A 52,630-nucleotide genomic window follows, 5' to 3' on the forward strand; every position below is an offset into this window, starting at 1 on the left:
CGCCCCCGCGGGGGGGGGTGGGGGGGGGGGGGGGGGCCCCCCCCCCCCCCCGCCGGGCGCCCCCCCGGGCCCACGGGGGGCCCCGGGTCCCCCCCCCCCCCGGGGCCCGCCCCGACAGGGTGCCGGGGTGGTCGGCCGCCTTCGACTCCGTCCACCTGTCCACACCTGTACGGGAGTTCCGTATGACCCCCACCGTCTCCGCCTCCGGGCTGAGCCTCCGTTACGGCGGTGTCCGCGCCCTCGACGACGTGTCGCTGCGGCTGTCCGCCGGTGTCACCGGGCTGCTCGGGCCCAACGGCGCGGGCAAGACCACGCTGCTGCGGGTGCTCGCCACCGCCGTACCGGCCGACCGGGGCTCCTTCACGGTGCTCGGTCACGACCCGGGCACCTCGCGCGGCCGGCAGGAGGTCCGGCGCAGCCTCGGCTATCTGCCGCAGACGCCCGGCTTCCACCCCGACTTCACCGCCTTCGAGTTCGTCGACTACGTGGCGATCCTCAAGGAGCTCACCGACCGCGCCGCCCGCCACCGCGAGGTGCGCAGGGTGCTCGACGAGGCCGGCCTCGGCGACGTACGCGGCAAGCGGATCCGCAAGCTGTCCGGCGGTATGCGGCAGCGGGTGGCGCTGGCGGCGGCGCTCGTCGGCGATCCCGCGTTCCTCGTCCTCGACGAGCCCACCGTCGGACTCGACCCGGAACAGCGGATGCGATTCCGGGAGTTGATCGCGCGGGCCGGTGAGGGCCGCACGGTGCTGCTGTCCACGCACCAGACCGAGGACGTGGCGATGCTCTGCCACCGGGTCGTCGTCCTGGCCGACGGCACCGTCCGCTTCGACGGCACCCCCGCCGAGCTGACCGCGCGGGCCGCCGGCCGGGTGTGGAGCAGCACCGAACGCGACCCGGGCGCGAAGGCCGGCTGGCGCACCGGGCTCGGCACCTTCCGCAACGTGGGCGACCCGCCCGCCGGCGCGGACCTCCTCGAACCCACCCTGGAGGACGGCTACCTGCTCACCCTCGACGGCCTCGACGGCACGGACACGGAGGTGGCCGCATGACCACCCTCACCACCGGGACCCCGGCCGCCACGGTCACGGCAGCCGATCCCCGCGCCTCCTGGGCGGCCGTCCTCACCCTGGCCCGCTTCGAGACGCGCCGGCTCCTGCTGCGGGTGCCGGTCCTCATCGCCTTCTCGGTGTACCTCGGCGTGACGGTGTGGAAGACCCGCACCTCCTGGGACGGCTTCCCCGCGCTGCAGGACGCCGACCGCGCCACCCAGAACGCGCCCCTGCTCGTCGGCCTCGCGGTGCTGCTCTGCGTCAACCAGGCCGTGCTGCGCTCCCGGCGGTACGACACCGACCGGCACCTCGACGTGCTGGTGGTCCAGCCGTGGCGCCGTACGGCCGCGCATCTGCTGTCCGTCGCGGCCGTCGCGCTGCTCACCGGGGTGTGCGTGGCCGGCCAGTTCACCTGGGAGGCGCTCAAGCCCGGCGCGGTCGGACACGGTTCGCCGGGCGAGCTGCTGGCCGGGCCGCTGTCCGTCCTGGTGCTCGGTGCCCTCGGGGTGCTGCTGGGCCGGCTGCTGGCCGCCCCCTTCGCGGCCCCGCTGCTGCTCGTCGTCCTCCTGGTCTTCTCCCTGCTGATCACCGACGCCGGTGGCGAGGACTGGACGCGGTGGCTGTCGCTGACGGTCGGCGAGAACACCTCCAACACGCTGCCGTCCGAACTGCTGGGCCGCCCCGCCGCCTGGCACGCCCTCTACCTCACGGGTCTCGCGCTGAGCGCGGCCCTGCTCGCGGTGCTGGTCTCCGGGGGCGCGCGGCTGCGGACCGTGCGGGCGGGCGTCGCCGGGGCGGTGGCGCTGACCCTGGTGGGCGCGGTGGCCCAGTCCCAGGGCGTGTCGCCGGAGACGACGGAGGCGCGTACGCGGTACTCCGTCGCCCCGGAGAAGGAGCAGCGGTGCGCCGAGCGGGACGCCACGACGTACTGCGCCTTCCCGGAGTGGGGAGCGCGCACCGACGACTGGGCGGAGGTCCTGGAGAGCGTGCGCTCCCTCGCGGGCGGTACCGCGCAGGACCGGCCGCTCGTCGTACGGCAGCGCGTCGAGGCGCGGTACGGCCTGGACGGCGACGCGGCGATCGACCCGGCCACCCGCGTCGGCGAGGTCACCGTCGGCACGGCCTGGGGCGGCAACCGGGTTCCGGAGTTCGCCGTCGCCGTGGCCGGTGTGCTGGTCACGGGCACCGAGGCGAAGGCGGGCGGGATGTGCGACGGCCGGATGGTCGCCGTGATGTGGCTGGCGCTCGCCGACCGGCCCGACCCGATGTCGGACCTGCGGCGGGTGCGCCTGGACGACAGCGACATGGGCTCCGCGGTCGTCCTCTCGCAGACGAACCCGCTGTCCATGACCGCCGCGCAGACGGAGGTGGTGCGCGAGCTGCTGCGACGTCCGAAGGACGGGACCGCCGCGAAGGTGAAGGCGCACTGGGCCGAGCTGACGGCCCCGGAGGTGACGACGGACCGGGTCGCGCGACTGCTGGGCCTGGACGAACCGGAGGCGAAGGACGAGTGCCTGTGAGGACCGTTGACACGGCTCTGCTGCGGCCGACCGTACGGACCATGCCCTGGAGGGCGATCGGAGCGGCCGGGGCCCTGGGCCTGCTGCTCGCCGCCGTGCCGAGGCTGACGGGCGAGGGGGCGGACGGCCGGCTGGCGCTGAACGTGCTGCGGGCGTCCGCCGTGGCCTTCGCGCTGGGAGCGGCCTTCGTGCTGGACGACCCGGCCCGGCACACCACCGCCGCCGTCCCCATCCGGCGGGCCGTCCGCCACGGACTGCGCGTCCTCCTCGTGGCCCCGGTCGCCGCCGTGTGGTGGACCGCCGCGCTGCTCCTGGTGCCCGCACCCGTACGCCCCCCGGTCGCCGCGATCACCCTGGAGGCGGCGACGGCCCTCGCCCTCGCCCTGGCCGGGTCGGCGTTCGCGATCCGCCGCGGGGACGGCGCCCGGCCGGGTCAGGCGGTCGCCGCGTTCCTGCTCGTCGGGTCGGTCCTGGGCCCGCTGCTGACCCCCGGGAGCTGGGCGCTGTTCACGACCCCGGACGACACGAGGTGGGCGGCGGGCCACGACCGCTGGGCGGTACTGCTGTGCGCGGCGCTGCTGGTGGGCGCGGTGTGCGCGACGGAACCGAGGCGCCGCGTCACCCTCCGCGGGCTCAGGTCTCCGTCCGGTACATCAGGTCCGTCTCGTGCGTGACGAAGCCCAGCCGCTCGTAGACGGAGACCGCCGCCTTGTTGTCGGCGTCGACGTAGAGCATGGCCGTCGGCAGGCCCCGGGCCGCCAGGTGCCGCAGCCCGATCGTGGTCAGTGACCTGCCGAGGCCGCCGCCCTGGGCGTCGGGGTTCACCCCGAGGACGTACACCTCACCGAGGCGCTCCGCCGCGTGCACCTTGGTCCAGTGGAAGCCGACGAGCCGGCCGTCCTTCTCCGCCAGGAAGAACCCCTCGGGGTCGAACCACGCCTCGGCCTTGCGGTCGTCGAGGTCGCGCTGGGTGAGGGCGCCCTGCTCGGGGTGGTGGGCGAACGCGGCGGCGTTCACCGCGAGCCAGGCGGCGTCGTCCCGGCCCGGCACGAAGGTCCGTACGGTCACGCCTTCCGGCAGCACCGGGTCGGGCAGGTCGAAGCCGGCCAACGGCCGCCGCATCTGCCGCAGTTCCCGGAACAGCGTCAGCCCGAGGACCTGCGCGAGGTGCCGGGCGGCGGAGTGACCGCCGTGCGCCCACACCCGCAGCCGCTTCCCGGAGGCGGCGAGCAGCGCCGAACCGAGCGCCCGCCCGTGCCCGTGGCCCCGGTACGAGGGGTGCACGACCAGTTCGGCGGCGGGCGGTTCCACCGGATCGGTGTCCTCCAGCTGGGCGTATCCGACGAGTTCGTCGTCGACGGAGAGCAGCAGGTGCGAGACCCCGTCCCGCTCCCCGCCGCGCAGCTGCAACCGCCCCTGCTCGGACACCGCCTGCTGTCCGTCGGTCCGGGCGGCCTCGGCGAGCAGGGCGAGCACCGTCCCGGTCTGCCCGGGGCCGAGCGCGGCATACGTTTGGAGCGAGCGGGGGCGGCCGGGCCGTGCGAAGTCGTCGCTGGTCATGCGTACGAGGTTAAAGGGAGGCGGGCGCAAAACGGACGGCAACGGTGTCGGCGAAAGTTAAACCAGGCCGTAACCTTGAACACCCTGTCGCGCTACGCGCGTTGACTCTAGGCTGCGCCGGTACCCACTCGTACCCTCAGGGGGGCGCATGCCAGCCACATCCCCGGCGCACCACCAGCGCCGCAGACGCCGTACGAACCGTCTCCTCGCGACCGCCGCCGGTGTGCTCACCGCCGGCGCGCTGGCCGCGGCCGCCCTGCCCGGGTCGGCGACGGCGGGCGAGAACCACGGGGACAAGGACAAGTCCCACCCCGGCCGCTACCAGGACGTGCAGCTGCTGTCCTTCAACGACCTGCACGGCAACCTGGAGCCGCCGTCCGGCTCCTCGGGCCGGGTCACCGAACTCCAGCCCGACGGCACGACGAAGACCGTCGACGCGGGCGGTGTGGAGTACCTCGCCACCCACCTGCGCGAGGCGCGCAAGGGCAACCGCTACTCCGTCACCGCCGCCGGCGGCGACATGGTCGGCGCGTCCCCGCTCATCTCGGGCCTCTTCCACGACGAGCCCACCATCGAGGCGCTGAACAAGCTCGACCTGGACGTGACGAGCGTCGGCAACCACGAGTTCGACGAGGGCGCGGCCGAACTGGCCCGCCTCCAGAACGGCGGCTGCCACCCGGACGAGGGCTGCTACACCGACAAGGGGTTCAAGGGCGCCGACTTCCCGTACCTGGCGGCGAACGTCCTGGACGAGAAGACGAAGAAGCCCCTCCTCAAGCCGTACTGGGTGTGGAAGAAGCAGGGCGTCAAGGTCGGCTTCATCGGCGTGACCCTGGAGGGCACCCCGGACATCGTCTCGGCGGAGGGCGTGAAGGGCCTCGCCTTCAAGGACGAGGTCGAGACGATCAACAAGTACGCCAAGGAGCTCCAGCGCCAGGGCGTGAAGTCGATCGTCGCGCTCATCCACGAGGGCGGCTTCCCGGCCTCGTCCTCCTACAACTACGACTGCGACTCCCCGGGTGCCGGCGACGGCATCTCCGGCCCGATCGCGGACATCGCGAAGAACATCACGCCCCAGGTGGACGCGCTGGTCACCGGCCACACCCACAACGCGTACGTGTGCACGATCCCCGACCCGGCGGGCAAGCCCCGCACGGTCACCTCGGCCGCGTCCTTCGGCCGCCTCTACACGGACACCACGCTGACCTACGACCGCGCGACGGGTGACATCGCCCGTACGGCCGTGAAGTCCGCGAACCACGTGGTCAGCCGGGACGTCCCCAAGGCGCCCGACATGACCCGCCTGATCGACGAGTGGAACACCCTCGCCGCCCCCATCGGCAACCGCGCGATCGGCTACATCTCCGGTGACATCGTGAAGGACGGCACCGAGTCCCCGCTCGGTGACCTGATCGCCGACGCGCAGCTGGAGTACGGCCGGACGCTGGACGCGGAGACCGACCTGGCGCTGATGAACCCCGGCGGCATCCGCGCGTCGCTCACCTACGCGGCCGGCGGTGCGGAGGGCGACGGTGTGGTGACCTTCGCCGAGGGCTTCACCGTCCAGCCGTTCGCCAACACGGTCAACCTCCAGGACTTCACGGGCGCGCAGGTCATCCAGGCCCTGAAGGAGCAGGTCAGCGGCGCGAACGAGGCGGCCCCGAAGATCCTCCAGATCTCCTCCGGCCTGACCTACACCCTGGACCTGACGAAGACGGGCGCGGACCGCGTCGTCACGGACTCGATCCGGCTGGGCGGCTCGCCCATCGACCCGTCCGCCACCTACCGCGTCGCGACGAACAGCTTCCTCGCGGGCGGCGGCGACGGCTTCCCGACCCTGGGCCAGGGCACGAACGACCTGGTCGGCGAGGACGACCTGGCGGCCCTGGAGCAGTACCTGACGGCCAACTCGACGGCGACCTCCCCGCTCGCCCCGCCGAAGGCTGACCGCATCACGATCGTGCGGTAAGCACTGACGGGGCCGGTACGAGCGCGTTCACCGCCTCGTACCGGCCCCGACGCATCCGACCGCTCTCGGCGGCGCGTCCTGCGGGGGACGACAGGCGCGGCGGGTCACGCTTCGACGGACGGCCGTCGACAGGAGGTGAGCCACATGCTGGTGCTCGGACGTGCTCAGGTGGAGGAACTGCTCGACCTGGACGCGTTGATCGACGCGCTGGCCGAGGCGATGGCCGATCTCAGCGCCGGACGCGCCTCCGCGCCCGGCCGCATCGCCGCACTCGTCCCCGAGCGCGAGGGCTTCCTGGCCGCCATGCCCGGCTACGTGCCCTCGGCCGGGGTGCTCGCGAGCAAGCTGGTCTCCCTCTTCCCGCACAACGCGGGCACCCGGCTGCCGACCCACCAGGCGCTGATCGTGACGTACGACCCCGGCACGGGCGAGCCCCTCGCGCTGCTGGACGGTACGGCGATCACCGCGGCCCGCACCGGCGCCTGCTCGGCGCTGTCCGCGCGGCTGCTCGCGCGGGCGGACGCGTCGGTGCTGGCCGTCCTGGGGACCGGTGTGCAGGCCCGTGCCCACGCCCGCGCGATGTGCAGGGTGCGCCCGATCGGGCAGATCCGCGTCGCCGGCCGGAACCCGGCGAAGGTGGCCGCCCTGGTCGGCGAGCTGTCGGCCGAACTGGACACCGAGGTGCGGGCGGCGGCCGACTACGCCGAGGCGCTCGACGGCGCGGACATCGTCGCCGCCACGACCCACGCCGTGGAACCCGTCGTCCGCCGCGCCTGGATCACACCCGGAGCGCACATCACGTCGGTGGGCTACAACCCGGCCGGCCGCGAGATCGACGACGCCACCGTGGCCGAGGCCCTGGTGTGCGTCGAATCGCGGGAGGCCGCGCTGGCCCCGTTCCCGACCGGCAGCAACGACCTGCTGACGCCGATCCGCGACGGTGTCATCACACCGGACCACGTCCACGCCGAACTGGGGGAGCTGGTCGCGGGCAGCAGACCGGGCCGGGAGTCGGACGACCGGATCACCCTGTACAAATCGGTCGGCGTGGCGGTGCAGGACGCCGCCGCCGCGGCTCTGGTCCTTGCCGCGGCGCGCGAGAAAGGGGTAGGCGGGGAGATCACTCTGCGGTAGGGCCGCCTACCCGGGCCACACGACCGCCTGCGCGACGATCACCCGCTCACCGTCGAAGGTCACCGACGGCCCTTCGTGCAGCAGGTATCCCCTCTCCAGCGCCTCGCTCACCCGGTGGCAGAAGGCCGAGTCGTCGGGACCGGTCAGTACGCGGTAGACGGGCAGCCCGTCCGGTGGTGTCGACATGCGCCCACCGTGCCACACGGCTCACTCGAGCGGGCAGGGGATGCGCGCTCCCCGGCCGGCCGCGATGCGCAGTGTCTCCTCCAGCGAGTCGAGGGCGTTCATCGAGGGCCTTCCGAAGGAGTGCGCACCATGAACAGGGTCCCCGGCCTGGCCGACGCGGTGTGGCGCGAGTCGTCCTGCAGCGACGGGGGCGCATCGAACTGCGTCGAGGTGGCCGACGGCCACGTCGGCCTCGTCCCCGTGCGGGACAGCAAGGTCCCGCACGGTCCCGTGATCGTCTTCGGCTCGGCCTCGTGGGCGTCCTTCGTCACGGAGCTCGGCAGCCGCCGACGGCAGTCCTGGCCCGGGGTTTCGACGTAGCCTCACGGGCTGTGAAGATCGCGCGGTTGATACGGGGCGGCTCGCGGGAAGCGGCCACCTTGAAGCAGCTCCATCTGTTGCTGCGGGAAGGCAGGTTCGAGGAGGCCGAGGCCGTCGCCCGGGGGAACCCGCCGCCGGCCGAAGAGGCCACGCGCGGCTGATCGTTCGCCGTGCGGAAGCGGAGGGCGCCGCCTTGACGGGGAGGCGACCGGGTCACACCTTGAGCACCTCTACGGCGGGGCCGCAGAGGAGCATCAGGTCCTCGGGGTCGGACGTGAGGACGGTGACCGGCTGGGGTGCCGTGCGGGCGATGGCGGCCAGGGCGGCGTCGATGGCGTACTTGTGGCCGTGGAGGTGGTGGGTGCGCAGGAGGGCCGCGGCGTGGTCCGTGACCGCCTTGGTGACGTCGTGTACGTCCACGCGCGAGAGGACCCATGTGATGCGGGCGGGGTGAATGCGCTCGTAGTCGGCCTCGAGTGCCGTCATGGCGCTGGTGGCCACGCGGACGCCCTCTTCCGAGGCGGCCTGTACGAAGGCCACGACGGCACGGTCCTTCTTGTAGAGCTTCGAGAGCCCTTCGCTGTCGAGCAGGAGGGTGCCGGGCATCAGGCGGCGGTCCTGCCGGACTGCCGGTGGTCGTGGCGCAGCAGTGCGCGGGCGGCCTCGACCTCCTCACGGGTGAGCTCGTCGTCACCGGTCTCGAAGTCGGCGACGATCTCGCGAAGCTTGTCCATGGCGACCCGGTGCTCGAGGGCTTCGGCCACGTAAGCGGAGAACCCGCCAGGGCCGACGTGGGCGCGCACAGCCTCGGCGAGGTCCTCGGGCAGGCTGATCGAGTATTTCTTACTACCGCTCATGCGGTGAATCCTACCAGTGGTGGTAAGAATGGGTGGCCCCACGCCGAGGACGGCGTGGGGCCTGTTGCAGGAGGCGGGTTCAGGACGCCGTGGGCGTCCAGCCCGCCAGCCAGTCGGCGACCTCCTGGTCGGCCGCCTGGGCGTCCGTCAGGTGCGGGCGGTTGCTGCTCGCCGAACCCGCGCCGGAGCCCGTGTTCTTGTACTCGGCGAAGCGGTCGTCCTTCCAGGAGAAGCCGCTCATGTCGGTCCAGGGCGTGGTGCGGACCGCGGCGCTGAGGTTGGTGTTGCGGACCGTGGTCTGCGGGTCCAGGGAGGCGTCGCCGCCGGCGTGCCAGGGGCGGCCGAGGTAGAAGGTGCGGTCGGAGACGCTGCCGTTCACCGTCGAGTTGGCGATGAGGAAGCCCTTGCGGTTCGCGGCCGTGCTCGGGGCCGTGACGTAGCCGGCGGAGGAGCCGTCCCAGCGCTTCTTCAGGGTGATGACCGAGCGGTCGACCACCGCGGTCGCCCGGCCGAAGATGAAGTCGACGTTCCCGACGACGTAGGAGTTGGTGACGTAGACCCGGCCCAGCTTGTCCTTGGCGGCCGTGTCGAGCAGGAGGGTGTCCTGGTCGCCCTCGACGATCACGCCGTCGAGGAAGACCTTGTCGGCCGCCGTGCGCAGGGCGACCGCCTGGTGGCCGGAGAGGGACTGGTTGGCGCCCTCGTCGAAGTCGTTGGAGACGGTCAGGTTGCGGGCCTGGAAGTCGTCGGCCTCGACGGCGACCGTGGCGCTGCCCGAGGTGCCGTACGTGCCCGATCCGTCCGGCTTCTGCGTGCCCGACGCGTTGTTGTAGACGATCACCGTGTCCTTGCGGCTGCCGCCGGTGCCCTGGAAGGTGACGTGCGGCTTGTTCGACGGGACCTTGACCGTCTCGCGGTACGTGCCCGGCTTGATGGAGATGACGACACGGGAGGCGTTGTTCGCGGGGACCGCGTTCACCGCGGCCTGGACCGTCCTGTACTGGCCGCTGCCGTCCTTGGCGACGGTGAGGGTGGTGGCCGCCGCGGCCTTCGTCGAGACCTCCGCCGACGCCGACGCCGACGCCGACGCCGACGCCGACGCCGACGCCGACGCCGACGCCGTCGTGCCGATGGTCGAGCGCGGGCCCGTGCCCGACTTGAGCAGGGCCGGCACGTCCGCCGCCTTGTCGAGCGTGTAGGAGTAGTACGCCTTCGGGTCGAACGCCGTACCGCCGCTCTCGTTGCGGCCCGACGTGCCCGAGAAGACGTTGCCGCGCTGGACGATCGTCGCCGTCGTGTCCTTGATGACCGGGTTCTTCATGCCCTGGAAGTAGCTGTTCTCCAGGACCATCCGGGTGCCGCCGCGCGAGTAGTTGCCGTACGAGGAGTTGATGCTCGTGTTCGCGACGTCCTCGAGGAAGTTGTTGTAGAGGTGCGCGTGGGCGGCGTTGTCCGTGGAGGGGTTGCGCTGTTCGGTCTCGCGGATCCAGTTGTGGTGGATCGTGATGTCGGTCAGCACGTTCTCGGTCCAGCCGATGCCGAACGTCTTGTTGTTCTGGCTCAGCCTGTTCCAGGAGACCGTCACGTACGTGCTGTCCTTGCGGACGTCGATCAGGCCGTCCGCCATGTTCCGCAGGTCGTTGTGGTCGATCCAGACGTGGTGGGCGCCGTCCATCTGGACCGCGTCGAAGTCGTGCTCCTTGTCGTTCCAGATGCCCTGGTAGGCGTCCCGGATCGTCAGGTTGCGGATGATCACGTTGTGGACGCCCTGGCCGAGGAAGAAGCCGCCGCCGACGATGTGCCCGGACGTGCCGGAGCCCACGATCGTCTTGTCGGAGGCGACCTTGATCTCCTTGCCGACCGGGTTCATCGTGATCGTCCCGGCCACGACGATGACGTACGGCTCGGCGGCCGTGGCGTACTTCTCCAGGTCCGCCTGCGTCCGGACGGTGACGGTCTGTCCGTCCCGGCCGCCGTACGTGCCGTTCTGGCCGAGCGCGTTGACGGAGGCGAAGCCGTCGGCGGCGGCGGTGGCCCAGGCGGGGGCGGCCGTCGTCGCGGCGGACGCCTGCTGGGGGACGAAGTCGGTGCCGTACGCCAGGACTCCGGCGGTGGTCAGGGCCAGCGGGAGGCCGACGGCCAGGAACTTCCCGGACCTGCGGTGCCGGGCCCTGCTGCGGTGCTCGCTCATGCGGCGATCCGTTCCGTGTGGGGGAGGGGACGACGATCGGTCGCCGCCCGGCACGGAAAGGTTGCCGCCGTCTTCGCTAAGGAACCTCCGGCGGTGGGGTCGGGGCGCCCGGCAGGCGGACCGTGGCCGTGGTGCCGCCGCCGTCCGCGCGGGTCAGGGACACCTCGCCGCCCGCCTGCTGCACCGTGCGGGCCACGATGGACAGGCCGAGGCCGGAGCCCGGGAGGGCGCGGGCGCTCGGGGAGCGCCAGAACCGGTCGAAGACGTGCGGGAGTTCGTCGGCGGGGATGCCGGGGCCGTGGTCGCGGACGGTGAGGACGCCGTCGGTCAGGCGCACGTCGACCGTGCCGCCCTCGGGGCTGAACTTCACCGCGTTGTCCAGGATGTTGACCATCGCCCGCTCCAGCGCGGACGGCTCCGCCCGTACGTACCAGGGGTGGACGTCCGCCGTGATGGTCAGCTCCGGGCCGCGCAGCCGGGCGCGGCGCAGGGCCGACTCGACGACGTCCTGCCAGGCGACGATCTGCGCACGGCCCGCGTGCTGGCCGGTGTCCGGGCGGGACAGCTCCTGAAGGTCGCCGATGAGCGCGGCCAGTTCCGTCATCTGCGCTTTCACGGAGGCGAGCAGGGCCTTGCGGTCGTCCTCCGGGATCGGACGGCCCGTCTCCTCGCTGCGGGTGAGGAGTTCGATGTTGGTGCGGAGCGAGGTGAGCGGGGTGCGCAGCTCGTGGCCGGCGTCCGCGATGAGCTGCTGCTGGAGGTCGCGGGAGCTGGCGAGGGCGGACGTCATGGAGTTGAAGGAGCGGGAGAGCCGGGCGATCTCGTCCTCCGAGTCGTCCGCCACGGGGATGCGGACGGTGAGGTCCTCGGTGCGGGCGACGTGTTCGACGGCCTCGGTGAGCTTGTCCACGGGACGCAGGGCGGTCCGGGCCACCGCGAGGCCGGCGGCCGAGGCGCCGAGCACGCCGACACCGGAGACCAGGAGCAGCAGCAGCGCCAGTTCGTTGAGCGTGGACCGGGTGTTGTCCAGCGGCAGGGCGACGACGAAGGCGTAGTCCTGGACCACGCCCCGGTCCACCGGACCGGTCTTGATGGTGACGGCCGTCGTCAGGACGCGGATCCGCTCGCCGTCGCTGTCGGTGCCGTCGCGGAAGACGCCCTTGCCCGGGTCCGGGTTCTCGGCCACCTTCTTGTCACCGCCGGTGACGTCGACCGCGGCCGCGGAGTTCGGGAACAGGCACACGCTGCCGTCCGAGCGCACCAGCTGAGCGTACTGCGTGCTGCGCGGGCCGATGGTGTCGGTGTCGGCCGGCTCCTGGACACAGTTGTCGGTGAGCTGCCTGAATTCCTCCGGCCGGAGCTCGATGACCGACGACTTCAGATCGTCGTCGACCTCGTCGTACAGCTTGCCCCGCACGATGAACCAGCACGTCACCGACACCGCCGCCACCGCGAACGCCACCGCCGCCGCCACCAGCAGCGACAGCCGGGCCCGGATGGGCAGGGCGCGGACGCGGCGGACCAGCCCGCTCACTCCGCGCCGCCCTGCCGCAGCACGTACCCCACCCCCCGCACCGTGTGCACCAGGCGCGGCTCGCCGCCCGCCTCGGTCTTGCGGCGCAGGTACATGACGTACACGTCGAGCGAGTTGGACGAGGGCTCGAAGTCGAAGCCCCAGACCGCCTTCAGGATCTGCTCACGGGTGAGCACCTGGCGCGGGTGCGCCATGAACATCTCGAGCAGGGTGAACTCCGTACGGGTCAGCTCCACCCGCCGGATGCCGCGGGTGACCTCGCGGGTCGCCAGGTCCATGCGCAGGTCGGCGAAGGAGAGGACGTCGTCCGACTCGGCGGAGGCGGCCACCGCCGCCGCGTACGAGCTGCGGCGCAGCAGCGCGCGGATACGGGCGAACAGCTCGTCCAGCTCGAACGGCTTGACCAGGTAGTCGTCCGCCCCCGCGTCCAGGCCGGTCACCCGGTCGCCGACGGTGTCCCGGGCGGTCAGCATCAGGATGGGAGTGGTGTCGCCGGTGGCGCGGATGCGGCGGGCGGCGGTCAGACCGTCCATCCGGGGCATCTGGATGTCCAGGACGAGCAGGTCGGGCCGGTACACCGCCGCCTTCTCCAGGGCGTCCGCGCCGTCGACGGCGACCTCGGTGCCGTACCCCTCGAAGGCCAGGCTGCGCCGGAGCGCTTCGCGCACCGCCGGCTCGTCGTCGACGATCAGGATGCGCTGGGGATCACGGTCGCCTTCTGCGGGGCTCATGGGCTAGGGGTTCCTCACGGCTCTCTACGGTTTCAGGCCTTCAGCCTCGCACGGCCGCCGGGCGGCGCGTCAGTTCGTCGAGCCGGAGCGCAGCGCCGACAGGTCCGACTTGACCGTGTTGACCGGGATGGCGAAGCCCAGGCCCACGCTGCCCGCGTCGGACGAGGACGATCCGCTGCCGCTCGCCGAGTACATCGCGGAGTTGATGCCGATGATGTTGCCGTTCATGTCGATCAGCGCGCCGCCGGAGTTGCCCGGGTTCAGGGACGCGTCGGTCTGGATCGCCTTGTACGTGGTCGTGGAGCTCCCCGTGTCGCCGTTGAACTCCTGGCCGCCGTACTCGAACGGCCAGCCGCCGCCCTGCCGCTGTTGCTGCTGGCCCTCGCTCTCGTCCGTCGAGACCGTCACGTCACGGTCGAGGGCGGAGACGATGCCACTGGTCACCGTGCCGGTGAGGCCCTCGGGGGAGCCGATCGCCACGACCTGGTCACCGACCTGGACGCCGCCGGAGTCGCCGAGGGTGGCCGCCTGCAGCCCGGAGGCGTCCTGGAGCTTGATCAGGGCGAGGTCCTTGCTGCTGTCGGTGCCGACGGTCTCCGCCGTGTACGTCTTGCCGTCGCTGGTCCGCACCTCGATCGACGAGGCCCCGGACACGACGTGGTTGTTGGTGATGATCTCGCCGTCGGACGTGATGATCACACCGGAGCCGGTGGAGGAGCCGGCGTTCGAGGACGCGTTGATCTCGACGATGCTCGGGCTGACCGCCTCCGCGACGCCGGACACCGTGCCCTTCTGGCTCGACGGTACGACGTTGGTGCTGGTCGAGCCGGCGGCCACCGTGTCGTTGCCGGTCAGCTCCTGCACGCCGTAGGCGGTGCCGCCGCCCACGGCCGCCGCGACGATCGCCACGGCGGCGAGCAGGGCCGCCGGACCCCGGGCACGCTTCCTCTTCGCGGGCTGCGGGGCGGGCCCCTGCGTGAACGCCGAGGAGGGCTGCGGGGCGGGCTCCTGCGTGAACGCCGAGGAGGGCTGCGGGGCGGGCTCCTGCGTGAACTCCTGCACGGGCTGCTGGGGCGGCGCGTACGCCGGCGGGGGCGGCCACTCGGGGTTCACCGGGGCGGGGCTTCCGTACTCGCCGCTGGGGCGGAGGCTCTCGGTCATGGCACAGAGCCTCGCGCCCGACCATGAGAGCGAGCTGAGTGTGTGCTGAGAAGCCCGGCAGAACCTCGTATGCCCGATATAAAGGCCGACGGGGCCGCGGTGGGGGCCGGCGGGGCCCCGGCCGACGGGGCCCCCTTACTTGCAGCCGCAGGAGTGGCGTACCACCAGCCGGGACGGGTACACCTTCAGCCGCTCGCGGCGCGAGCCCGCCACCCGTACGCCGTCGTCCAGGACGAGGTCGACCGCCGAGCGGGCCATCGCCGAACGGTCGGAGGCGACCGTGGTCAGCGGCGGGTCCGCGAGCGCCGCCTCCTTGATGTCGTCGAACCCGGCGACCGCCAGCTCCCCCGGCACGTCGATGCGCAGCTCCCGCGCGGCGCGCAGGATGCCGATCGCCTGGTCGTCGGTGGAGCAGAAGACCGCCGGCGGACGGTCCGGTCCGGAGAGGATCTCCAGGCCGACCCGGTAGGCGTCGTAGCGGTTGTACGGGGCCTCGAAGAGGCGGCCCTCGGTCGGTATCCCGGCCTCCTCCATCGCGCGCCGCCAGCCCTCGACGTGGTCGGAGACCGGGTCGCCGACGGCGGGGGTCTCCGCGGTGCCGCCGACGCAGGCCACGTACTCGTTGCCGTGTTCCAGCAGGTGGCGCACGGCGAGCTGGGCGCCGCCGAGGTCGTCGGTGACGACGGCGACGTCGTCGATCGCCTCCGGGCGCTCGTGCAGCAGCACGACCCGGGCGTCCCACGCCTCGATCTCCGCGGCGGCCTGGTCGTTGAGCGCGTGGCTGACCAGGATCAGGCCGGAGACCCGCATCCCGAGGAAGGCCCGCAGGTAGTGGACCTCGCGCTCGGCGATGTAGTCCGTGTTGCCGACCAGGACCATCTTCCCGCGCTCGGAGGCGGCCTGCTCGACCGCGTGCGCCATCTCGCCGAAGAACGGCTGACGGGCGTCCGGGATGATCAGGCCTATGAGGTCCGTGCGCCGCGAGGCCATCGCCTGGGCGACCCGGTCCGGCCGGTACCCCAGCTCCTTGATCGCGGCGAGGACGCGCTCGCGCGTGGCCGGGGCGACCGGCCGGGGTCCGTTGTTGATGACATAGCTGACGACGGCGGTGGACGTCCCCGCCAGCCGCGCCACATCATCCCTGGTTACCTTGGCCACGCGCGGAGTCTACGCGGATATACCCGGTACGGGCAGGGCGTATCACACCTTGGATTCCGCCGCTTCCGCGGTGTCCGTCCTCTCCTTGGTGTCCTCCGCGGCGCGGGCCGGCTTCTCCGTCTTCTCGGGCTTCTCGGGAGTGACGAACCGGTAGCCGACGTTGCGTACGGTGCCGATCAGCGATTCGTGCTCGGGGCCGAGTTTGGCGCGCAGGCGCCGTACGTGGACGTCGACCGTGCGGGTGCCGCCGAAGTAGTCGTAGCCCCAGACCTCCTGGAGCAGCTGGGCGCGGGTGAAGACCCGGCCGGGGTGCTGCGCGAGGTATTTGAGCAGTTCGAATTCCTTGAAGGTCAGGTCGAGGACCCTGCCCTTGAGTTTCGCGGAGTACGTCGCCTCGTCGACCGACAGGTCGCCGTTGCGGATCTCCATCGGGGAGTCGTCGTTGACGATCTGCTGGCGGCCCATGGCGAGGCGCAGGCGCGCCTCCACCTCGGCCGGGCCCGCGGTGTCCAGGAGGACGTCGTCGATGCCCCAGTCCGCGGTGACGGCGGCCAGGCCGCCCTCGGTCACGACCAGGACGAGGGGGCAGCCGGGTCCGGTGGAGCGCAGCAGCTGGCACAGGCTGCGGACCTGCGGGAGGTCGCGCCGGCCGTCGACCAGGATCACGTCGGCGCCGGGGGTGTCGACGAGGGCGGGGCCCTCCGCGGGCGCCACCCGCACGTTGTGCAGCAGCAGGCCGAGAGCGGGGAGCACCTCCGTCGACGGCTGGAGCGCGTTGGTCAGGAGCAGCAGAGAGCTCATCGCACCCCACCGGCCCGGGTCGTCATCGTCGTTCGCTCGTGCACGGTTCGCTCGCCCATAACGTCTGGTTCCTCCTCGGTCCCTGCGAGGACGTTTACGGCATTGCTGCGTGCGTTCGACGGCCCGTACACCGGCGGTTTCCCGCGTTCGTATACAACGCTTCCGAAAGCACAAAAGGACCCGGGGGCTTCACTGCCCGAGTCCTCTTCGCAGCAGAATAGCCGACATGAGCACCGGTCCGGCAGGTCATGTGGCGCGATCCACCGATCGATCCATCATTCGTCCATATTCCGAGACGGCTGACGTAACGCGGGGCGGTAAGCCTTTGCGGACGTTCCTGCGCACTGCGGACGGGGTGGCGATCGATTCCGTATACGAACCCGGGACCGGGGCCGATTCTTCCGGTGATCTCGTGTTCGTGGTCGCGCACGGGTTCACCGGGGACGCGGACCGGCCGCACGTGCGGCGGGCGGCGCGGGCCTTCGCGCGGTACGGCGGTGTCGTGACGTTCTCCTTCCGGGGGCACGGGGCGTCCGGCGGGCGGTCGACCGTGGGGGACCGGGAGGTGCTCGACCTCGCGGCGGTGGTGGGGTGGGCGCGTGAGCTGGGGTACGCGCGGGTGGCCACCGTCGGGTTCTCCATGGGCGGCTCGGTGGTGCTGCGGCACGCCGCGGTCGGCCGGGACACCCGGGTCGACGCCGTCGTCTCCGTGAGCGCGCCCGCACGGTGGTTCTACCGGGGGACCGCCCCCATGCGGCGGCTGCACTGGCTGGTGACCCGGCCGTCCGGGCGGCTCGTTGGGCGGTACGGGCTGCGGACGCGGATCCACCACCGACAGTGGGACCCGGTGCCGCTGTCACCCGTCGAGGCGGTGCCGCGGATCGCGCCCACGCCGCTGCTGATCGTGCACGGGGACCGGGACGGGTACTTCCCACTCGATCACCCGCGGATGCTGGCGGCCGCCGCGGGCGGGCACGGGGAGCTGTGGGTCGAGGCCGGCATGGGGCACGCGGAGAACGCGGCGCCTCAGGCGCTGCTGGAGCGGATCGGGGACTGGGTGGCGGACCGGGCGGGCTAGCCTGACGGTGTTCGTCGTCGACCGATTGAGGATCAGCAGATGGCAAAGGTCACGGTGCGGTACTGGGCCGCAGCCAAGGCCGCGGCCGGGGTGGCCGAGGAGGCGTACGAGGCGGCCACGCTCGCCGAGGCGCTCGACGCGGTGCGCGGGCGGCACCCCGGCGAACTCGCGCGCGTGCTGCTGCGGTGCTCGTTCCTCGTCGACGGTGGTCCCGTGGGGAAGCGCGCGCATGAGACGGTACGGCTGGCCGACGGCGGCACGGTCGAGGTGCTTCCGCCGTTCGCAGGAGGGTGAGCGATGACGAACCAGCCGTACGGGGCGTACGACCCGTCGTACCAGGATCCGCAGCAGGCCGCTGCTCAGGGCGCGTGGCCCGGGCAGCAGGCGTACGGGGATCCGTACGCGGACCAGCAGTACACGCAGCAGTGGCAGGGGCAGACGTGGGAGACGCAGATGCAGCCGCCGGTGGCGGCGGCTCCGGTGGCTCCGGTGGCTCCGGACCCGGAGCCGGCTCCGGTGGTTCCGGCTCCGGCTCCGGTGTCTCCTGAGGCCGGGCCCGAGTACGGGCCGGCCACGCTGGCCGGGAACTCGCGTGTCACCGACGCGCAGCGGGCGCGGGCCGAGGGGCGGTCGCCGATCATCGAGCCCGGGATGCAGCCGGCGGCGCTCACCGCGCTGCTGGGGCTGCTGCTGGCGGGCGGGGCGGCGCTGGGGACGTACGCGCTGCTGGTGCCGTTGGTGGTGCTGCAGGGGCTCACGGCGGCGGGCTGGTTCCGGCTGAACGGGATGTGGCCGGCACGGCAGGGCATCGCGCTGGGGTTCCTCGGCGCGCTGGCCGCGGACGCGGCGCTGCTGGTGTCCGACCGGTCGCCGGCGGCGATCCTGGGGACGCTGGGGGTGTGGGTGCTGCTGTCGCTGGTGCTGCAACTGCGGTCGCACGCGGATCCCGACGAGCGGATGTACGGCCTGATGGCGACGGTCGTGGCGGCGGCGCTGGCGATCGCGGCGGGCGGGTACCTGGCGGCGGACGCGTCCGCGGTGACCGTGGGTGCGGTGGCCGTGGCGGCGGGGGTGGTGGCACGGGCGCTGCCGTTGCCGACGCCGGTGTCCGTGGTGGTCGCGCTGCTGGCGGCGGCGGGGGCGGGGTTCGCCGTCGACGGTTCGGCGGGGGCGGTGCTCGGTGCGGGCGCGGCGGTCTGCGCGCTGATCGGCCACCGGGCGGCCTCCTACGACTACCCGTCCCGCTTCGTCCACTTCACGGCGGGCGTGGCCCTGCCGCTGGCCGCGGCGGCCCCCGCGGTCCACGCCCTGGCCCGCGTACTCACCTGACGGCTGCCGGGCGGGCCCCCTGTCACAAGTGATCCACAATCCCCCGGCCCCCACCCTCCTCGGCATTACCCTCACGCAGGGACGGCCGCCCGGTCGTCGACGGACGTCGTCGTCAAACGCCAGGTGGGGGCCACCGCATGCGCGCACTGCGAATACTGCTCATCGTCATCGTGATACTCGGCGGGATCTTCGTCGTCGTCGACCGCGTGGCCGTCAACTTCGCCGAGGGCGAGGCGGCGGACCGCCTGAAGGCGACCGAGAACCTGGCGAACACCCCCGACGTGTCGATCAACGGCTTCCCCTTCCTCACCCAGCTCGCCGACGGCACCCTCGACGAGGTGGAAGTGGGCATCCGGGACTACGAGGCCGGTACCGGCGACGGCGCCAAGCGGATCCGCATCGCCGACCTGCGCGCGGACATGCACGGCGTCGACTTCTCCACCGACTTCAGCTCCGCCGTCGCCGACAGCGCCACCGGCACGGCCACCATCGCCTACGACGAGCTGCTGAAGACGGCCGGCAGGTCCGAGCCCGGCCGGGTGGCCCCCGGCGTCACCGCCAGGGTCGTCGGCCTGTCCGACGGCGGCAACGGGAAGATCAAGGTCGCGCTGGAAGCCACCGTGCTGGGCGCCGAGCTGCCCGAGCCGGTCTCCGTACTCAGCTCCGTGACGGTCGTGGACGGTGACACCGTGCGCGTGAAGGCCGACTCGGTGCCGGCGCTCGGCGGGGTCGAGATCGTCGAGTCCAGCGTGCGGCAGGTCACCGACTTCGAGCAGAGGATCGACGGACTGCCCGGCGGCATCCGGCTGGACAAGGTCGAGGCGGCGGAGAACGGCGTGGACATCACGGTGAAGGGTTCCGACGTCCGTCTGGTCGGGTAGGGAGTGGTTTGACGGGGGTGTTGTCCGACAGGCGAGACGGGGGTGTCCGCAGGGCAGATGTGAGGAAGGGGAGCGGGGGGACCGCGGAGCGCGGAGGGTCGCTTCCGCGATGCGTCATCCCGTATTGCGGACGATCGTGTCTCACCATGTGACACGTCGGTGACACGCCCGCCTGTCCCTCCTTACGATCGGACTCATGCAGGATCAGACGAGCGTCCTCCGGTCGGGGGGACAGGCGGATCTCACGAAGCGGCGGGCAGTGGACCTGTGCCGTGTCGCCGCCATGCTCTGTCGTTCTTTCTGAGCGGACGTCGACGTCCGCGTTCCCGCCCCGCCCCCGCTGAGGGCATCCGTGCGCCGGCCCCGTGAGGCCGCGCGCACCCTCTCACCCGCACGCCCCGCCGCAACTGCCCCGGAGGAGAACAAGCATGAGCCGCAGCGACGTCCTGGTCGACGCCGACTGGGTCCAGGAGCACCTGGACGACCCGACCATCGCCATCGTCGAGGTGGACGAGGACACGTCCGCCTACGAGAAGAACCACATCAAGAACGCCATCCGGATCGACTGGACCAAGGACCTGCAGGACCCGGTCCGCCGTGACTTCGTCGACCAGGCCGGCTTCGAGAAGCTCCTGTCGGACAAGGGCATCGGCAACGACCACACGGTCGTCCTCTACGGCGGCAACAACAACTGGTTCGCCTCGTACGCCTACTGGTACTTCAAGCTGTACGGCCACGAGAACGTCAAGCTCCTCGACGGCGGCCGCAAGAAGTGGGAGCTCGACGCCCGCGAGCTGGTCCCCGGCGACGAGGTGCCGGAGCGCCCGAAGACCGACTACAAGGCCAAGCCGCAGGACGCGTCCATCCGCGCCTTCCGCGACGACGTCGTGGCCGCCATCGGCAACCAGAACATCGTCGACGTGCGCTCGCCCGACGAGTTCTCCGGCAAGCTGCTCGCCCCGGCCCACCTGCCGCAGGAGCAGTCGCAGCGCCCCGGCCACGTACCGAGCTCCCGCAACATCCCGTGGTCGAAGAACGCCAACGACGACGGCACCTTCAAGTCCGACGACGAGCTCAAGGCGCTCTACGAGGACGAGCAGGTCGACCTGTCCAAGGACACCATCGCCCTGTGCCGCATCGGTGAGCGTTCCGCGCTGACCTGGTTCGTGCTGCACGAGCTGCTCGGCGTGGAGAACGTCAAGAACTACGACGGCTCCTGGACCGAGTACGGCTCCCTCGTCGGCGTGCCGATCGAGCTCGGCTCCGGCAAGTAGTCCCTCCCGACCGACCGTTCCAGACCCCTTCAGGAGTAAGACATGTGCGGTGCGAAGGCCGGCGGCCCGGACGCCTCGACGATCAAGCCCGGTGAGACCACCATCCAGGGTCAGGTGACCCGCGACGGAGAGCCGGTGACGGGCTACGTCCGTCTGCTGGACTCGACCGGCGAGTTCACCGCGGAGGTCCCGACCTCCGCCACCGGACAGTTCCGCTTCTACGCGGCGGAGGGCACCTGGACCGTCCGCGCGCTGGTGCCCGGCGGCACCGCCGACCGCACGGTCGTCGCCCAGCAGGGCGGTCTGGCCGAGGTCGCGATCGCGGTCTGAGGACACGGGAACGGCCAAGGGGCCGTACCCCGCGGGTTGGACGCCCGGGGTGCGGCCCTTCGGCGTGCCCGGACCTACGCTGGTCTCATGTACGCGCGCAGGCGGCACGTCTACTTCGCCATGATGGGCACCTGTATCGGGCTGTTCGTCCTGGCCTGGGGCGTGGTGCGGCTGTGGTCGGTGCCGGCGGCCGTGGGCATGTGTCTCGTGGCCATGGTCATCCCGCCGGTCGCGGCGATGATCGCCAACCGGCGGGGGCCGGAGGACCGATGGTGGGACGATCCGTCCGGCGACCCGAAGTCCGACGAGTGGTGGGACGAGCTGGACGGCAGGAAGCGGCCCCGGTAGGGCGGGCCGCTCAGTAGACGAGCGCCTGCGTCCCGTCCGCCATCGCCTCCTGTACGAAGACCTGCGCGCCGGCGATCCGTACGCCCTCGACGACGTCCTTCTCGGTGATGTCGCGGCGGGCCGCGCACTGGGTGCACAGGGTGACCCGGCCGGTGGCCAGGATCGTGTCCAGCAGGTCGGGCAGCGGGGCGGCGTGCGGCAGCTCGAACTCGGCCGCACGGCCCGGCAGGGAGAACCACGCGGACTCGCCGGTGAGCCACAGGGAGACCTCGACACCGCTGGCCGCGGCCACCGCCGCCACCGTGAACGCCTGCGAGCAGCGCTCGGGTGCGTCGGTTCCCGCGGTCACTTTGATCACAAGCTTCTTCGCCATGACCGAATCGTAATCATGATCGCTACAACTTCGGCCGGCACCTGTGGGTCTCCTGTGCGCGCGTGGACGGAATACGCGCTTCACCTTTTGTGGGGGACGTCTTGGAACAACCCGAAGAAGCAGCCGACGCCCCGGATGCACCGAGATCCGAGGATGTACCGGAGGCCGTCCCGGCTCCGGAAACACCGGTGGGCGAGGTCCCGGAAACACCGGTGGGCGAGACTCCGGAAACGCCGGAGGTCCCGGCCCCGGAATCTCCGGAGGTCCCGGCTCCGGGCGTGCCCCGGAAACGCCGGCGGGGGCGGACGGCCGTGCTGATCGCCGCCGCGGCCGTGCTCGGCGTGGTCGCCGGCACCTGCACCGGCTACCTCGTCCAGGCCGACCGTGAGCCCACCAGGCTGCCGCCGCTGTCGCAGCCGGTGCTCGCGCAGTCGAAGGGCGAGGCGCCCGAGCCGCTGTCGGCCGACCGGGACCGCCGCGTGAGGACCGACGGCGACCTGCGCGAGCTGCTGCTGAAGAAGCCGCGCGGCACGCGGGAGCCCGACTGGCCGATGGGCGAGGACGGCTGGATGGACCTCGCCGAGTACGCCGGTTACTACGAGGAGTCCGGCTCGATGTTCGGACAGCTGGCCATGGACGGGTTCCGCCGGGCGGCCGTCGTCGGCTGGCTCGACGACGACGACTACAGCGTGGAGATCCGGCTGGTCCAGTTCCGCCAGGAGGAGGAGCCGGCGGCCGCCGGCCACGTCGAGAACAGCCAGTACTGGGCGTCCGATGCGGAGGACACGGACAGCTGGGCCCTCCCCGGCACCGGGAAGGGCAGGGTGTACGTCCACGACGACCCCTACGCCGAACCCGGCTACGAGCCCCTGTACGGCGCGGAGGCGCACGCCTGGCGCGGCGACGTCTCCATGGAGATCTGGGTGAACGGAACCAAGCCCGTCCCCAAGAAAATGATCATGGATCTGGCCGAGCGGCAGATGGAGCGGCTGTGAACGAGACACAGAGCCCGGCACCCGTCCCGCCCGTTCCGCTCGTCCCCGGTGACACCCCCGCCGCGGCCCCCGTGAAGCGGCCGGTCCGGTGGGGCCGTGTCGCGTCCGTCGTCGGCTCCGTGCTGCTGGCCGGGGCCGTGGTCACGGGCGTCGGGTACACCGTCGTGACCGTGGACGGCGCCGACCGTGACGCCGCCGCGCCCGAGTGGAAGTTCCCGGAGGAGGCGGCGGCCGAGGGCAAGAAGGCCGAGCCGGAAGGGCTGGCCGGGACGCTCGTGCCGTACGGGTACGACCACTGGTTCCAGGGGCCCGACTTCGGCGAGTTCGGCTCGGACACGCAGCTCAGCGGCGGCCGGGCCACGGCGCTGCAGAAGGAGTCGCTGAGCGATCTGCCGCGCTCCCAGCGCAAGCGGCTGGAGAAGGAGATCGACAGCTGGCGCATCGAGGGCATGGCGATGCGCAGCTACACCAGCGGATCGAACAGCGTCTACAACGAGGACGAGGTCCACACCGTGGGCATCGTGCTCGCCCGGATGGAGAACAAGGCGGCCGTGCGGGACTTCGCGCGGTTCCAGACCGAGTTCCTCGACGCCCTCGACATCTTCCGCAAGGGGCCGGAGATCAAGGGCCACAAGGACGCCCAGTGCTTCCTGCCGCCGGCGGACGCGGAGACCGACCTCGACATGATGCAGTGCTCCGCCCGTGTCGGGAACGTCCTGGTCACCCTCACCGCGAACGGCGCGAAGCCGCTGGACACCAAGAGTGTCGCCGGCCTGTTCCGCGAGCAGCTCGACCGTATCGACGAACCGGGGAAGGCCGTATGACCGAGCAGCCGCAGACCCTCGTACCCGCCCCGCCCACGGAGCCACCGGCCGCACCGGCCGTATCGGAGGCGGTGGCCGATTCCGGGCCGCCGGTGCGCAAGGACCGCCGGGTGCTGCGTGCCGCCCTGCGCTGGACCGCCGCCGTCGTGGTCCTCGCCGTGGCCGGCGCGGGCACGGCGTACGGGATCACCCGGATGGAACGGACGGACGTACCCGGCCTGGCGACCGCGTCCGACGGGCGGTGGGACTACCCGGAGCTGACGAAGCCGCCGCTGCCCGCCGGCAGCCCCGGACCGCAGGCGGAGTCCAACCCGGCCGGCACCCACCACGCCGACCTGCGCGCCCTCCTGCTGCCCGCCCCGGCGGGCGCCGAGGAGAACAAGGCGCTGCGCGGCGAGGACGGCTGGCTGGCGACGGACGACTTCCTCGAGGAGTACGCGGAGGAGGACGACCGGGACACCTTCCGGCAGGAGCTCGTCGACGCCGGGCTGCGGCACATCGCGGCCCGCGGCTGGACGACCGAGGACGGCACCCGGACGAGGATCTACCTGCTGCGGTTCGACACCGCGGCCGTGGTGGAGGGCTCCTTCTTCAAGCCCCACTTCTCGTACACCTCGGCCTACTCGGTGAAGGGTGCGGAGAGCGTCGACAACGACGAGTCGTTCCCGGTGAAGTCGGAGGTCGCGGGGGTCCAGCGCTCGGCCCAGGTCGAGACCGAGCCGTACGGGGAGGAACAGGACCGCCAGGCCTACCTCGCCGCCGGTGACGTCCTCGCCGTCGTGCTGCAGTCCCGGAAGGGCACCGCGCCCGCCGTGCCGTTCCGGCAGACGGTCGTGCTGCAGAGCCAGCTGCTGGGCTGAGGCACGGCAGGCACCACCTCGCACGACAAGGGCCGGACCCGGCCGCGTAAGCTGGGGTCCGGCCCTGTGCACACCACCGCACCCCCGCCCAAGGAGCACTCCGTGGAACTCTTCTTCACCATTCTGTTGGTCCTGGTCGCCGTCGGCGTCCTCGCCTTCGCCGGGCTGACCGTGAAGAAGCTGTACCAGGGCCAGCGCTGATCACCGACGCCAGGAAGTTCCGCTCATGATCGAGATCCCGTCCGACCTGCACAAGGACCTCGTCCCGCTCGCCTTCCTGCTCGGCAACTGGGCCGGCGCGGGCGTGCACGACTTCCCCGGTGCCGAGAAGTGCAACTTCGGCCAGGAGGTCACGTTCACCCACGACGGCCGGGACTTCCTGGAGTACGCCTCCCACACCTGGGTGCTGGACGGCGACGGCAACAAGGTCCGCCCGCTGGAGTCGGAGCACGGCTTCTGGCGGATCGACGCGGACCGCAAGGTCGAGGTGACGATGACCCGCGACGACGGCGTCATCGAGATCTGGTACGGCGAGCTCGCCCACCAGAAGCCGCAGATCGACCTGGTGACGGACGCGGTCGCGCGCACCGCCGCCTCGGGCCCCTACAACGGCGGCAAGCGGCTGTACGGCTACGTCAAGAGCGACCTGATGTGGGTCGGCGAGAAGCAGACCCCCGAGGTCGAGCTGCGCCCCTACATGTCGGCGCACCTGAAGAAGGTCGTCACCCCGGAGGAGGTCGAGCGCTGGGCCAAGGCCCTGCCCGACGACATGCCCGACGACGGGATCGCCTTCTTCAAGTAGGCCTCCGTCCACGAGGTTCCGGACTGATCCGAACGACACCCCCTAGACTCGTGGGTGTGGTGAGCACCGACTGGAAGAGCGACCTCAGGCAGCGCGGCTACCGGCTGACCCCGCAGCGGCAGCTGGTGCTCGAAGCCGTGGACACCCTGGAACACGCGACCCCCGACGACATCCTCGGCGAAGTGAGGAAGACGGCGTCGGGGGTCAACATTTCCACCGTGTACCGCACGCTGGAGCTCCTCGAGGAGCTGGGGCTGGTCAGCCACGCCCACCTCGGGCACGGCGCTCCGACGTACCACCTCGCCGACCGGCACCACCACATCCACCTGGTCTGCCGGGACTGCACGAACGTGATCGAGGCCGACCTCTCGGTGGCCGCCGAGTTCACCGCCAAGCTGCGCGAGCAGTTCGGGTTCGACACCGACATGAAGCACTTCGCGATCTTCGGCCGGTGCGAGGACTGCTCCCTGAAGGCTTCAAGTACCGAGTCGTAGGCTTAGGCGTATGAAGAGCCCCCTGCTGACCCTGCCCGGCGCCGTTCCCGCCGAGGGCGTGGACGAAGGCGTGGCCGCCCACTACGGCGACCTGTTCCGCGAGCAGCGCGCCCTCGCCGACGGCACCGGTTTCGTCGACCTGTCCCACCGCGGGGTCGTCACCGTCTCCGGTCCGGAGCGGCTGGCCTGGCTGCATCTGCTGCTCACCCAGCACGTCAGCGACCTGCCGCCGCACCGGGCCACCGAGGCGCTGATACTTTCCGCCAACGGCCACATCGAGCACGCGCTGTACCTGGTCGACGACGGGGAGACGGTCTGGGCGCACGTCGAGCCCGGCACCCAGGAGGCGCTGATCGCGTACCTGGAGTCGATGAAGTTCTTCTACCGGGTCGAGGTCGCCGACCGCACCGCCGACATCGCGGTGGTGCACCTGCCGGCCGGGTCCATCGCGGAGGTGCCCGAGGGGGCCGCCGTCCGCGAGACGCCGTACGGGCGGGACCTGTTCCTGCCGCGCGGCGAGCTGGAGTCGTACGCGGAGAAGGCCGGTTCTGCCGCCGGGATCCTCGCGTACGAGGCGCTGCGGGTCGAGCGGTACCGGCCGCGGCTCGGTTTCGAGACCGACCACCGCACCATCCCGCACGAGCTGGGCTGGATCGGCACCGCCGTGCACCTGCAGAAGGGCTGCTACCGGGGGCAGGAGACGGTCGCCCGGGTGCAGAACCTGGGGAAGCCGCCGCGCCGGCTGGTCTTCCTGCACCTGGACGGCAGCGAGGTGCACCTGCCGGTGGCGGGGACCGAGCTCCGGCTCGCGGACGACGGACCCGACGGGCGGAAGATCGGGTTCGTCACCACGTCCGTACGCCACTACGAGCTGGGGCCCGTCGCGCTGGCGCTGGTGAAGCGGAACGTGCCGGTGGACGCGCGGCTGCTCGCGGGGGACACGGCCGCCGCGCAGGAGACCGTCGTCGAGCCCTGAGCCTTACGGATCGGCCCCTGAGCCTTACGGATCGGCCCCTGAGCCGTATGGATCGGCCCCGGGTCGTATGGATCGGCCCCGGGTCGTATGGATCGGCCCCGGGTCGTATGGATCGGCCCCGGGTCGTACGGATCGGCCCCGGGCCGTACGGATCAGCCCCGGGTCGTACGGATCAGCCCCGGGCCGTACGGCTCAGAGCTCCAGCAGGACGGTGAACGGGCCGTCGTTGGTCAGCGACACGCTCATCTTCGCGCCGAAGCGGCCCGTCGCCACCGTCGCGCCCAGCGCGCGCAGTCGCGCGACCACCTCGTCGACCAGCGGCTCGGCGACGTCGCCGGGGGCGGCGGCGTTCCAGGTGGGGCGGCGGCCCTTGCGGGCGTCGCCGTAAAGGGTGAACTGGCTGATCACCAGCAGCGGGGCGCCGAGGTCGCTGCACGACTTCTCGTCCTGGAGCATCCGGACCGACCAGAGCTTGCGGGCGAGCTGCGCCGCCTTCTCCTCGGTGTCCCCGTGGGTGACGCCGACGAGGACGCACAGCCCCTCGCCCTCGATCGCCCCCACCGTCTCGCCGTCCACGACCACGCTCGCGCCGTCGACCCTCTGCACCACTGCTCGCATACGACCATCATGCCGGTCGGCGAACAGACGGCCGACGGCGGCCCACGGGGGACCCCGGCCGGGCTATTTTTACTCCTTAACGCCCATCTGGGGCGGATCGGGGGCACTCGCTCACAATGTGGCCGCTCGGGGTGGCACGATGCTGGCACATGCCGGTCGAGGGGACGGTTGAGGCATATGAGCACACCAGGGATCGGACAACCACTCGGGGCTGTCCCGTCGGCCCAGGCGGGAATCGGGGAACGGGAGTTCTGCCGGCCGCCCACACAGCGCACGGACAGCCCGGTGCTGCCCGAGGACCGGGCGGTGCACGATCTGATCGTGCTCAGCCTGGCCGAGCTGCGGACGGTACGGCGCGACGCGCAGCGTGACGAGGCCGACCTCAGTTACGTACGGCGGCTGCTGCAGGGGCGGATCGACATCCTGCGGGCGGAGCTGGCCCGGCGTCTCCCCCAGGAGGCGCCCTCGGTCGTCGCGCCGGGGGAGGCGTCCGTCGTGGAGCGGCTGGGGGAGATCCTGCGGGACACCCCGGCCCGGCACCGTTCCTCCGCCCGGCACGTGACGCTGGGGACGCCGCAGGGCGAGGAGTACCGGCGGCTGGCGGCCGAGACGCTCGCCGAGGTGGAGCTGTCCGACCTGGGCGCCCGCACGGACGGGGAGCTGAACACCGCGATGGGGCGGCTCGTGCTCTGCGAGCAGCAGGTGTCCCGGCGACGGCAGCGGCTGCAGCGTACGGCCGACGAGTGCGGCGCGGAGATCGCGCGCCGGTACCGGGACGGGGAGGCGCAGGTGGACGACCTGCTCGTGTGAGCGGGCCGGGGGAAAACCTCTTCGACACCCGGCGCGCGGCCGACCTACCGTGAGCCCATGACCTCCCGCGCCGACGTCGACGTACGTCCGATCACCGAGTCCGAGTTCGCCGACTGGCAACGGGCCATGAACGTCGGGTTCCTGCGGGAGCCCACCCTGTCCGAGGAGATCATCGACGCGCGCCGGGCGCAGTTCACGCCCGGCCGGTCGACGGGGGCCTTCGACGGCGGGCGGTGCGTCGCGACGTTCCGGTCCTTCGCGCAGGAGCTGACGGTGGTCGGCGGGGCGACCGTGCCCGCCGACGCCGTCACCAACGTCACCGTCACCGCCACCCACCGGCGGCGCGGCCTGCTGACCCGGATGATGGAGCGGGACCTCGCCGCCGCGAAGGAGCGCGGGGACGTCGTCGCCACGCTGATCGCGGCCGAGTACCCGATCTACGGGCGGTACGGCTTCGGCCCGGCCACCACGGCGACCGAGTGGACGATCGACGTGCCGCGCGCCGGTCTCGACCCGCGCCGGGCGGGCCCGGAGGACGGCGGCCGGGTCGACCTCGTGGACGCGGAGGACGTCCGCAAGTTCGGCCCCGAGCTGCACGAGCGGCTGCGCCGCATCCAGCCGGGTGCCGTCAGCCGGGACGAGCTGTGGTGGCGGACGACCACCGGCGCCGTGCGCTTCCATCCGGTCTTCCACGAGCCGTACTACGCGGTGTACCGCTCGGCCGGCGGCGAGGTCGAGGGCATGGTCGCCTACACGGCGGACGACAACTGGGGCGATGCCAAGCAGCCGTTGAACACGGTGCGGGTGAAGTGGCTGACCGGGGTGACCCCGGCGGCCGAGCGCGCGCTGTGGCTCTACCTGTGTTCCGTCGACTGGGTGGTCAAGGTGAGGAGCGGCTGGCGGGCGCCCGACGATCTGCTCCCGCACTTCCTGCCGGACCCGCGCGCCGCCGCCGTCACCACGCAGGCGGACTGGATGTGGGTGCGGATGCTGGACGTCGTACGGGCCCTTCAGGCACGGACGTACGGGGCCGCGGGGTCGCTGGTGCTGGAGGTGGCCGACCGGGCCGGACTGGCCGGGGGGCGCTACCGCCTCGAGGCGTCCGCGGACGGGACCGGGGTCTGTGCGCCGACCGGTGAGAGCGCCGATCTGACGCTGGACGTCGCCGAGCTGTCCGTGCTGTGGCTGGGGGACGAGTCCGCGGTGCGGCTGGCCGCGCTGGGCCGGGTCCGGGAAGAACGAGCGGGCGCCGCCCGTCAGGCCGACGCCCTGCTGCGTACTTCCAGGCGACCGTGGTGCCCGGACGTGTTCTGAGCGCTGTCGCTCCCGCGCTCCTGCCGCCTGCCTCCTTCCGCCGACGACGGGTGGGTTCTCATCCGTAGCGAGCTGTTCGGTTGTGGTTGTGGTTGTTGTGCGGGTGGTGCCCGTCGGCGGGACTCCCGGCTCCCCTCCGGAAGGGAGCCCGGCCGGCGGTCCGTGCGGTGTGCTGTCAGCCGGACTGGGCGAGCAGCATCACGAGGATGACCGCGCCGATGCCGCTGATCGTGGTGTTGCGTGCCTTGATGCCCACGGTGAGGGCGACGAAGGCGATGATTCCCATCGGCCCGTACTTCCACTGGACGAGTTGCTCGAACCCGATGGCCAGGGCCGCGAGGGCGATGGCGATGAGCGGCATGGCGGTCCCCCTTGTTGTCCGTGGCTCCCGGTCCCTCCCCTGCTGGCCAACCCTTGGGTCTGCCAACCAGGTTGTAGGAGTTGGTTACCAACTTGCTCTTAGTTATAGCCAATTGGAAGAGGCTTATAACCACCCTTCGCTGAACTGCCCGAAGATGGCGGGAAGTTGTAGTGTTCTGTCGTGGATCCGGAACACGTCTCCGTCAATGGACGGAAGAAGCCACAGCGGCCACGGAGAACACACCGCGAGGTGGCCGACGAACTGCGCGCACGGATCAGGTCCGGGGCGCTGCAGCCGGGTCAGCGCATGCCCACCCAGGCCCAGCTCGCCGCCGAGTTCGGCGTGGAGCGCCCCGCGGTGCGCCAGGCACTGCGCATCCTGCAGTCCGAGCAACTGCTCACCAACGTCTCCAAGGGCGCCCCGGCGACCGTCGCCGCCGGCCCCGGCAGGGCGCCGACCGGCCCCTCGGCGCCCCCGCTGCCCACCACCGTGGGCCTCGCACCCAGGATCACCGCCGCCTTCGAGGCCGAGCACGTCGAGATCGACGCCGTCTGCCTGACCTCGATCTCCCTCACCCTGGCCCTCGGGGAGCCGCTGCGCCGGATTCACTCCGGACGGCTGAAACCGGCCAAGGTCGACCTGCGGGTGCTGCTGCCCGGCCGGGACATCGACCTCGCCTTCCCGGTGCCGGTCGAGGGGCGCGACGGCGACGAGGACCCGGTGCACGAGCGGTGGCTGGCGCAGCGCAACGCCCAGGGGCAGGTGCTGCGGCACAATCTGCTCGCGCTGCGCGCCACCCACGGCATCGACGTGCGGGTCTCCTTCCGCGCGCTGCCGTTCACCCCTCCGGTGAAGCTGTACCTGCTCAACCGGGAGGAGGCGCTGTTCGCCTACTACACGCTGGCGCGCAGCAAGGCGCAGATCGACCAGGAGTACCTGGAGACGTACGACGCGCAGGGCATCCGGTCCCTGCTGTTCGGCTTCGAGCAGGGGCCCGGCCCGAGGGACACCGCGTTCGTGGAGCAGTCGCACATGTGGTTCAACGCGCTGTGGGAGACGATCAGTTCGGAGCTGGTGCTCACGGGCTGACGTCTCCCACGGGTCCGGGTGCGGCGGTGACTTCTCACAGGGTCGGCCTCGCCACCAGCAGCGCGAGCAGGACCGCTCCGGCGGAGCTGACCCCCGGCCGGTTGGCCCTGATGCCTATGGTGAGCAGCAGCAGGCCGAGGATGCCGGCCGCGCCGTACTTCCACTGGACGAGCTGTTCGACGGTGACGACCAGGACGGCGAAGGCGAGGGCGAGGACGGACATGGCGTGTTCCTCCTTCGGGTGCGCGGGGCGGGGCTGCGGAACCAGAGAGCTGCCAACTTGGAGAAGTTGGCAGCCAACCCTATAGAGTTTGTCCCCACTTGGTCCCTACTCACAAACAACTTTCAAACAACTCCCTTCAGATGGATCAAAGTTGTAGCGTTTGGTCGTGACCCAGGAGAACGTGTCAGTGAACGGCAGCAGCAGAGTCTCGCCGCAGGAGATCGCCGACATCCTGCGGGAACGCATCCGGTCCGGTGAGCTCAAGGCGGGCGACCGCCTGCCCACCCAGGCGGAGCTGGCCGAGGAGTTCGGCGTGGAGCGCGGCGCCGTCCGTCAGGCCCTGCACGCCCTCCGGGAGGACGGCCTGCTCAGCAACCTCGGCAAGGGCAGCCCGCCGCGGATCGCCGAACCGGCCCCCGCCCTGGAGGAACCCCAGCCGACGATGGTGGGACTGGCGCCGCGCCTGACGGACGCGTTCTCGACGGCCCACGTACGGATCGACGCGGTGTGCCTGACCGCCGAGAGCCTGATGCTGGCGCTGAGCGAACCGGTCCGGCACATCCACGAGGGCCGCACCCGCCCCCAGTCGGTCGACGTACGCATCCTGCTGCCCTCCCGGCGGATCAACCTGGCCTTCCCCGTCCCGGTCGAGGGCCGGGACGGCAACGACGACCCGGTCCACGAGCGGTGGCTGGCCCAGCGCAACGCCCAGGCCCGCGTGCTCCAGCACAACCTCCTCGCCCTGCGCGCCACCCACGGCGTCGACGTGCACGTCTCCTTCCGCGCGCTGCCGTTCACCCCGCCGGTGAAGCTGTACCTGCTCAACGGGGAGGAGGCGCTGATCGGCTACTACATGCTGACCCGACGTGAGGAGGAGTGGGAGAGCCACACCCTGGAGATGTACGACGCCCTGGGCTCCCAGTCCCTCCTCTTCCCCTTCGCCAAGCGGGACGGGCGGCGGGAGCGGGCGTTCGTGGAGGAATCCCAGAAGTGGTTCGACGCCCTCTGGGAAACCATCACGACGGACCTGACACTCTCCTAGTGACTTCTGATACGAAGCAGACCGATGCGGTGACGGCCGAGAAGCGGAACGAGACCGGGACCGACGACGAACCGAACGCACTGCGGCAGCTGACCGAAGACGCCCGGGTGGTGCTGTGGGACTTCGACGGTCCCGTCTGCCGCCTGTTCGCGGGCCACTCGGCGGAACGGGTGGCGAACGACCTGGCGTCCTGGCTGGAGAGCCGAGGCCTGCACGGCCTGCTCACGGACGCCGAACGCGAATCCCTGGACCCTCAGGTGCTCCTGCACGCCGTCGACCGCCGGCACCCCGGCAGCGACCTGGTCGCGGAACTGGAGGAGCGGCTCACCCAGGAGGAGCTGCGCGCCACCGCCTCGGCGATGCCCACCCCGTACGCCGATCCACTGATCCGCACCTGGACCGCGGTGGGCTCCCGGCTGGCCGTCACCACCAACAACTCCCCGCGCGTGGTGCGCGAGTACCTCGCCTCCCGCGGCCTCGGCGCCTGCTTCGCCCCCCACATATACGGCCGCACCCAGGAACTGAGCCTCCTCAAACCCGATCCCCACTGCGTCAACCGGGCCCTGAACGCCATGGGCGCCGCCCCCGCGACCGCCCTGATGATCGGCGACACCCCGACGGACCTGCTCGCCGCACAGGCGGCCGGCGTCCCCTTCCTCGGCTACGCACGCAACGAACACAAGGACAAACTCCTGCGCGAAGCGGGCGCCACGGTGGTCGTGGACTCGCTGGAACCGGTTCTCCGGTTGGTCCGCCGTTGAGGGCCCGGGGCCTCGGGGGACCGTCCGTGAGCCGGGGCGCCTTCGGGGGGAACGCGTGCGGTGAACAGACGAGTCCGGCGGGAAGCACGGCGGTGGCGGGGGTAACGTACTGCCACTTCTGTAACCCGCGGAAGGGTCCAGCACGTGAGAAACGGGCCCATGTCAGCCGAAACACCTTCCCTTGCCCGGCAGCACGCGATCGAGGCGTGCGGGAATCCGGGTGCGGTCGAGGGGCCGCTCCAGGGCTATCACCACGAGACCTATGTGTTTCCCCTGGGCGACGAGGCGGGGGCGCCCTCGACGACACGATGGAAGTGCCGGGAGCCGCGCGCCGGTCTGCTCTGGTTCGACCGGCGGTGTTTCGACTCGGAGGAGCAGCTCCTGACCGCGCTGAGCGGTCGGATCGGCAGCATCCCGGGAATCACGGAGTTCGGCGGCCTGCGCCTGCAGCGGTTCATCGAGGGCCGGACGCTGGGCGCGCTGAGGAGGTCCGGTCTTCCGATTCCCGGCCCGCTGCTCCGGCAGGTCGTCGGTCTCTTCCGCGAGCTGGCCGGGGTGAGTCCGGAGACGCTCGTCGTCAAGCGGCGCTGTGAAGCCAGGGACCGCCCCCGGGACGGTGACACCAACGGGTTCCTCGATCGGCTCGTCTCCTTCACCGAGGAGAACGTCTACCTGTCGAACCTCGACGAGTTCGCGGTGCTCTTCGAGGAGATCGGAGTGGACGGTGACGCCTTCGAGAACCTCAGGGAACACGTGTCGGGCCTGACGGAGCGGCCTTTCTGCCTCCTCCACGCCGATCTGCACCGCGAGAACTTCATCGTCGACCCCGGGCAGCGGCTCTGGACCATCGACTGGGAACTCGCGATGGTCGGCGACCCGCTCTACGACCTGGCCACCCACCTGTATCTCATGCGGTATCCGGAGTGGCAGGCCCGCAGGCTCACCCGGTACTGGGTGAGCACCGTCGAAGACGTCCGCCCCGGCGGCTCGGAGGGCTGGCGGCGCGATCTGGGGCTGCTGATGGACTTCAAGAAGGCCCAGTCGGTGTTCACCGATGTCATCCGCGCGGCCCTGTCACTGGCCCCCGGACGGGACACCGGCCGACGACAGCTGGAGGGCACGGGAAGGAAGCTGAGCCGCGTCCTGGCCGGGGCCGCCGTCCCGTTGGGGCTCGAATCCGTGCCGGCCCCGGACCGCGTCGCGGACGCTCTCGTGCGCTGGTGCGAGGCACGTGGAAAGACCGGTGAAGCCTCGCCGGGCTGACCGGGGCCGCCGCGACCGGGCCGCCCGCCGCCGTCCTGGAGGCCGGGTGCGTAGGCTCGCCGCATGAGTGAGACCGGCCTGCGGGAGCGCAAGAAGCGGCGGATGTACCGGACCGTGTCGGACACCGCCATCCGGCTCTTCCTGGAGCGTGGCTTCGACGCCGTGTCCGTCGCCGAGGTGGCGGCCGCGGCCGAGATCTCCAAGCCGACGCTCTTCCGGTACTTCCCGGCGAAGGAGGACCTCGTCCTGTACCGGATCGCCGATCACGAGGGCGAGGCCGCCCGGGTGGCCGCTCAGGGGCCGACGCCGGTCGAGGCGCTGCGGCGGCACTTCCTGGACGGGCTCCGGCGGTGCGATCCGGTCACCGGGCTCAACGACGATCCCGAGGTGCTGGCCTTCCACACGCTGCTGTACGGCACACCGGCGCTGGTCGCACGGTTGTACGGGTATCTGGAGCGGGCCGAGGAGGCACTGGCCGGGGCGCTCGGGGGCGGGCTCGACGCGCGACTGGCGGCGGGGCAGATCATCGCCGTACGGCGGATCCTCGCGCAGGAGAACTGGCGGCGGATCGCGGCGGGGGAGCGGATCGACGACGTACGGGGTGACGCGGTGGCGGCGGCCGGGCGGGCGTTCGGGGTGCTGGCGGAGACGCTGCCGCGATTGCGGGACCGAGTGAACGATACTGAGTAAAAAATGTGACTCGGTTGCTTTATTTAGTACGCTCGGTGGAATGACGCCACCCGAGCCCGCCCTCGACCGGGAACGCACCCACCACGACCGCTGCCGCACCGCCCTCGCCGCCATGGCCGACGGCGCCGACGAGCGGGTCGTCACCGGCGAGGACGTCTCCGCCTCCGGAGCCGACGCCGAGGTCCTCGGCCACCGGCTGCGCAGCCACGCCAAGGAGCTGCGGGAACTGCCCCCGGGACCGCTGTTCTTCGGGAGGCTGGACTTCGCGCGGGGCGACAGCGGCGACTCGGAGCAGAGCTACCACGTCGGACGGCTGCGGATCACCGAGCACCCCGCCGCACCGCCCCTCGTCGTCGACTGGCGGGCGCCCGTCTCCCGCGCCTTCTACCAGGCCACCGCCCGCGACCCGCAGGGCGTCGCCGTACGCCGGCGGTTCGGCTGGGCGCCCGGCAGCCGGGGCGACTCCGCCGACCTGACCGGCCTGGAGGACGAACACCTGGAGCGCGGGGAGGAACGGGCCGGCGGCATCGTCGCCCGGGAGATCGAGCGGCCCCGCGTCGGCCCCATGCGGGACATCGCGGCCACCATCCAGCCCGAGCAGGACGACCTCGTCCGCGGGGACCTGGGCCTCTCCGTGTGCGTGCAGGGCGCCCCCGGCACCGGCAAGACCGCCGTCGGCCTGCACCGGGCGGCGTACCTGCTCTACACCCACCCGCAGCGCATCCGGCGCGGCGGACTGCTCGTCCTCGGCCCCAACCGCACCTTCCTCTCCTACATCTCGGAGGTCCTGCCCGCCCTCGGCGAGACCGGCGTACGGCAGTCGACCCTCGCCGAGGAGATCGCCCGGCACCCGGTCACCGGCACCGACGACGAGCGCGCCGCCGTCGTCAAGCACGACGCCCGGATGGCCGAGGTGCTGCGCCGGGCCCTGTACGCGCGGGTGCGCACCGATCGGGCCGGCTCCCTCGCCGTGCCCGACGGTTCGTACCGCTGGCGGGTCGAGGAGGAGGAGCTGGCGCGGATCGTGACGGACGTACGGGCCGGGGAACCGCCGTACGGCGTCGGGCGGGAGCGGGTGCGGGCCCGGATCGTGCGGGCCGTGCGGGAGCGGGCCGAGCGGCGCGGCGGTCCGCGCGGCGCCGCCTGGGTGCGCCGGATCGAGCGGTCGCGGCCGGTGTCGGCGTACGTCGACACCGTGTGGCCGCGTGCGCGGGCGGAGGAGGTGGTGGCGGGACTGCTGGGCGCTCCCGAGGCGCTGGCCGTCGCCGCCGAGGGGGTGCTGGACGCCGACGAGCAGGAAGCGGTGCTGTGGGCGGGGCCGCCGCGGTCGTGGAAGTCGGCGCGCTGGTCGGCCGCGGACCTGGTGCTGCTCGACGAGGCCGCCGGGCTGGTCGAGCACCCCGGGGGGTACGGGCACGTCGTGGTCGACGAGGCCCAGGACCTCTCCCCGATGGAGTGCCGGGCCATCGCCCGCCGGGCCGCCTTCGGCTCGCTCACCGTGCTGGGCGACCTCGCGCAGGGGACGACCCCCTGGGCGGCCCGCTCGTGGCCGGCGGTGCTGCGGCACCTGGGGAAGCCGGACGCGGCCGTGGTCCCGCTGACCACCGGCTTCCGGGTGCCGCGGGCGGTGGTCACGCTCGCCAACCGGCTCCTGGAACGCCTCGACGTCGACGTCCCGGCGGCCCGCTCCCTGCGCGGCGACGGCGAGTTGCGCACCCGGCGGGTCGCCGCGCCGGGTGAGGTGCCGGACGCGGTCGTGGCCGCCGTACGGGACGCGCTGGAGCGGGAAGGGTCCGTCGGCGTCGTGGCGGCGGACGCGGACGTGCCCCGGCTGCGGCGGGCGCTGGCCGGGGCGGGGGTGGAGGCGTCGGGTCCGGAGGCGCTGGACGCACGCGTGGCCGTGGTGCCGGCGAGCGTCGTCAAGGGCCTGGAGTACGACCACGTGGTGGCCGTCGAACCCGCGGCGATCGCGGAGGCGGAGGAGCGGGGGCTGCACCGGCTGTACGTGGTGCTGACCCGGGCGGTGTCCCGGCTGGAGGTGGTGCGGGCGCGGGAGTTGCCCTTCTAGTGCTCCGTCAGTGGCGGCCGATCACCTCGGCGACCCGGGTGAAGCCGTCCCCGCCGTGTCCCCGCGCGATGACCCGGCGGGCCTGGCCCTCGATCACGCGCATCACGCTCGCGTCGATGCCGTGCGCCTCGGAGGCGTGCACGATGTGGGCCATGGTCGACGCGGCCGAGGTGACCGGGTTCAGCTCGCCCGAGTACGTGCCGGCGTCGGTGTCGGCCGCGAACTCGGTGAACAGCGGGGGCAGGATCGCGGCGATCCCCTGGGCGAAGGGAGCGAGTTCCGTCGCGGTGACGCCCTCCGCGCGGGCCACGGCGAGGGCGTGCGTGTAGCCGGCCATCGCCGTCCAGAAGACGTCGAGCAGTGCGACGTCGTACGCCGCCGCGCGGCCGATCTCCTCCCCGAGGTGGGTGTGGCTGCCGCCGAGCGCCGCCAGGACGGGCCCGTGCTCCCGGTACAGCTCCTCGGGGCCGCTGTGCAGGAAGACCGCGTCGTCCGTGCCGATGGTCGGCGTCGGGGTCATGATCGCCCCGTCCAGGTAGCGGATGCCGTGCCGGCCGGCCCACTCGGCCGTGTCCCGGGCGCGGTCGGGGATGTCGGCGCTCAGATTCACCACCGTACGGCCCTTGAGGGCGGCGGTGACGGCGTCCTGGCGCAGTACGGCGTCCGAGGCGTCGTAGTTCACCACGCAGACGACGGTGAGCGGGGCGGCGGCGACCGCCTCCTCGGGCGACGGCGCCGTGACCGCGCCCCGGGCGGCCGGCTCGGCGTCCCGGCCGGGCGTGCGGTTCCAGACGGTGGTGCGCACCCCCGCGTCCAGGAAGGCGCCGGCCAGCGCGCGGCCCATCGGGCCGAGCCCGAGGACGGTGACGGAGGGTCGGTCGATGTGCTCGGACATGTGTGAACTCCCTTAAGGTTTATCGCAATTGCTGAAGAAAGGGGCACGGCATGGTGCACCGGCGCCACGATCCGGACGTCTGCGGGGTGACCGCCGCGATCGCCGTGATCGAGGGCAAGTGGAAGACCACGCTGCTGTGGCTGCTGGAGTCCGGACCGCACCGGCCGGCCGCACTGCGCCGGAAGGTGCCGGGCCTCACCGAGAAGGTGCTGACCCAGGCGCTGCGTGAGATGGAGGCGGACGGGCTGGTGCACCGGGAGGTGTACGACGTACTGCCGCCGAAGACGGTCTACTCCCTGACCGCGTTCGGCCGCGAGCTCGCCGAGGCGCTGGCACCGCTGTCCGACTGGGGCCACCGCCGGCTGGAGGGGCTGGCCGAGGCCCCGGCCTCCTGACCGCCGGCCGTTTCCGCTCCCTTCCTGTCCGGCGCCCCGCAACCAGGTTCGCCGCACGCCGCCACGCTGCCAAGTACGCACAAAAAAGTGCGTGTGCCCGCCGTCAGGACGCCCTCATGGCGATCGTGCGGTCGAGTTACCATCCGATGTTCCTCGCGGATGGCGGTCAGCGGATGGGAGTCATGTGAGCGAGACCGAGACCGAGGTCGGCACCGCGCCCCGGCCCCTGCTGCTGGACGACGGCCGGCCGGCGGCGCGGGCCTGGTCGCTGGACCCCGGCCTGCGCCATCTCAACCACGGTTCCTTCGGTGCCGTACCGCTGGCCGCGCAGGAGCGGCAGCAGGAGTTGCGTGCGCGGATGGAGAGCGCGCCGGTGGTGTGGTTCCCCGAGCTGCCGCGGCGGCTCGCGGCGGCCCGGGTCGAACTCGCGGCCTTCCTCGGCGCGGAACCCGGCGACCTCGCCCTGGTGCCGAACGCGAGCGCCGGCGCGAGTGTCGTGTACGCCGCCCTGGAGCGCCGGGGCGGCGGGGAGATCGTCGTCACCGACCACGGCTACGGCGCCGTGACGATGGGCGCCGAACGGCTGGCCCGCCGCTGGGGCGGCCGGGTGCGTACGGCCAGGGTGCCGTTGGACGCCGGTGAGGAGCAGGCGTACGAGGCGGTCATGGCCGAGGTGGGCGAGGACACCGGGCTCGTCGTCGTCGACCAGATCACCTCGGCCACCGCCCGCCGGCTGCCGGTGGAGCGGATCGGTGCCGAGGCGCGGCGGCGCGGTGTCCCGCTGCTCGTGGACGGCGCGCACGCGCCCGGCCTGATCGACGCGCCCCTCAAAGGGCTGACCTGCGACTTCTGGACGGGCAATCTGCACAAGTGGGGGTGCGCCCCGCGCGGTACCGCGGCCCTGGTGGCGCGCGGTCCGCTGCGGGACGGGCTGTACCCGCTGATCGACTCGTGGGGCGCCGCCGATCCGTACCCCGACCGCTTCGACCAGCAGGGCACGGTCGACGCGACCAACCACCTGGCCGCGGCGACGGCCCTCGACTTCGTCGACCGTACCTGGGGCTGGCCCGCCGCCCGCCGGTACATGGACGAGCTGGCCGGTTACGGCGCGCGGGTCGTGGGTGCCGCGCTCGCCGGGCTGACCGGCGCGGACGCCTCCGTCGACGTCGGCATGCCCGTGCCCGGCATGCGGCTGGTACGGCTGCCCGACGGGCTCGCCGGCAGCCGCCTCGCGGCCGACGCGCTGCGCGACCGGGCCCCCGCGGAGCTGGGTGTCGAGGCGGCGTTCACCAGCTTCGGCGGAGCCGGCTACCTGCGGCTGTCCGCGCACGTCTACAACACCGCCGAGGACTACGAGTACTTCGCCGAGCGGTGCGTCCCCGTGCTCGGCGAGTGGGCCCGCGCGGTGTGGTGAGAGGCGCCGGTCAGGCCTCCCGTGCCACGCGCTCCAGACGGTCCCGGTAGGCCTCCCACCAGGCCGGGTCGTCCGACGGCAGGCTGGTGCCGGTCGCGCTCTCCCCCGCGGCGCCGTCCATGAGTTCGCGGAGGATGTCGGCGTGGCCGGCGTGCCGGTGGGTGTCGGCGATCACCCGGACCACGGCGTGGTGCAGCGTCAGTTCGTCCCTGCCGTCCGGCCACCACGGCACCCTGCCGGCCGTGTCCAGCGGCAGTGCCTCGATCGTCGCGTCCGCGTGCGCCCACGCCCGGCGGTACAGGCCGGTGACGTCCTCGCGCGACTCCTCTGCGGTGGCCCACATGTCCCCGTTCGGCTCCGCGCCGTCCGCGAGCCAGGGCAGCGGCTCTCCGGACGGCCGGCCGAAGGTGGCGCCCAGGTAGCCCAGTTCGACACCGGCCGCGTGTTTCACCAGGCCCAGGAGGTTGGTGCCGGTCGGCGTCAGCGGGCGGCGGACGTCGTACTCGAGGAGGCCGTCGAGCTTCCACAGGAGGGCGTCGCGGGCTTCCTGGAGGTAGCGGTGGAGGTCGGACTTGGCGGCATCGGCTGCGGCGGTCATGCGGGCCAGTCTGCCGTGCGCGGCCCGCCCGGACGTCCCGTTCACCTCGCGCCGGGCCCGGACGCGCGGCGGAGCGTCCGTCGCGCCTCCCCCCCCGCCCGGCGTACGTCAGAGCGCGAGGGCGGCCGGTGACGCGGCCTGCCAGGCGAACCCGTCCGGGTCCGTGAAGGCATCCGCACCGCCACCGATCACCAGCCGGTGCGATCCGCTCCCCTCCGCGGAGACGCCGAGGTCCTTGGCGAGGGCACGGTGCCGGTACAGCGCCAGCTTGACGGGGCTCGACTCCCCGCCGGCGAACTCGACGTACGTACGGCCGAAGCTCTTCGCCACGGCGAGGCCCCGCTCGACGTAGAACCGCTTGCTCGCGGCCACGTCCGCGACGCCGAGCAGCAGCACGATCTCGTCGATCCGCCGGGTGACGGGGCCGCGGTCCTTCTTCGCCGAGGTCGCGACCTTCCAGATCGTCCCGTCCGGGGCCTGTACGACGCCCCCGTACCCCCAGAGCGACTTCGCGGCCGGCTTCAGCGGTACGGCACCGGCCTCCACGGCGGTACCGATGAGGCTGTCGACGTCACCCGGCTGGGACACCGTGAGCCCCAGGGTGAACCCGCGGAACCCGCTCGTGGCCTCCTCCGAGGCGCGCAGCCCTATCTGCGATCCCAGCCCGAAGGCGGCGGACTGGAACCGGTGTGCGGCCGCGGTGTCGGCCACGCCGAGCGTCACGCTGTCGATGTATGTCATGCCCTCCACGCTAGGAGCCCTCCGCCTCCCGGGGCTTCTCGATTCCTGACCGGTCTTCTCCGGCCCCGGCGTGGCCGTCCGGCCGGCGGTGCCGTGGCCGTGACGCCGCGGGGCCGGTGCGGACAGTTGCAGGTCCAGGCCCATCGCGTAGCCGACGATGCTGTCCTCGTGGCCGTGCTGGAAGCGTTTGACCACGCGCTGGACGGGCCAGACGACGGAGCCGTCGGGAAGGCGGAGCCTGAGGTCCACCTCGCTGTGCGGGTCCTCGTCGTCGGCCTCCCAGGCCCCGCCGGCACTGCGCCGGACCGTCTCGCCCAGGTAGGCGCCGAGGGCGAACAGGCGTGGCCCCAGGTCCGTCGCGAGGAGGCCGCCGGCCACCGCGATCCCGTGGTCGCTGTGCTCGGCCATGAAGCGCTCGACGTCCCGCAGGCTCGTGGGCGTGAAGTCCGCCCGGTACCCGGCGCTGTCGAGCGCGCGGGCGATCCGGGCGGCGCTGGTGCGTACGTCGTCCAGGAGGTTCCGTGTGTCGGTGGCGGTCGCAGTCATGTCCGGATCCTCGCCGATGCCACTGACAACGGGTGGCTCAGCTCTTGACGGCCTCCGCGATCCGCAGGGCGGCCTCGGCGGGCGTGAGGTGGGTGGTGTCGACGACCTCGGCCTCGGCGTGCAGCCAGGTGCGGGCCGCCTCGGCGTAGGGCTCCAGGTGGCCGAGACGGAACGGGGAGTCCGGGCCGAGGACCGTGTCCCCCGCGATGCGCCCGCGGAGGGTGTCCTGGTCGGCGTGGAGGACGAAGTGCCGTACCGGGACGGCATGGCGCGCGAGGCCCGTGCTGATCTCGCGCCAGTACTCCTCGACCAGGACCGTCATGGGCATCACCAGGGTGCCGCCGGTGTAGTCGAGTACGTGGCGGGCGGTCTCGACCACGAGCGGCCGCCACGGCGGCCAGTGCTGGAAGTTGCCCGTCCAGGGCAGCCCCGGCGTGATGTCCATGAGCGTCTCGCCGACCTTCTCGGCGTCGAACACCCGTGAGTCCGGGAGCAGCCGCTGCACGAGCGCGCCGGTCGTCGTCTTGCCCACGCCGTGGGTGCCGTTGATCCATACGATCATGGGCCCCCACGCTAGTGCCCCGTCCGGTACGGCTTCGGTGTTCTTCAGGATCCGTCTGTGCCGTGGCGCACTATTGCAAGCAGGTGCTTGCAATAGTTAGCGAGGTGGGGCACGGTGGGGGTATGGCATCGCTCAACGTCGGCAATCTCGGTGAGTACCTGCGCGAGCAGCGTCGCAGCGCGCAGTTGTCGCTGCGGCAGCTCGCCGACGCCGCCGGGGTGTCCAATCCGTATCTCAGCCAGATCGAGCGCGGGCTGCGCAAGCCGAGCGCGGAGGTGCTGCAGCAGGTCGCCAAGGCGCTGCGGATCTCCGCCGAGACGCTGTACGTCCGGGCCGGCATCCTCGACGCCGAGCGGGACCGGTCCGAGGTCGAGACGCGGGCCGCCGTCCTCGCCGATCCCACGCTGACCGGGCGTCAGAAGCAGGTGCTGCTCCAGATCTACGAGTCGTTCCGCAAGGAGAACGGGTTTGGGAGCGCCGAGGACGGTGAGGCGACGCCCGGGGATCCCGAGGCCGTCGGCGCCCCGGCCGTCGGCACGGCCGACGACAGCGACAGCGACAGCGGTCCGCGGCGGACGGCCGGCTGAGCCGGACCAGGGCACCGGCCGCCCGCCGCGGACCACACAGAACCCTCAGCCGAAAACGAATCCGGGAGGACCATCACCATGGCCATCACCGACGACCTGCGCAAGACCTTCAGCGACCCGACCCCGCTCTACTTCGCCGCCGGCACCGCCGACCTCGCGTTGCAGCAGGCCAAGAAGGTGCCGGCCCTGGTGGAGCAGCTGCGGACCGAGGCCCCGGCCCGTATCGAGGCCGTGCGCAACACCGACCCCAAGGCCGTCCAGGAGCGGGCGGCCGTCCGGGTCCGGGAGACGCAGGAGAACCTCCAGAACAAGGTCGGCGAGCTCTTCGGCTCGTTCGACACCGACCTGAAGAAGCTCGGTGAGAACGCCCAGGACCTCGCGCTGCGCGGGGTCGGCATCGCCGCCGAGTACGCCGTCAAGGCCCGGGAGGCCTACGAGAAGGTCGCCGAGCACGGCGAGCAGGCCGTGAGGACCTGGCGCGGCGACGCCGCCGAGGGCATCGAGGACATCGCCGTCGCCGTCGAGCCGTCGGCGGCCGAGCCGAAGCCCGCGCCCCGGCCGGAGCCGGTCAAGCCGGTCGAGGTCAAGGACGACAAGCCCGCCGCCGAGTCCGCCGCGGTGAAGAAGCCCGCCGCCGCCAAGAAGGCCCCGGCGCGCAGGACCACGGCGAAGAAGACGACTCCGCCCGCGAAGTAGGCGGGACGGAACCGGACGGGCCGGGCACTCTCGCGGTGCCCGGCCCGTTGTCCGGGTAGCCGGCCGGTGGTTGCGGGTACGGTGACGGCGTAGAGGACGAGCCGAGTCTGGTGGTGGACGTTGTGCTGATGCAGGGCTTCGCGGGGTTCATGTGGCTGCTGAGCATGGCCCTGATCGTGTTCAGCGGCTTCGCGCTGATCGACGCCGCCACGCGCCGTGAGGACGCCTACCGCGCGGCCGACAAGAAGACCAAGCCGTTCTGGCTGATCATCCTCGCCCTCGCCTTCGTGGTGAACCTGATCTTCAACATCCTGTCGTTCCTGCCGATCATCGGGCTGATCGCGACCATCGTGTACATGGTCGACGTCCGCCCCGCCCTCCGCGGCCTGTCCGGCGGCGGGCGCTCCCGCAGGGGCTCCAGCAGCGACGGTCCCTACGGGCCGTACAACGGCGGTCGCTGATCCGGAGACGGTCCCGACCCCTCGAAAGGGGCGCGGGACCGTGGCGACGCGCGGCCACCGCCGCGCGGGCGCGGCCGGCCACGACGGACCGGCACCCGGCATACGGCACACCCCGAACGGCGGGCCTGCGCTCACACCGCCCGGTCCAGCAGCAGCACCGCCACGTCGTCCGTCAGCTCGCCCCCGTTGAGGTCCCGGACCTCGTTGACGGCGGTCCGCAGCAGCTCCTCCCCGCGCAGCCCCTCGGAGAGCTGGCGGCGGATCATCTCCACCATGCCGTCCTGGCCGAGCCGCTCCCCGGTGTCGCCGACCTTGCCCTCGATCAGGCCGTCGGTGTAGAGCATCAGGCTCCACTCGGCGCCCAGCTCCACCTGCATCCGGGGCCAGCGGGCGCCCGGCAGCAGGCCGAGCGCCGGGCCGTTGTTGTCGTACGGCAGCAGCCGCGCGGGACGGCCGGGGCGGGCGAGCAGCGGTGACGGGTGGCCGGCCAGGCACAGGCCCGCCCGGCGGCCGTCCGGCGCGATGTCCACCGTGCACAGGGTCGCGAAGATCTCGTCGTCCGACCGCTCGTGCTCCAGCACCTGCTGCAGCGTGCCGAGCAGCTGGTCGCCGCAGAGTCCCGCCAGGGTCAGCGCGCGCCAGGCGATGCGCAGCTCCACACCGAGCGCGGCCTCGTCCGGGCCGTGCCCGCAGACGTCGCCGATCATGGCGTGCACGGTGCCGTCCGGGGTGCGGACGACGTCGTAGAAGTCCCCGCCGAGCAGCGCGCGGGAGCGGCCGGGGCGGTAGCGGGCGGCGAACCGCAGCGGGGAGCCGTCCAGCAGCGGGGTGGGCAGCAGACCGCGTTCCAGCCGGCGGTTCTCCTGGGCGCGCACGCGGCCCTCGGCGAGCCGCCGCTCGGCGGAGTCGGACCGCTTGCGCTCCACCGCGTACCGGATCGCCCGGCTCAGCAGCCGGCCGTCCAGTTCGTCGCGGACGAGGTAGTCCTGGGCGCCCACCCGTACGGCCTCGGCGCCGCGCTCGGTGTCGTCGGCGCCGGTGAGCGCGAGGACGGCGTGCCGGGGCGCGAGCTCCAGGACGTGCTTGAGCACGGCGAGCTCGTCGTCGGCGTCGCCCGCCCGGCCGGGCGCGGGCAGCGCGAGGTCCAGCAGGATGCAGTGGACGTCGTCGGTCAGCAGCCGCCCGGCCTCGGTGAGGTTGCGGGCGGTGCGGACGCGGATCGGCTTGCCGGACTGGTCGAGCAGCTCCGGCACGATCGGCGACCCGCCGGGGTCGTCCTCGATCAGCAGCAGTGTGAGGTTGGTGTGGGCGGCCGTCCCGGCCCGGTCCGGCGCGGTGCCGGCCCGGTCCGCGGTGTGCTCGGACGGGTCCGCCGCGCGCGGGGACGTCACCCCGGCCTCCGAGGAGTCCTGGGCGGAGCCGCCGTTCGGTGCGGCGGTCGGCGCCTGACCACCTTCCGCGGCCGGGATCGCTCTCTGCCGCGGTACGGGTGCGGGCATTGTTGCGGGTTCCTTCCCTCCCCCCGAGGGCACGGTGGGGGCTTCGGCCGTAGGCCTGTGTCCTGCTCCCACCTCCGGGTGCGAGCAGGGGATGCCCCCTTCGAACGGGGACCATAGCGGCTGACGGCGCCGCAGCGGAATGGTGTGAACCACGCCGCTCCGCCATCGGCCCCCGTCATATGCCGCGTTTGCTACCGCAGTTGGACAGCCTGAAGACGCCACAGGAATGACGAACGTCACGTCCGCGGAGAGTTTGGCGGAAAGATCGACGTGTACTGGGTCACGTGGCGCATGTCACCGGGGTGTTGAGCGGCCGGCCAGGAGGGCGCGAACCGCTCAGTTCGCGTCCGCGTCCGGCCGTACCACCCCGAGGATCGGCATCGATCCGGCCCCCGCGAGCGTCACCGTCCGCCCCGGGCGCGGGGCGTGCACGATCATGCCGTCCCCGACGTACATCCCCACGTGGCTGGCGTCGTCGAAGTAGATGACGAGGTCACCGGGGCGCATGTCCTTGATGTCGACGCGCTCGAGCTGTTTCCACTGCGCCTGCGAGGTGCGCGGCATGCTCCGCCCGGCCGAGATCCAGGCCTGGGAGGTCAGTCCGGAGCAGTCGTACGTGTTCGGCCCCTCGGCGCCCCACTGGTACGGCTTCCCGATCTGCGCGGTGGCGTACGCGACGGCCTTCGCGCCCTGCTCCGTCGCCTTGCCCCTGATCTCGTCGAGGATGCCGGAGCTCAGCCACGAGGCCTGCGCCTCGGCGGCGGCCCGCTTCTCCAGCAGGGCCAGGCGCTCCTTCTCCACCTGCTCCAGCTCGGACTCGACCTTCTCGGCCGCCTTGATCCGCTTCTCGATCTTCTTCTGTGCCTCGGCCTTGGCCTTGCGGCCCGCCTCCAGCTTCGTCATCTGCGCTTCGGCGTCCTGCGCGTACTGCTCCAAGTCCTGCTGGGTGCGGGTCATTTCCCCGAGCAGGCCCTTGGTCGCGTGCTCGCCCTGGCGCACCCGGCCCGCGCCGTCGAGGAAATCCTGCGGGTCGTCGCTCAGCATCAGGTGGGCCTCGGGCGGAAGTCCGCCGCCGCGGTACTGGGCGGCGGCCGCGGCGCCCGCGCGGGCCTTCAGCTCGTCCAGTCTCTCCCGGCCCTCGACGATCTTCTTCGCCAGCCGGACGATCTGGGCGGACTGCTGCCGCGCCTTCTCCTCGGCGGCGTTGTACTCCTCGGTGGCGACGGCCGCCGCGCGATAGAGCTTGTCGAGCTTCTCGCGTACGGCCTCGAGTTCCTTGTCCTGGTCGGGGACCACGGTGACGCTCGCGGTCGTACCCGGGGACGGCGGGGGAGTGGGGGCCGCGAACGCCGTACCGGGCAGGGCCAGTACGGTGACCGCGCAGACCACGGTCACAGCCGTCGTGAGCAACCCGCGCCTGGCCGTCTCCATGACTCGCACCCCCGTTGATTAACCGTCAGTAACTTATGGTCGCCCGGTGGATGCTGTCATGCCGACGCGCGAAACGACAGAGGGAGTACTTCCCGTCTCCCGCTCCCCGGTGTTCCCCGGCATCCCCGGCGTGGCGATCACCCCGTCCGTGTGACGAACGGCTCACACGGATCGTTCCCGCTCCGTGTCGCCACGGAGTCACCCCTGCGGCGCCAGCGCCTCCCACCGCACCGTCACTTCCCCCTGCCGCCACCGCCCCGGCCCGTCCGACACCGGCCAGTCGGCCGTGAGGTCCCGCACCGCCCGGATCCAGCGCTGCCGTGCGCCGTACGAGGCGTAGGGCGCGGCGGCGGCCCAGGCGCGGTCGAAGTCGCGCAGGAAGGCGTGCACCGGTTCGCCCGGCACATTGCGGTGGATGAGCGCCTTCGGCAGGCGTTCCGCCAGGTCGGAGGGGCGCTCCAGGGAGCCGAGGCGGGTCGCGAAGGTGACCGTGCGCGGCCCTTCGGGGCCGAGGGCGACCCATACGTGCCGGCGCCCGATCTCGTCGCAGGTCCCCTCGACCAGCAGCCCGCCGCGCGATCCGGTCGCCGGGTCGGCGGGGGCGAGCCGCGCGCACAGCCGCCGCCACACGGCGGCGACCTCGGCCTCGTCGTACTGGCGCAGCACGTTCGCCGCGCGGACCAGCACCGGCCGTCCGGGAACCGGGACCTCGAAGCCGCCGAGGAGGAAGACCAGCCCCTCGCGCTCGTACGGCCGTGCCGCCGCGACCCGGGCCGGTTCGATCTCGACGCCCGTCACCCGCGCGCGGGGTGCCGCGGTGCGCAGCCGGTGCAGCAGTTCGACCGCCGTCCAGGGGGCCGCGCCGTAGCCGAGGTCGACGGCTACGGGATCGGCCGCGCGGCGCAGTTCCGCGCCGTGCGTGGCCGCGATCCAGCGGTCCATGCGGCGCAGGCGGTTGGGGTTGGTCGTCCCGCGCGTCACCGTGCCTATGGGGCGGGAAGTGGCGCGGGCTGTCATACGGACGAGTATGCGGGTACCCGGAAACGGCACCGATGGGGGTGACGCGGCCCACTCTCGAACGGTTGAGCGACCGCCGGTAATGATTCGGCAAAAACCCGAACCGGAGACGTCGTCCGGAAATGAGGACGCGGTTTTCGGACGTTGACGTCGCCGAGGGCCGCACACCCTCCGCCAGCCATGCCCGCAGCGAGGAGGAACGCCACGTGAGCCAGTACATCGCGAGGCTCGGACGGCGCTCCCCCGCCGCGTCCCCGCGGCTGCGGCTGCACCGCAGGCCCCGCCGCGTGGCGATGCTCTCCGTGCACACCTCCCCGCTCCACCAGCCGGGCACCGGCGACGCGGGCGGCATGAACGTCTACATCGTGGAGCTCGCGCAGCGCCTCGCCGCGATCAACATCGAGGTCGAGATCTTCACCCGCGCGACCGCCGCCGCCCTCCCGCCCACCGTCGAACTCGCCCCCGGCGTCCTCGTCCGGCACGTCGACGCGGGCCCCTACGAGGGCCTCGCCAAGGAGGAGCTCCCGGCCCAGCTCTGCGCCTTCACCCACGGCGTGATGCAGGCCTGGGCCCACCACCGCCCCGGCCACTACGACCTGGTCCACTCCCACTACTGGCTCTCCGGCCACGTCGGCTGGCTCGCCGCCCAGCGCTGGGGCGTGCCCCTGGTGCACGCCATGCACACCATGGCCAAGGTCAAGAACGCCAACCTGGCCGTCGGCGACACGCCCGAGCCCGCCGCCCGCGTCATCGGCGAGACCCAGATCGTCGCCGCCGCCGACCGGCTGATCGCCAACACCGCCGAGGAGGCCGACGAACTCGTACGGCACTACGCGGCCGACCCCGGCAAGGTCGCCGTCGTCCACCCCGGCGTGAACCTCTCCCGCTTCCGCCCGGCCGACGGCCGCGCCGCCGCGCGGGCCCGCCTCGGCCTCCCGCAGGAGGCCCTGATCCCGCTCTTCGCGGGCCGCATCCAGCCCCTCAAGGCCCCCGACGTGCTCCTCCGCGCGGTGGCCGCCCTGCTCGGCGAACGCCCCGAGCTGCGCCCACGCCTCTGCGTCCCGGTGGTCGGCGGCCCCAGCGGCAGCGGCCTCGCCAAGCCGGAGGGGCTGCAGAAGCTCGCCGCGCGGCTCGGCATCGCCGACGTCGTACGGTTCTGCCCGCCCGTCGGGCAGGAGCAGCTCGCGGACTGGTTCCGCGCGGCGTCCGTGCTCGTCATGCCGTCCTACAGCGAGTCCTTCGGACTGGTCGCCATAGAGGCACAGGCCGCCGGCACCCCGGTGCTCGCGGCAGCGGTCGGCGGCCTCCCGGTGGCCGTACGGGACGGGCACACCGGCTTCCTCGTCCAGGGCCACGACCCGGACGCCTACGCGCGCGTGCTGGGCGACTTCGCCGACCACCCGCACCTCGCCGACCGCATGGGCGAGGCCGCCGCCCGGCACGCCCGGTCCTTCGGCTGGGACACCTCCGCCGCGGCCACCGCCGACGTCTACACGGCCGCGACCCAGGCCCACCGCCGTCACGTACGCTCCCACCATGGCTGACAAGGCGACGGAGGCAACGCGGGTCATCGAGGGCGTCCTGAAGGACGCCGAGCTGGAGTGGGAGAGTCCCGCGCCCGGCAGCTACGTGGTGAAGCTCCCCGGCACCCGCAAGCTCTCCACCACCGTGTCCCTGATCGCCGGCCGGCACACGCTCTCCCTGAACGCCTTCGTCGTCCGCCACCCCGACGAGAACGAGAGCGGCGTCCACCGCTGGCTCCTGGAGCGCAACCTCAAGCTCTTCGGCGTGAGTTACGCCGTCGACCCGCTCGGCGACATCTACGTCACCGGCCGCCTGCCTCTGGCCGCCGTCACCGCGGAGGAACTCGACCGCCTCCTCGGCCAGGTCCTGGAGGCCGCCGACGGCAGCTTCAACACCCTCCTGGAGCTCGGTTTCGCCTCGGCGATCCGCAAGGAGTACGACTGGCGGGTGTCGCGCGGCGAGTCCACCCGCAACCTGGACGCGTTCACACACCTGCTGCGGCGCCCCTCGGGCGAGTGACGACCGCGCAGGTCACGGCAAGGGCACCGAACGTGCGTACGGCCGCGGGCTGTTAATCTGCCGCGATCCGGGCCCCGCTCTCAGGGGTCCCATGCATGAAGAGAGACGTGCATGCGCACAGGCAGATCCACCCTGACGGCCGCGCTCACCGGAGCGCTCGCCCTCGGGGTGCTCACCGCGACGCCCGCACAGGCGGCCGACACCGGCGTCACGGTGACGAACATGGTCGTCAACAAGGGCAAGCCCATCGTCGTGGGCATCTCCGAGGAGAAGTACCCCAGCCTCGGCTTCCGCATGACCTGGCCCGCGGGCTACACGTCCGGCGACGTCACCGCGTTCCCGTTCCTGTACCACGACACCACGGCCGCCAAGGGCGCGGAGAGCGGCATCCGCACGGGCCACGTCGTCTACTACGACGACACCCCCGGCTCGGCGAACGTCGAGGGCGACCTCTACATCGACCCCCGCTGGACCCTGGACTCCACCAAGGACGCCACCACCTGGAAGATCGCGGTCAACGTCCGCCTCTGGGCCCCGGGATCGGAGACCAGGCTCAAGGCCGAGGAGAACCTGACCGGCCTCGGCACGGTCCAGGTCAAGCGCGCCGCGCGGGCCACGGTCAACGCCTCGCCGGAACCGGTCGCCAGGAACAGGACGCTCACCGTGACGGGCAGGCTCACCCGCGCCGACTGGGGCAAGGAGGCGTACGTCGGCTATCCCGACAAGCTGGCCAAGCTCCAGTTCCGCAAGGCGGGCACCAGCACCTACACCACGGTCAAGACCGTACGGGCGAACTCCACGGGCTCCCTGAAGACCACCGTGAAGGCCACCACCGACGGCTACTGGCGCTGGACCTTCGGCGAGACGTCCACGACGGGCGGGGCGACGGCGACGGGCGACTACGTCGACGTGAGGTGACCCCCGTGGGACCGGTGACCCGCCTCCGCGGGGGTCACCGGCCCTCCGCGCGGTAACGCCCCGGCGTGACCCCGACCAGCTTGCGGAAGTGCCGGGTGAGATGCGCCTGGTCGTAGAAGCCGGTGGCGACGGCGACCTCGCCCGGTGACCGTCCCTCCAGGAGCAGCCGCCGGGCACGGCCGACCCGGCGGGACATCAGGTACTGGTGCGGCGCGATGCCGTAGGCCCCGCTGAACGCCCGTACGAGGTGCGCGGGATGGGCGGACAGCGTCCCGCCGGCCTCCGCCAGGCTCACACCGTCCACGACCCGCTCGTCGAGCAGCTCCCGCAGCCGCCGCGCGAGCACGGGGTCCCGCCGGGGCGCGCCGAGGACCTCCCGGGACCGCAGATGCTCCCGCAACCGCTCCCCGACCAGCGTCAGCCTGCTCTCGGCCTCCAGCTCGTCCCCGGGCCGCACGAGCGCGGAGTGCACCTGCCCGACGCGCCGCCGCAGCAGGGGATCGCGCAGATCGGGCCGGTCGACGGCGGCCCCGATGAGACCGTCGGCGAGATGGTGGCCGTCGAGGTACAGCACCCGCTTGCGGAAGCCGTCGGAGGTGGCGGGGGCGCCGTTGTGCGGGACGTGCGGCGGCAGCAGGGACACGGTGTCGTGCGGGGTGCCGTGCTCGTGCCGGTCGAGGTCGTACCGTACGGCGCCGTCGTCCACGATGAGCAGCGTCCAGGCGTCGTGGACGTGCATCGGGTAGGCGTACTCGGTGAAGCGGGCGTGGAACACCTCGACGACGCCCGGAACACGGGGCCGCCAGGCGGACACGCTCGCCCGGGAGGACATGCAAACAACGTACAAGACGCGGGCCGGCCCCGATCGGCAGTCTCAGGGCATGAGCACTCGCTTCGACACGAAGATCGCCGTACTGCTGCGCGAGGACCTGGAGCCCTGGCAGCGCCTCAACGTCACCGCGTTCCTGGTCAGCGGCCTGGGCACCCGGCTCCCCGAGCTGATCGGCGCACCCTACGAGGACGCGGACGACGTGCCGTACCTGCCGATGTTCCGCCAGCCGGTCCTGGTCTTCCAGGGCACGAAGGAAGTGCTGAAGGCGGCCCACACACGCGCCCTCTCCCGCGCCCTGCCCCGCGCGGTCTTCACCTCCGACCTGTTCGCCACGGGCCATGACGAGGCCAACCGCGCGGCGGTCCGCGCCGTGGGCACGGCGGACCTGGACCTGGTGGGCCTGTCGCTCCACGGCCCGAGGAACGCGGTGGACAAGGTCCTCAAGGGTGCGCGGATGCACCCGTGAGGCGTTGAGCCGCGTCCGCTTTCACATTGATGACGAGGCGGCGTGGGCCGGACGCGGCTCGCCCTCGCACACCTGGCCGGTGTGCCGGGCGCGGTGGGCGGACGCCATGGGGGCGCTGCCCGGCCGGGGACTGGGGAGAGGGCCGCAGGAAAGACCGGTGACCTGGGCGCGGGCTGTGGGGCTGTGCCCCACGAAGCTCTGCGAGAGCAGGATGCGGTGGCCCTCGCCGACACCGGGGACGACGCCCTTGTCGAAGAACTCACGGAACGGACCCGTACCTGCGCCCGACCGCCGTCGCGCCGTGAGCGCCTCAGCCGGGCAGCGGGGCGGAGGTCTCGCGGCCCGGCTGCCTGCCCTCCGGCGGGTAGTCGCAGTCGATGCCGGTCACCTCGCGGTCACCGTCCTCGGAGTCGACCACCGCCACACCCGTACAGGCCCGGCCGTGTTCGTCGGTCCATGTGACGATCTCCGTCCGGTCGGGCTTGGCGCAGCCCGCGAGCAGCAGCGCGCAC

Annotated in this window: 62 protein-coding genes and 1 pseudogene (1 of these 63 cut by a window edge); 39 read left to right on the plus strand and 24 right to left on the minus strand. The window is 72.3% G+C overall.

Annotated elements, in window-relative coordinates:
• The first annotated feature begins 182 nt into the window (after positions 1-182).
• From ACFV5H_RS22935 to ACFV5H_RS22945, 3 genes are read left to right on the plus strand one after another with little or no spacing between them, the layout of a single operon-like run.
• A complete protein-coding gene (locus ACFV5H_RS22935; RefSeq protein WP_385050492.1) occupies positions 183-1,052 on the plus strand; it encodes an ABC transporter ATP-binding protein in 870 nt (289 codons plus the stop codon).
• Positions 1,049-2,572: an ABC transporter permease gene (locus tag ACFV5H_RS22940; protein WP_385050494.1), complete on the plus strand. Its 1,524-nt coding sequence runs from the start codon at positions 1,049-1,051 to the stop codon at positions 2,570-2,572. Before ACFV5H_RS22935 ends, ACFV5H_RS22940 begins: the two co-directional genes overlap by 4 nt.
• A complete protein-coding gene (locus ACFV5H_RS22945) occupies positions 2,569-3,246 on the plus strand; it encodes an ABC transporter (RefSeq protein WP_385050496.1) in 678 nt (225 codons plus the stop codon). The genes ACFV5H_RS22940 and ACFV5H_RS22945 overlap by 4 nt, the downstream gene beginning before the upstream one ends.
• Here the strand turns inward: ACFV5H_RS22945 and mshD are convergent.
• Positions 3,206-4,132, minus strand: coding sequence for a mycothiol synthase (gene mshD, locus ACFV5H_RS22950; protein ID WP_385050498.1), 927 nt, complete (start codon positions 4,130-4,132; stop codon positions 3,206-3,208). The two genes, ACFV5H_RS22945 and mshD, sit on opposite strands and share 41 nt — an antisense overlap.
• Before the next feature lie 148 nt (positions 4,133-4,280).
• Here mshD and ACFV5H_RS22955 point away from each other — a divergent pair, with 148 nt between their 5' ends.
• Together ACFV5H_RS22955 and ACFV5H_RS22960 are read left to right on the plus strand one after the other, a co-directional pair.
• Positions 4,281-6,101, plus strand: coding sequence for a bifunctional metallophosphatase/5'-nucleotidase (locus ACFV5H_RS22955; RefSeq protein ID WP_385050500.1), 1,821 nt, complete (start codon positions 4,281-4,283; stop codon positions 6,099-6,101).
• A 144-nt stretch (positions 6,102-6,245) separates the two neighbouring features.
• On the plus strand, positions 6,246-7,235 hold the full coding sequence (locus ACFV5H_RS22960; RefSeq protein WP_385050502.1) for an ornithine cyclodeaminase family protein: 990 nt from the start codon (positions 6,246-6,248) through the stop codon (positions 7,233-7,235).
• A gap of 6 nt (positions 7,236-7,241) precedes the next feature.
• Here the strand turns inward: ACFV5H_RS22960 and ACFV5H_RS22965 are convergent, their stop codons facing one another.
• Complete coding sequence (locus ACFV5H_RS22965) at positions 7,242-7,421, minus strand: DUF1737 domain-containing protein (protein WP_371243186.1); 180 nt, start codon at positions 7,419-7,421, stop codon at positions 7,242-7,244.
• A 129-nt stretch (positions 7,422-7,550) separates the two neighbouring features.
• On the opposite strand from ACFV5H_RS22965, the gene ACFV5H_RS22970 reads away from it, so the two are divergent.
• Positions 7,551-7,781, plus strand: coding sequence for a DUF397 domain-containing protein (locus ACFV5H_RS22970; RefSeq protein ID WP_385197044.1), 231 nt, complete (start codon positions 7,551-7,553; stop codon positions 7,779-7,781).
• An 11-nt stretch (positions 7,782-7,792) separates the two neighbouring features.
• Positions 7,793-7,942: a hypothetical protein gene (locus tag ACFV5H_RS22975; protein ID WP_385050506.1), complete on the plus strand. Its 150-nt coding sequence runs from the start codon at positions 7,793-7,795 to the stop codon at positions 7,940-7,942.
• 52 nt (positions 7,943-7,994) lie between these two features.
• On the opposite strand, the gene ACFV5H_RS22980 is transcribed toward ACFV5H_RS22975, so the two are convergent.
• From ACFV5H_RS22980 to ACFV5H_RS23015, 8 genes are all read right to left on the minus strand, one after another.
• Entirely contained in the window at positions 7,995-8,387 is a 393-nt protein-coding gene (locus ACFV5H_RS22980) for a DNA-binding protein (protein WP_385050507.1), read from the minus strand.
• Positions 8,387-8,638: a hypothetical protein gene (locus tag ACFV5H_RS22985; RefSeq protein WP_217128737.1), complete on the minus strand. Its 252-nt coding sequence runs from the start codon at positions 8,636-8,638 to the stop codon at positions 8,387-8,389. The genes ACFV5H_RS22980 and ACFV5H_RS22985 overlap by 1 nt, the downstream gene beginning before the upstream one ends.
• Positions 8,639-8,717: 79 nt before the next feature.
• A complete protein-coding gene (locus tag ACFV5H_RS22990; RefSeq protein WP_385197046.1) occupies positions 8,718-10,829 on the minus strand; it encodes a pectinesterase family protein in 2,112 nt (703 codons plus the stop codon).
• A 76-nt stretch (positions 10,830-10,905) separates the two neighbouring features.
• A complete protein-coding gene (locus tag ACFV5H_RS22995; protein WP_385050511.1) occupies positions 10,906-12,363 on the minus strand; it encodes a sensor histidine kinase in 1,458 nt (485 codons plus the stop codon).
• The gene (locus ACFV5H_RS23000) at positions 12,360-13,094 is read right to left on the minus strand and encodes a response regulator transcription factor (protein ID WP_385050513.1); all 735 of its coding nucleotides are present in this window, start codon (positions 13,092-13,094) and stop codon (positions 12,360-12,362) included. The genes ACFV5H_RS22995 and ACFV5H_RS23000 overlap by 4 nt, the downstream gene beginning before the upstream one ends.
• A gap of 69 nt (positions 13,095-13,163) precedes the next feature.
• A complete protein-coding gene (locus tag ACFV5H_RS23005) occupies positions 13,164-14,255 on the minus strand; it encodes a S1C family serine protease (RefSeq protein ID WP_385197049.1) in 1,092 nt (363 codons plus the stop codon).
• 135 nt (positions 14,256-14,390) lie between these two features.
• Positions 14,391-15,413 (minus strand): LacI family DNA-binding transcriptional regulator, encoded by a 1,023-nt coding sequence (locus tag ACFV5H_RS23010; RefSeq protein ID WP_385050517.1) that lies wholly within the window; start codon positions 15,411-15,413, stop codon positions 14,391-14,393.
• A gap of 42 nt (positions 15,414-15,455) precedes the next feature.
• The gene (locus ACFV5H_RS23015; RefSeq protein WP_385050519.1) at positions 15,456-16,214 is read right to left on the minus strand and encodes a response regulator transcription factor; all 759 of its coding nucleotides are present in this window, start codon (positions 16,212-16,214) and stop codon (positions 15,456-15,458) included.
• Between the two features lie 226 nt (positions 16,215-16,440).
• On the opposite strand from ACFV5H_RS23015, the gene ACFV5H_RS23020 reads away from it, so the two are divergent.
• The 8 genes from ACFV5H_RS23020 to ACFV5H_RS23055 all read left to right on the plus strand — a co-directional run bounded on the left by ACFV5H_RS23020 (position 16,441) and on the right by ACFV5H_RS23055 (position 21,454).
• Positions 16,441-17,292 carry an alpha/beta hydrolase gene (locus ACFV5H_RS23020; protein ID WP_385197052.1) on the plus strand — a complete coding sequence of 284 codons (852 nt, stop codon included), beginning with the start codon at positions 16,441-16,443 and terminating at the stop codon, positions 17,290-17,292.
• Between the two features lie 39 nt (positions 17,293-17,331).
• Positions 17,332-17,586, plus strand: a complete 255-nt coding sequence (locus ACFV5H_RS23025) for a MoaD/ThiS family protein (RefSeq protein WP_385050524.1) — start codon at positions 17,332-17,334, stop codon at positions 17,584-17,586.
• 3 nt (positions 17,587-17,589) lie between these two features.
• Positions 17,590-18,621, plus strand: a complete 1,032-nt coding sequence (locus tag ACFV5H_RS23030; protein WP_385197054.1) for a hypothetical protein — start codon at positions 17,590-17,592, stop codon at positions 18,619-18,621.
• A gap of 137 nt (positions 18,622-18,758) precedes the next feature.
• Positions 18,759-19,502, plus strand: a complete 744-nt coding sequence (locus tag ACFV5H_RS23035) for a DUF2993 domain-containing protein (RefSeq protein ID WP_385050528.1) — start codon at positions 18,759-18,761, stop codon at positions 19,500-19,502.
• Between the two features lie 196 nt (positions 19,503-19,698).
• The gene (locus tag ACFV5H_RS23040) at positions 19,699-19,806 is read left to right on the plus strand and encodes a putative leader peptide (RefSeq protein ID WP_352380029.1); all 108 of its coding nucleotides are present in this window, start codon (positions 19,699-19,701) and stop codon (positions 19,804-19,806) included.
• Between the two features lie 124 nt (positions 19,807-19,930).
• Positions 19,931-20,776, plus strand: coding sequence for a sulfurtransferase (locus ACFV5H_RS23045; protein ID WP_385050530.1), 846 nt, complete (start codon positions 19,931-19,933; stop codon positions 20,774-20,776).
• A gap of 42 nt (positions 20,777-20,818) precedes the next feature.
• Positions 20,819-21,106, plus strand: coding sequence for a DUF1416 domain-containing protein (locus ACFV5H_RS23050; protein ID WP_004986406.1), 288 nt, complete (start codon positions 20,819-20,821; stop codon positions 21,104-21,106).
• A gap of 87 nt (positions 21,107-21,193) precedes the next feature.
• On the plus strand, positions 21,194-21,454 hold the full coding sequence (locus ACFV5H_RS23055; protein ID WP_385197056.1) for a DUF3099 domain-containing protein: 261 nt from the start codon (positions 21,194-21,196) through the stop codon (positions 21,452-21,454).
• Between the two features lie 10 nt (positions 21,455-21,464).
• Here the strand turns inward: ACFV5H_RS23055 and ACFV5H_RS23060 are convergent, their stop codons facing one another.
• Positions 21,465-21,827, minus strand: coding sequence for a DsrE family protein (locus tag ACFV5H_RS23060; RefSeq protein WP_385050533.1), 363 nt, complete (start codon positions 21,825-21,827; stop codon positions 21,465-21,467).
• Between the two features lie 278 nt (positions 21,828-22,105).
• Between ACFV5H_RS23060 and ACFV5H_RS23065 the strand changes: the two genes are divergently transcribed.
• From ACFV5H_RS23065 to ACFV5H_RS23095, 7 genes are all read left to right on the plus strand, one after another.
• Positions 22,106-22,822, plus strand: coding sequence for a hypothetical protein (locus ACFV5H_RS23065; RefSeq protein WP_385050535.1), 717 nt, complete (start codon positions 22,106-22,108; stop codon positions 22,820-22,822).
• The gene (locus ACFV5H_RS23070) at positions 22,819-23,646 is read left to right on the plus strand and encodes a hypothetical protein (protein WP_385050537.1); all 828 of its coding nucleotides are present in this window, start codon (positions 22,819-22,821) and stop codon (positions 23,644-23,646) included. The genes ACFV5H_RS23065 and ACFV5H_RS23070 overlap by 4 nt, the downstream gene beginning before the upstream one ends.
• A complete protein-coding gene (locus ACFV5H_RS23075; protein ID WP_385197058.1) occupies positions 23,643-24,506 on the plus strand; it encodes a hypothetical protein in 864 nt (287 codons plus the stop codon). The genes ACFV5H_RS23070 and ACFV5H_RS23075 overlap by 4 nt, the downstream gene beginning before the upstream one ends.
• Positions 24,507-24,572: 66 nt before the next feature.
• Positions 24,573-24,707 (plus strand): hypothetical protein, encoded by a 135-nt coding sequence (locus ACFV5H_RS23080; RefSeq protein WP_385197115.1) that lies wholly within the window; start codon positions 24,573-24,575, stop codon positions 24,705-24,707.
• A 25-nt stretch (positions 24,708-24,732) separates the two neighbouring features.
• Positions 24,733-25,308: an FABP family protein gene (locus ACFV5H_RS23085; RefSeq protein WP_385050540.1), complete on the plus strand. Its 576-nt coding sequence runs from the start codon at positions 24,733-24,735 to the stop codon at positions 25,306-25,308.
• A gap of 56 nt (positions 25,309-25,364) precedes the next feature.
• Entirely contained in the window at positions 25,365-25,802 is a 438-nt protein-coding gene (locus tag ACFV5H_RS23090) for a Fur family transcriptional regulator (RefSeq protein WP_385050542.1), read from the plus strand.
• Between the two features lie 10 nt (positions 25,803-25,812).
• On the plus strand, positions 25,813-26,778 hold the full coding sequence (locus tag ACFV5H_RS23095) for a YgfZ/GcvT domain-containing protein (RefSeq protein WP_385197061.1): 966 nt from the start codon (positions 25,813-25,815) through the stop codon (positions 26,776-26,778).
• Between the two features lie 192 nt (positions 26,779-26,970).
• Here ACFV5H_RS23095 and dtd read toward each other — a convergent pair whose 3' ends face one another.
• Positions 26,971-27,396 (minus strand): D-aminoacyl-tRNA deacylase, encoded by a 426-nt coding sequence (gene dtd, locus ACFV5H_RS23100; protein ID WP_385197064.1) that lies wholly within the window; start codon positions 27,394-27,396, stop codon positions 26,971-26,973.
• Between the two features lie 177 nt (positions 27,397-27,573).
• On the opposite strand from dtd, the gene ACFV5H_RS23105 reads away from it, so the two are divergent.
• Complete coding sequence (locus tag ACFV5H_RS23105; RefSeq protein ID WP_385050548.1) at positions 27,574-28,206, plus strand: aerial mycelium formation protein; 633 nt, start codon at positions 27,574-27,576, stop codon at positions 28,204-28,206.
• A 57-nt stretch (positions 28,207-28,263) separates the two neighbouring features.
• Positions 28,264-29,520, plus strand: a complete 1,257-nt coding sequence (locus ACFV5H_RS23110; RefSeq protein WP_385050549.1) for a GNAT family N-acetyltransferase — start codon at positions 28,264-28,266, stop codon at positions 29,518-29,520.
• Positions 29,521-29,695: 175 nt separating this feature from the next.
• Here the strand turns inward: ACFV5H_RS23110 and ACFV5H_RS23115 are convergent, their stop codons facing one another.
• Positions 29,696-29,881 (minus strand): hypothetical protein, encoded by a 186-nt coding sequence (locus ACFV5H_RS23115; RefSeq protein WP_030864209.1) that lies wholly within the window; start codon positions 29,879-29,881, stop codon positions 29,696-29,698.
• Positions 29,882-30,061: 180 nt separating this feature from the next.
• Between ACFV5H_RS23115 and ACFV5H_RS23120 the strand changes: the two genes are divergently transcribed.
• On the plus strand, positions 30,062-30,970 hold the full coding sequence (locus ACFV5H_RS23120) for a FadR/GntR family transcriptional regulator (RefSeq protein WP_385197066.1): 909 nt from the start codon (positions 30,062-30,064) through the stop codon (positions 30,968-30,970).
• Between the two features lie 34 nt (positions 30,971-31,004).
• Here the strand turns inward: ACFV5H_RS23120 and ACFV5H_RS23125 are convergent, their stop codons facing one another.
• Complete coding sequence (locus tag ACFV5H_RS23125) at positions 31,005-31,193, minus strand: hypothetical protein (protein WP_385197068.1); 189 nt, start codon at positions 31,191-31,193, stop codon at positions 31,005-31,007.
• Between the two features lie 160 nt (positions 31,194-31,353).
• Here ACFV5H_RS23125 and ACFV5H_RS23130 point away from each other — a divergent pair, with 160 nt between their 5' ends.
• The 5 genes from ACFV5H_RS23130 to ACFV5H_RS23150 all read left to right on the plus strand — a co-directional run bounded on the left by ACFV5H_RS23130 (position 31,354) and on the right by ACFV5H_RS23150 (position 37,017).
• Complete coding sequence (locus ACFV5H_RS23130) at positions 31,354-32,235, plus strand: GntR family transcriptional regulator (RefSeq protein WP_385197070.1); 882 nt, start codon at positions 31,354-31,356, stop codon at positions 32,233-32,235.
• The gene (locus ACFV5H_RS23135) at positions 32,235-32,996 is read left to right on the plus strand and encodes an HAD family hydrolase (protein ID WP_385050557.1); all 762 of its coding nucleotides are present in this window, start codon (positions 32,235-32,237) and stop codon (positions 32,994-32,996) included. The genes ACFV5H_RS23130 and ACFV5H_RS23135 overlap by 1 nt, the downstream gene beginning before the upstream one ends.
• A 159-nt stretch (positions 32,997-33,155) precedes the next feature.
• A complete protein-coding gene (locus tag ACFV5H_RS23140; RefSeq protein ID WP_385050559.1) occupies positions 33,156-34,259 on the plus strand; it encodes a phosphotransferase in 1,104 nt (367 codons plus the stop codon).
• Between the two features lie 63 nt (positions 34,260-34,322).
• The gene (locus ACFV5H_RS23145) at positions 34,323-34,949 is read left to right on the plus strand and encodes a TetR family transcriptional regulator (RefSeq protein ID WP_385050561.1); all 627 of its coding nucleotides are present in this window, start codon (positions 34,323-34,325) and stop codon (positions 34,947-34,949) included.
• 40 nt (positions 34,950-34,989) lie between these two features.
• Complete coding sequence (locus ACFV5H_RS23150) at positions 34,990-37,017, plus strand: HelD family protein (protein WP_385197071.1); 2,028 nt, start codon at positions 34,990-34,992, stop codon at positions 37,015-37,017.
• A gap of 7 nt (positions 37,018-37,024) precedes the next feature.
• Here ACFV5H_RS23150 and ACFV5H_RS23155 read toward each other — a convergent pair whose 3' ends face one another.
• Positions 37,025-37,912, minus strand: coding sequence for an NAD(P)-dependent oxidoreductase (locus ACFV5H_RS23155; protein ID WP_385050564.1), 888 nt, complete (start codon positions 37,910-37,912; stop codon positions 37,025-37,027).
• Between the two features lie 50 nt (positions 37,913-37,962).
• Here ACFV5H_RS23155 and ACFV5H_RS23160 point away from each other — a divergent pair, with 50 nt between their 5' ends.
• Both ACFV5H_RS23160 and ACFV5H_RS23165 read left to right on the plus strand, forming a co-directional pair.
• The gene (locus ACFV5H_RS23160) at positions 37,963-38,307 is read left to right on the plus strand and encodes a winged helix-turn-helix transcriptional regulator (RefSeq protein WP_385050566.1); all 345 of its coding nucleotides are present in this window, start codon (positions 37,963-37,965) and stop codon (positions 38,305-38,307) included.
• 184 nt (positions 38,308-38,491) lie between these two features.
• Complete coding sequence (locus ACFV5H_RS23165; protein WP_385197072.1) at positions 38,492-39,721, plus strand: aminotransferase class V-fold PLP-dependent enzyme; 1,230 nt, start codon at positions 38,492-38,494, stop codon at positions 39,719-39,721.
• Between the two features lie 10 nt (positions 39,722-39,731).
• Here ACFV5H_RS23165 and ACFV5H_RS23170 read toward each other — a convergent pair whose 3' ends face one another.
• From ACFV5H_RS23170 to ACFV5H_RS23180, 3 genes are all read right to left on the minus strand, one after another.
• The gene (locus ACFV5H_RS23170) at positions 39,732-40,319 is read right to left on the minus strand and encodes a DinB family protein (RefSeq protein WP_385050570.1); all 588 of its coding nucleotides are present in this window, start codon (positions 40,317-40,319) and stop codon (positions 39,732-39,734) included.
• 108 nt (positions 40,320-40,427) lie between these two features.
• Entirely contained in the window at positions 40,428-41,060 is a 633-nt protein-coding gene (locus ACFV5H_RS23175) for a glyoxalase (RefSeq protein WP_385197109.1), read from the minus strand.
• A 583-nt stretch (positions 41,061-41,643) separates the two neighbouring features.
• Entirely contained in the window at positions 41,644-42,168 is a 525-nt protein-coding gene (locus tag ACFV5H_RS23180; RefSeq protein ID WP_385050572.1) for an ATP-binding protein, read from the minus strand.
• A gap of 122 nt (positions 42,169-42,290) precedes the next feature.
• On the opposite strand from ACFV5H_RS23180, the gene ACFV5H_RS23185 reads away from it, so the two are divergent.
• From ACFV5H_RS23185 to ACFV5H_RS23195, 3 genes are all read left to right on the plus strand, one after another.
• On the plus strand, positions 42,291-42,755 hold the full coding sequence (locus tag ACFV5H_RS23185; protein WP_385197073.1) for a helix-turn-helix domain-containing protein: 465 nt from the start codon (positions 42,291-42,293) through the stop codon (positions 42,753-42,755).
• A gap of 78 nt (positions 42,756-42,833) precedes the next feature.
• A complete protein-coding gene (locus ACFV5H_RS23190; protein WP_385197074.1) occupies positions 42,834-43,451 on the plus strand; it encodes a hypothetical protein in 618 nt (205 codons plus the stop codon).
• A gap of 128 nt (positions 43,452-43,579) precedes the next feature.
• A complete protein-coding gene (locus ACFV5H_RS23195; protein WP_079194921.1) occupies positions 43,580-43,912 on the plus strand; it encodes a DUF2516 family protein in 333 nt (110 codons plus the stop codon).
• A gap of 131 nt (positions 43,913-44,043) precedes the next feature.
• On the opposite strand, the gene ACFV5H_RS23200 is transcribed toward ACFV5H_RS23195, so the two are convergent.
• From ACFV5H_RS23200 to ACFV5H_RS23210, 3 genes are all read right to left on the minus strand, one after another.
• Positions 44,044-45,411 (minus strand): PP2C family protein-serine/threonine phosphatase, encoded by a 1,368-nt coding sequence (locus ACFV5H_RS23200; RefSeq protein WP_385197075.1) that lies wholly within the window; start codon positions 45,409-45,411, stop codon positions 44,044-44,046.
• Positions 45,412-45,747: 336 nt separating this feature from the next.
• Positions 45,748-46,842 (minus strand): NlpC/P60 family protein, encoded by a 1,095-nt coding sequence (locus ACFV5H_RS23205; RefSeq protein WP_385050579.1) that lies wholly within the window; start codon positions 46,840-46,842, stop codon positions 45,748-45,750.
• A 198-nt stretch (positions 46,843-47,040) separates the two neighbouring features.
• Positions 47,041-47,859: a class I SAM-dependent methyltransferase gene (locus ACFV5H_RS23210; RefSeq protein ID WP_385197076.1), complete on the minus strand. Its 819-nt coding sequence runs from the start codon at positions 47,857-47,859 to the stop codon at positions 47,041-47,043.
• A 206-nt stretch (positions 47,860-48,065) separates the two neighbouring features.
• On the opposite strand from ACFV5H_RS23210, the gene mshA reads away from it, so the two are divergent.
• The 3 genes from mshA to ACFV5H_RS23225 all read left to right on the plus strand — a co-directional run bounded on the left by mshA (position 48,066) and on the right by ACFV5H_RS23225 (position 50,820).
• Positions 48,066-49,403 (plus strand): D-inositol-3-phosphate glycosyltransferase, encoded by a 1,338-nt coding sequence (mshA, locus tag ACFV5H_RS23215; protein WP_385197077.1) that lies wholly within the window; start codon positions 48,066-48,068, stop codon positions 49,401-49,403.
• Positions 49,396-49,902, plus strand: a complete 507-nt coding sequence (locus ACFV5H_RS23220; protein WP_385050585.1) for a YbjN domain-containing protein — start codon at positions 49,396-49,398, stop codon at positions 49,900-49,902. Before mshA ends, ACFV5H_RS23220 begins: the two co-directional genes overlap by 8 nt.
• A gap of 111 nt (positions 49,903-50,013) precedes the next feature.
• Positions 50,014-50,820 (plus strand): hypothetical protein, encoded by an 807-nt coding sequence (locus ACFV5H_RS23225; RefSeq protein ID WP_385197078.1) that lies wholly within the window; start codon positions 50,014-50,016, stop codon positions 50,818-50,820.
• Positions 50,821-50,854: 34 nt separating this feature from the next.
• Here the strand turns inward: ACFV5H_RS23225 and ACFV5H_RS23230 are convergent, their stop codons facing one another.
• Entirely contained in the window at positions 50,855-51,652 is a 798-nt protein-coding gene (locus tag ACFV5H_RS23230) for an AraC family transcriptional regulator (RefSeq protein WP_385050589.1), read from the minus strand.
• On the opposite strand from ACFV5H_RS23230, the gene ACFV5H_RS23235 reads away from it, so the two are divergent.
• Positions 51,651-52,118: a DUF2000 family protein gene (locus ACFV5H_RS23235; RefSeq protein ID WP_385050591.1), complete on the plus strand. Its 468-nt coding sequence runs from the start codon at positions 51,651-51,653 to the stop codon at positions 52,116-52,118. The two genes, ACFV5H_RS23230 and ACFV5H_RS23235, sit on opposite strands and share 2 nt — an antisense overlap.
• A gap of 21 nt (positions 52,119-52,139) precedes the next feature.
• Here ACFV5H_RS23235 and ACFV5H_RS23240 read toward each other — a convergent pair.
• A pseudogene (locus tag ACFV5H_RS23240) lies at positions 52,140-52,379 on the minus strand (restriction endonuclease); the annotation flags it as partial.
• 49 nt (positions 52,380-52,428) lie between these two features.
• Positions 52,429-52,630 carry the 3' portion of a hypothetical protein gene (locus tag ACFV5H_RS23245; protein ID WP_385050593.1) on the minus strand. Its footprint extends 44 nt past the window's final position, so 202 of the gene's 246 nt are visible here — the last part of the coding sequence; the start codon falls outside the window, past its right edge — the gene reads right to left on this strand; the stop codon is at positions 52,429-52,431.

Source organism: Streptomyces sp. NPDC059787 (assembly GCF_042732315.1).
Taxonomy (GTDB): Bacteria; Actinomycetota; Actinomycetes; order Streptomycetales; family Streptomycetaceae; genus Streptomyces; species Streptomyces atrovirens.

Excerpts from the sequence above, each read along its gene's own strand:
- ACFV5H_RS22935 (WP_385050492.1), top strand. The coding sequence starts at position 183 with ATGACCCCCACCGTCTCCGCCTCCGGGCTGAGCCTCCGTTACGGCGGT.
- ACFV5H_RS22940 (WP_385050494.1), top strand. The coding sequence starts at position 1,049 with ATGACCACCCTCACCACCGGGACCCCGGCCGCCACGGTCACGGCAGCC.
- mshD (WP_385050498.1), bottom strand. The coding sequence starts at position 4,132 with ATGACCAGCGACGACTTCGCACGGCCCGGCCGCCCCCGCTCGCTCCAA.
- ACFV5H_RS22955 (WP_385050500.1), top strand. The coding sequence starts at position 4,281 with ATGCCAGCCACATCCCCGGCGCACCACCAGCGCCGCAGACGCCGTACG.
- ACFV5H_RS22960 (WP_385050502.1), top strand. The coding sequence starts at position 6,246 with ATGCTGGTGCTCGGACGTGCTCAGGTGGAGGAACTGCTCGACCTGGAC.
- ACFV5H_RS22965 (WP_371243186.1), bottom strand. The coding sequence starts at position 7,421 with ATGTCGACACCACCGGACGGGCTGCCCGTCTACCGCGTACTGACCGGT.
- ACFV5H_RS22970 (WP_385197044.1), top strand. The coding sequence starts at position 7,551 with ATGAACAGGGTCCCCGGCCTGGCCGACGCGGTGTGGCGCGAGTCGTCC.
- ACFV5H_RS22980 (WP_385050507.1), bottom strand. The coding sequence starts at position 8,387 with ATGCCCGGCACCCTCCTGCTCGACAGCGAAGGGCTCTCGAAGCTCTAC.
- ACFV5H_RS22985 (WP_217128737.1), bottom strand. The coding sequence starts at position 8,638 with ATGAGCGGTAGTAAGAAATACTCGATCAGCCTGCCCGAGGACCTCGCC.
- ACFV5H_RS22990 (WP_385197046.1), bottom strand. The coding sequence starts at position 10,829 with ATGAGCGAGCACCGCAGCAGGGCCCGGCACCGCAGGTCCGGGAAGTTC.
- ACFV5H_RS23000 (WP_385050513.1), bottom strand. The coding sequence starts at position 13,094 with ATGAGCCCCGCAGAAGGCGACCGTGATCCCCAGCGCATCCTGATCGTC.
- ACFV5H_RS23005 (WP_385197049.1), bottom strand. The coding sequence starts at position 14,255 with ATGACCGAGAGCCTCCGCCCCAGCGGCGAGTACGGAAGCCCCGCCCCG.
- ACFV5H_RS23015 (WP_385050519.1), bottom strand. The coding sequence starts at position 16,214 with ATGAGCTCTCTGCTGCTCCTGACCAACGCGCTCCAGCCGTCGACGGAG.
- ACFV5H_RS23020 (WP_385197052.1), top strand. The coding sequence starts at position 16,441 with ATGAGCACCGGTCCGGCAGGTCATGTGGCGCGATCCACCGATCGATCC.
- ACFV5H_RS23025 (WP_385050524.1), top strand. The coding sequence starts at position 17,332 with ATGGCAAAGGTCACGGTGCGGTACTGGGCCGCAGCCAAGGCCGCGGCC.
- ACFV5H_RS23030 (WP_385197054.1), top strand. The coding sequence starts at position 17,590 with ATGACGAACCAGCCGTACGGGGCGTACGACCCGTCGTACCAGGATCCG.
- ACFV5H_RS23035 (WP_385050528.1), top strand. The coding sequence starts at position 18,759 with ATGCGCGCACTGCGAATACTGCTCATCGTCATCGTGATACTCGGCGGG.
- ACFV5H_RS23040 (WP_352380029.1), top strand. The coding sequence starts at position 19,699 with ATGCAGGATCAGACGAGCGTCCTCCGGTCGGGGGGACAGGCGGATCTC.
- ACFV5H_RS23045 (WP_385050530.1), top strand. The coding sequence starts at position 19,931 with ATGAGCCGCAGCGACGTCCTGGTCGACGCCGACTGGGTCCAGGAGCAC.
- ACFV5H_RS23050 (WP_004986406.1), top strand. The coding sequence starts at position 20,819 with ATGTGCGGTGCGAAGGCCGGCGGCCCGGACGCCTCGACGATCAAGCCC.
- ACFV5H_RS23055 (WP_385197056.1), top strand. The coding sequence starts at position 21,194 with ATGTACGCGCGCAGGCGGCACGTCTACTTCGCCATGATGGGCACCTGT.
- ACFV5H_RS23060 (WP_385050533.1), bottom strand. The coding sequence starts at position 21,827 with ATGGCGAAGAAGCTTGTGATCAAAGTGACCGCGGGAACCGACGCACCC.
- ACFV5H_RS23075 (WP_385197058.1), top strand. The coding sequence starts at position 23,643 with ATGACCGAGCAGCCGCAGACCCTCGTACCCGCCCCGCCCACGGAGCCA.
- ACFV5H_RS23085 (WP_385050540.1), top strand. The coding sequence starts at position 24,733 with ATGATCGAGATCCCGTCCGACCTGCACAAGGACCTCGTCCCGCTCGCC.
- ACFV5H_RS23095 (WP_385197061.1), top strand. The coding sequence starts at position 25,813 with ATGAAGAGCCCCCTGCTGACCCTGCCCGGCGCCGTTCCCGCCGAGGGC.
- dtd (WP_385197064.1), bottom strand. The coding sequence starts at position 27,396 with ATGCGAGCAGTGGTGCAGAGGGTCGACGGCGCGAGCGTGGTCGTGGAC.
- ACFV5H_RS23105 (WP_385050548.1), top strand. The coding sequence starts at position 27,574 with ATGAGCACACCAGGGATCGGACAACCACTCGGGGCTGTCCCGTCGGCC.
- ACFV5H_RS23110 (WP_385050549.1), top strand. The coding sequence starts at position 28,264 with ATGACCTCCCGCGCCGACGTCGACGTACGTCCGATCACCGAGTCCGAG.
- ACFV5H_RS23115 (WP_030864209.1), bottom strand. The coding sequence starts at position 29,881 with ATGCCGCTCATCGCCATCGCCCTCGCGGCCCTGGCCATCGGGTTCGAG.
- ACFV5H_RS23125 (WP_385197068.1), bottom strand. The coding sequence starts at position 31,193 with ATGTCCGTCCTCGCCCTCGCCTTCGCCGTCCTGGTCGTCACCGTCGAA.
- ACFV5H_RS23140 (WP_385050559.1), top strand. The coding sequence starts at position 33,156 with ATGTCAGCCGAAACACCTTCCCTTGCCCGGCAGCACGCGATCGAGGCG.
- ACFV5H_RS23145 (WP_385050561.1), top strand. The coding sequence starts at position 34,323 with ATGAGTGAGACCGGCCTGCGGGAGCGCAAGAAGCGGCGGATGTACCGG.
- ACFV5H_RS23150 (WP_385197071.1), top strand. The coding sequence starts at position 34,990 with ATGACGCCACCCGAGCCCGCCCTCGACCGGGAACGCACCCACCACGAC.
- ACFV5H_RS23155 (WP_385050564.1), bottom strand. The coding sequence starts at position 37,912 with ATGTCCGAGCACATCGACCGACCCTCCGTCACCGTCCTCGGGCTCGGC.
- ACFV5H_RS23160 (WP_385050566.1), top strand. The coding sequence starts at position 37,963 with ATGGTGCACCGGCGCCACGATCCGGACGTCTGCGGGGTGACCGCCGCG.
- ACFV5H_RS23170 (WP_385050570.1), bottom strand. The coding sequence starts at position 40,319 with ATGACCGCCGCAGCCGATGCCGCCAAGTCCGACCTCCACCGCTACCTC.
- ACFV5H_RS23175 (WP_385197109.1), bottom strand. The coding sequence starts at position 41,060 with ATGACATACATCGACAGCGTGACGCTCGGCGTGGCCGACACCGCGGCC.
- ACFV5H_RS23180 (WP_385050572.1), bottom strand. The coding sequence starts at position 42,168 with ATGATCGTATGGATCAACGGCACCCACGGCGTGGGCAAGACGACGACC.
- ACFV5H_RS23185 (WP_385197073.1), top strand. The coding sequence starts at position 42,291 with ATGGCATCGCTCAACGTCGGCAATCTCGGTGAGTACCTGCGCGAGCAG.
- ACFV5H_RS23190 (WP_385197074.1), top strand. The coding sequence starts at position 42,834 with ATGGCCATCACCGACGACCTGCGCAAGACCTTCAGCGACCCGACCCCG.
- ACFV5H_RS23195 (WP_079194921.1), top strand. The coding sequence starts at position 43,580 with ATGCAGGGCTTCGCGGGGTTCATGTGGCTGCTGAGCATGGCCCTGATC.
- ACFV5H_RS23200 (WP_385197075.1), bottom strand. The coding sequence starts at position 45,411 with ATGCCCGCACCCGTACCGCGGCAGAGAGCGATCCCGGCCGCGGAAGGT.
- ACFV5H_RS23205 (WP_385050579.1), bottom strand. The coding sequence starts at position 46,842 with ATGGAGACGGCCAGGCGCGGGTTGCTCACGACGGCTGTGACCGTGGTC.
- ACFV5H_RS23210 (WP_385197076.1), bottom strand. The coding sequence starts at position 47,859 with ATGACAGCCCGCGCCACTTCCCGCCCCATAGGCACGGTGACGCGCGGG.
- ACFV5H_RS23220 (WP_385050585.1), top strand. The coding sequence starts at position 49,396 with ATGGCTGACAAGGCGACGGAGGCAACGCGGGTCATCGAGGGCGTCCTG.
- ACFV5H_RS23225 (WP_385197078.1), top strand. The coding sequence starts at position 50,014 with ATGCGCACAGGCAGATCCACCCTGACGGCCGCGCTCACCGGAGCGCTC.
- ACFV5H_RS23235 (WP_385050591.1), top strand. The coding sequence starts at position 51,651 with ATGCAAACAACGTACAAGACGCGGGCCGGCCCCGATCGGCAGTCTCAG.
- ACFV5H_RS23230 (WP_385050589.1), bottom strand. The coding sequence starts at position 51,652 with ATGTCCTCCCGGGCGAGCGTGTCCGCCTGGCGGCCCCGTGTTCCGGGC.